The sequence below is a fragment of the Deltaproteobacteria bacterium genome, from assembly GCA_015233135.1.
In the GTDB taxonomy this organism is placed as follows: Bacteria; UBA10199; UBA10199; order JADFYH01; family JADFYH01; genus JADFYH01.
Window position 1 is genome coordinate 1 of record JADFYH010000002.1, and the last position, 57,671, is coordinate 57,671.

Annotated in this window: 44 protein-coding genes and 1 tRNA gene (1 of these 45 running past the window's edge); 23 read left to right on the forward strand and 22 right to left on the reverse strand. The window is 45.8% G+C overall.

Annotated elements, in window-relative coordinates; all coding sequences use genetic code 11:
- Positions 1 to 369: 369 nt before the first annotated feature.
- Positions 370 to 720: a hypothetical protein gene (locus HQM15_00785; protein MBF0491302.1), complete on the reverse strand. Its 351-nt coding sequence runs from the start codon at positions 718 to 720 to the stop codon at positions 370 to 372.
- A gap of 70 nt (positions 721 to 790) precedes the next feature.
- Positions 791 to 2,890: an elongation factor G gene (locus tag HQM15_00790; GenBank protein ID MBF0491303.1), complete on the reverse strand. Its 2,100-nt coding sequence runs from the start codon at positions 2,888 to 2,890 to the stop codon at positions 791 to 793.
- Positions 2,891 to 3,101: 211 nt separating this feature from the next.
- Here HQM15_00790 and HQM15_00795 point away from each other — a divergent pair, with 211 nt between their 5' ends.
- Positions 3,102 to 4,862 carry an acyl-CoA dehydrogenase gene (locus HQM15_00795; GenBank protein ID MBF0491304.1) on the forward strand — a complete coding sequence of 587 codons (1,761 nt, stop codon included), beginning with the start codon at positions 3,102 to 3,104 and terminating at the stop codon, positions 4,860 to 4,862.
- 7 nt (positions 4,863 to 4,869) lie between these two features.
- On the opposite strand, the gene HQM15_00800 is transcribed toward HQM15_00795, so the two are convergent.
- The 4 genes from HQM15_00800 to HQM15_00815 all read right to left on the reverse strand — a co-directional run bounded on the left by HQM15_00800 (position 4,870) and on the right by HQM15_00815 (position 6,532).
- Positions 4,870 to 5,631 carry a DUF547 domain-containing protein gene (locus HQM15_00800; protein ID MBF0491305.1) on the reverse strand — a complete coding sequence of 254 codons (762 nt, stop codon included), beginning with the start codon at positions 5,629 to 5,631 and terminating at the stop codon, positions 4,870 to 4,872.
- Positions 5,632 to 5,694: 63 nt separating this feature from the next.
- Positions 5,695 to 5,973 carry a heavy-metal-associated domain-containing protein gene (locus HQM15_00805; protein ID MBF0491306.1) on the reverse strand — a complete coding sequence of 93 codons (279 nt, stop codon included), beginning with the start codon at positions 5,971 to 5,973 and terminating at the stop codon, positions 5,695 to 5,697.
- Positions 5,974 to 6,110: 137 nt separating this feature from the next.
- A complete protein-coding gene (locus HQM15_00810) occupies positions 6,111 to 6,413 on the reverse strand; it encodes an HU family DNA-binding protein (protein MBF0491307.1) in 303 nt (100 codons plus the stop codon).
- 46 nt (positions 6,414 to 6,459) lie between these two features.
- Positions 6,460 to 6,532, reverse strand: a tRNA-Thr gene (locus HQM15_00815).
- 165 nt (positions 6,533 to 6,697) lie between these two features.
- On the opposite strand from HQM15_00815, the gene mazG reads away from it, so the two are divergent.
- A complete protein-coding gene (mazG, locus tag HQM15_00820; protein MBF0491308.1) occupies positions 6,698 to 7,519 on the forward strand; it encodes a nucleoside triphosphate pyrophosphohydrolase in 822 nt (273 codons plus the stop codon).
- 127 nt (positions 7,520 to 7,646) lie between these two features.
- The gene (locus tag HQM15_00825; GenBank protein MBF0491309.1) at positions 7,647 to 7,988 is read left to right on the forward strand and encodes a hypothetical protein; all 342 of its coding nucleotides are present in this window, start codon (positions 7,647 to 7,649) and stop codon (positions 7,986 to 7,988) included.
- Positions 7,989 to 8,060: 72 nt separating this feature from the next.
- Here HQM15_00825 and HQM15_00830 read toward each other — a convergent pair whose 3' ends face one another.
- The 7 genes from HQM15_00830 to HQM15_00860 all read right to left on the reverse strand — a co-directional run bounded on the left by HQM15_00830 (position 8,061) and on the right by HQM15_00860 (position 15,818).
- On the reverse strand, positions 8,061 to 9,566 hold the full coding sequence (locus HQM15_00830) for a SpoVR family protein (protein MBF0491310.1): 1,506 nt from the start codon (positions 9,564 to 9,566) through the stop codon (positions 8,061 to 8,063).
- Position 9,567: 1 nt separating this feature from the next.
- Entirely contained in the window at positions 9,568 to 10,674 is a 1,107-nt protein-coding gene (locus tag HQM15_00835) for a DUF444 family protein (GenBank protein MBF0491311.1), read from the reverse strand.
- 13 nt (positions 10,675 to 10,687) lie between these two features.
- The gene (locus HQM15_00840) at positions 10,688 to 12,760 is read right to left on the reverse strand and encodes a serine protein kinase (protein MBF0491312.1); all 2,073 of its coding nucleotides are present in this window, start codon (positions 12,758 to 12,760) and stop codon (positions 10,688 to 10,690) included.
- A gap of 97 nt (positions 12,761 to 12,857) precedes the next feature.
- On the reverse strand, positions 12,858 to 13,718 hold the full coding sequence (locus HQM15_00845) for an MCE family protein (protein MBF0491313.1): 861 nt from the start codon (positions 13,716 to 13,718) through the stop codon (positions 12,858 to 12,860).
- Between the two features lie 20 nt (positions 13,719 to 13,738).
- Complete coding sequence (locus tag HQM15_00850) at positions 13,739 to 14,479, reverse strand: ABC transporter ATP-binding protein (protein ID MBF0491314.1); 741 nt, start codon at positions 14,477 to 14,479, stop codon at positions 13,739 to 13,741.
- Positions 14,480 to 14,484: 5 nt separating this feature from the next.
- A complete protein-coding gene (locus HQM15_00855; GenBank protein MBF0491315.1) occupies positions 14,485 to 15,291 on the reverse strand; it encodes an ABC transporter permease in 807 nt (268 codons plus the stop codon).
- Positions 15,288 to 15,818 carry a hypothetical protein gene (locus HQM15_00860; GenBank protein MBF0491316.1) on the reverse strand — a complete coding sequence of 177 codons (531 nt, stop codon included), beginning with the start codon at positions 15,816 to 15,818 and terminating at the stop codon, positions 15,288 to 15,290. The genes HQM15_00855 and HQM15_00860 overlap by 4 nt, the downstream gene beginning before the upstream one ends.
- Before the next feature lie 66 nt (positions 15,819 to 15,884).
- On the opposite strand from HQM15_00860, the gene HQM15_00865 reads away from it, so the two are divergent.
- The 3 genes from HQM15_00865 (at position 15,885) to HQM15_00875 (ending at position 18,368) form a co-directional block, all read left to right on the forward strand.
- Positions 15,885 to 16,694: an RDD family protein gene (locus tag HQM15_00865; protein ID MBF0491317.1), complete on the forward strand. Its 810-nt coding sequence runs from the start codon at positions 15,885 to 15,887 to the stop codon at positions 16,692 to 16,694.
- A gap of 13 nt (positions 16,695 to 16,707) precedes the next feature.
- Positions 16,708 to 17,199 carry an RDD family protein gene (locus HQM15_00870; protein ID MBF0491318.1) on the forward strand — a complete coding sequence of 164 codons (492 nt, stop codon included), beginning with the start codon at positions 16,708 to 16,710 and terminating at the stop codon, positions 17,197 to 17,199.
- 173 nt (positions 17,200 to 17,372) lie between these two features.
- On the forward strand, positions 17,373 to 18,368 hold the full coding sequence (locus HQM15_00875) for a stage II sporulation protein M (protein MBF0491319.1): 996 nt from the start codon (positions 17,373 to 17,375) through the stop codon (positions 18,366 to 18,368).
- Here HQM15_00875 and HQM15_00880 read toward each other — a convergent pair.
- The 4 genes from HQM15_00880 to HQM15_00895 are packed head-to-tail and all read right to left on the reverse strand — an operon-like array spanning position 18,319 to position 22,313.
- Positions 18,319 to 19,671 carry a DUF58 domain-containing protein gene (locus HQM15_00880; GenBank protein ID MBF0491320.1) on the reverse strand — a complete coding sequence of 451 codons (1,353 nt, stop codon included), beginning with the start codon at positions 19,669 to 19,671 and terminating at the stop codon, positions 18,319 to 18,321. The two genes, HQM15_00875 and HQM15_00880, sit on opposite strands and share 50 nt — an antisense overlap.
- Positions 19,668 to 20,606 (reverse strand): MoxR family ATPase, encoded by a 939-nt coding sequence (locus HQM15_00885; GenBank protein ID MBF0491321.1) that lies wholly within the window; start codon positions 20,604 to 20,606, stop codon positions 19,668 to 19,670. The genes HQM15_00880 and HQM15_00885 overlap by 4 nt, the downstream gene beginning before the upstream one ends.
- The gene (locus tag HQM15_00890) at positions 20,603 to 21,715 is read right to left on the reverse strand and encodes a hypothetical protein (GenBank protein MBF0491322.1); all 1,113 of its coding nucleotides are present in this window, start codon (positions 21,713 to 21,715) and stop codon (positions 20,603 to 20,605) included. The genes HQM15_00885 and HQM15_00890 overlap by 4 nt, the downstream gene beginning before the upstream one ends.
- The gene (locus HQM15_00895; GenBank protein ID MBF0491323.1) at positions 21,708 to 22,313 is read right to left on the reverse strand and encodes a hypothetical protein; all 606 of its coding nucleotides are present in this window, start codon (positions 22,311 to 22,313) and stop codon (positions 21,708 to 21,710) included. Before HQM15_00895 ends, HQM15_00890 begins: the two co-directional genes overlap by 8 nt.
- Before the next feature lie 179 nt (positions 22,314 to 22,492).
- On the opposite strand from HQM15_00895, the gene HQM15_00900 reads away from it, so the two are divergent.
- The 16 genes from HQM15_00900 (at position 22,493) to HQM15_00975 (ending at position 37,934) form a co-directional block, all read left to right on the forward strand.
- Complete coding sequence (locus HQM15_00900) at positions 22,493 to 23,167, forward strand: YggS family pyridoxal phosphate-dependent enzyme (GenBank protein MBF0491324.1); 675 nt, start codon at positions 22,493 to 22,495, stop codon at positions 23,165 to 23,167.
- A complete protein-coding gene (locus tag HQM15_00905; protein ID MBF0491325.1) occupies positions 23,164 to 23,445 on the forward strand; it encodes a type II toxin-antitoxin system RelE/ParE family toxin in 282 nt (93 codons plus the stop codon). The genes HQM15_00900 and HQM15_00905 overlap by 4 nt, the downstream gene beginning before the upstream one ends.
- Before the next feature lie 19 nt (positions 23,446 to 23,464).
- Positions 23,465 to 23,782 carry a HigA family addiction module antidote protein gene (locus HQM15_00910; GenBank protein MBF0491326.1) on the forward strand — a complete coding sequence of 106 codons (318 nt, stop codon included), beginning with the start codon at positions 23,465 to 23,467 and terminating at the stop codon, positions 23,780 to 23,782.
- A 32-nt stretch (positions 23,783 to 23,814) separates the two neighbouring features.
- Positions 23,815 to 24,630, forward strand: a complete 816-nt coding sequence (locus tag HQM15_00915) for a pyrroline-5-carboxylate reductase (protein ID MBF0491327.1) — start codon at positions 23,815 to 23,817, stop codon at positions 24,628 to 24,630.
- Positions 24,627 to 24,938: a YggT family protein gene (locus tag HQM15_00920; GenBank protein ID MBF0491328.1), complete on the forward strand. Its 312-nt coding sequence runs from the start codon at positions 24,627 to 24,629 to the stop codon at positions 24,936 to 24,938. Before HQM15_00915 ends, HQM15_00920 begins: the two co-directional genes overlap by 4 nt.
- Positions 24,939 to 25,066: 128 nt before the next feature.
- The gene (locus tag HQM15_00925; GenBank protein MBF0491329.1) at positions 25,067 to 27,670 is read left to right on the forward strand and encodes a serine/threonine protein kinase; all 2,604 of its coding nucleotides are present in this window, start codon (positions 25,067 to 25,069) and stop codon (positions 27,668 to 27,670) included.
- Positions 27,671 to 27,675: 5 nt separating this feature from the next.
- Positions 27,676 to 29,091, forward strand: coding sequence for a sigma 54-interacting transcriptional regulator (locus HQM15_00930; GenBank protein ID MBF0491330.1), 1,416 nt, complete (start codon positions 27,676 to 27,678; stop codon positions 29,089 to 29,091).
- Positions 29,092 to 29,229: 138 nt separating this feature from the next.
- Entirely contained in the window at positions 29,230 to 29,517 is a 288-nt protein-coding gene (locus tag HQM15_00935) for a type II toxin-antitoxin system RelE/ParE family toxin (protein MBF0491331.1), read from the forward strand.
- 8 nt (positions 29,518 to 29,525) lie between these two features.
- Positions 29,526 to 29,819, forward strand: a complete 294-nt coding sequence (locus tag HQM15_00940; protein ID MBF0491332.1) for a putative addiction module antidote protein — start codon at positions 29,526 to 29,528, stop codon at positions 29,817 to 29,819.
- Between the two features lie 422 nt (positions 29,820 to 30,241).
- The gene (locus HQM15_00945; GenBank protein ID MBF0491333.1) at positions 30,242 to 32,701 is read left to right on the forward strand and encodes a heavy metal translocating P-type ATPase; all 2,460 of its coding nucleotides are present in this window, start codon (positions 30,242 to 30,244) and stop codon (positions 32,699 to 32,701) included.
- A complete protein-coding gene (gene ccoS, locus HQM15_00950; GenBank protein ID MBF0491334.1) occupies positions 32,698 to 32,841 on the forward strand; it encodes a cbb3-type cytochrome oxidase assembly protein CcoS in 144 nt (47 codons plus the stop codon). Before HQM15_00945 ends, ccoS begins: the two co-directional genes overlap by 4 nt.
- A gap of 55 nt (positions 32,842 to 32,896) precedes the next feature.
- On the forward strand, positions 32,897 to 35,038 hold the full coding sequence (gene ccoN / locus HQM15_00955) for a cytochrome-c oxidase, cbb3-type subunit I (GenBank protein ID MBF0491335.1): 2,142 nt from the start codon (positions 32,897 to 32,899) through the stop codon (positions 35,036 to 35,038).
- 26 nt (positions 35,039 to 35,064) lie between these two features.
- On the forward strand, positions 35,065 to 35,190 hold the full coding sequence (locus HQM15_00960; GenBank protein MBF0491336.1) for a CcoQ/FixQ family Cbb3-type cytochrome c oxidase assembly chaperone: 126 nt from the start codon (positions 35,065 to 35,067) through the stop codon (positions 35,188 to 35,190).
- Positions 35,191 to 35,204: 14 nt separating this feature from the next.
- Complete coding sequence (locus HQM15_00965) at positions 35,205 to 35,786, forward strand: c-type cytochrome (GenBank protein ID MBF0491337.1); 582 nt, start codon at positions 35,205 to 35,207, stop codon at positions 35,784 to 35,786.
- A gap of 4 nt (positions 35,787 to 35,790) precedes the next feature.
- Positions 35,791 to 37,212 carry a cytochrome c oxidase accessory protein CcoG gene (ccoG, locus tag HQM15_00970; GenBank protein ID MBF0491338.1) on the forward strand — a complete coding sequence of 474 codons (1,422 nt, stop codon included), beginning with the start codon at positions 35,791 to 35,793 and terminating at the stop codon, positions 37,210 to 37,212.
- Positions 37,209 to 37,934, forward strand: a complete 726-nt coding sequence (locus tag HQM15_00975) for a sulfite exporter TauE/SafE family protein (GenBank protein ID MBF0491339.1) — start codon at positions 37,209 to 37,211, stop codon at positions 37,932 to 37,934. The genes ccoG and HQM15_00975 overlap by 4 nt, the downstream gene beginning before the upstream one ends.
- Here the strand turns inward: HQM15_00975 and HQM15_00980 are convergent.
- From HQM15_00980 to HQM15_00990, 3 genes are read right to left on the reverse strand one after another with little or no spacing between them, the layout of a single operon-like run.
- Positions 37,931 to 38,470: a DUF4337 domain-containing protein gene (locus tag HQM15_00980; GenBank protein ID MBF0491340.1), complete on the reverse strand. Its 540-nt coding sequence runs from the start codon at positions 38,468 to 38,470 to the stop codon at positions 37,931 to 37,933. The genes HQM15_00975 and HQM15_00980 overlap by 4 nt on opposite strands.
- A 24-nt stretch (positions 38,471 to 38,494) precedes the next feature.
- Positions 38,495 to 45,604, reverse strand: coding sequence for a 1-acyl-sn-glycerol-3-phosphate acyltransferase (locus tag HQM15_00985; protein ID MBF0491341.1), 7,110 nt, complete (start codon positions 45,602 to 45,604; stop codon positions 38,495 to 38,497).
- 5 nt (positions 45,605 to 45,609) lie between these two features.
- Positions 45,610 to 53,529 carry a phosphatidylserine decarboxylase gene (locus HQM15_00990; GenBank protein ID MBF0491342.1) on the reverse strand — a complete coding sequence of 2,640 codons (7,920 nt, stop codon included), beginning with the start codon at positions 53,527 to 53,529 and terminating at the stop codon, positions 45,610 to 45,612.
- A gap of 142 nt (positions 53,530 to 53,671) precedes the next feature.
- On the opposite strand from HQM15_00990, the gene HQM15_00995 reads away from it, so the two are divergent.
- Positions 53,672 to 55,129, forward strand: coding sequence for a menaquinone biosynthesis decarboxylase (locus HQM15_00995; protein MBF0491343.1), 1,458 nt, complete (start codon positions 53,672 to 53,674; stop codon positions 55,127 to 55,129).
- On the opposite strand, the gene HQM15_01000 is transcribed toward HQM15_00995, so the two are convergent.
- Together HQM15_01000 and HQM15_01005 are read right to left on the reverse strand one after the other, a co-directional pair.
- Positions 55,103 to 57,322 carry a cation-translocating P-type ATPase gene (locus HQM15_01000; GenBank protein MBF0491344.1) on the reverse strand — a complete coding sequence of 740 codons (2,220 nt, stop codon included), beginning with the start codon at positions 57,320 to 57,322 and terminating at the stop codon, positions 55,103 to 55,105. The two genes, HQM15_00995 and HQM15_01000, sit on opposite strands and share 27 nt — an antisense overlap.
- A protein-coding gene (locus HQM15_01005; GenBank protein MBF0491345.1) for a hypothetical protein crosses the window boundary here: on the reverse strand, positions 57,319 to 57,671 show its 3' portion. 199 nt of this gene lie beyond the right edge of the window; 353 of the gene's 552 nt are visible here — the last part of the coding sequence; its start codon lies beyond the right edge, outside the window; the stop codon is at positions 57,319 to 57,321. The genes HQM15_01000 and HQM15_01005 overlap by 4 nt, the downstream gene beginning before the upstream one ends.

Sequence of the window (57,671 nt, forward strand, 5' to 3'; positions counted from 1 at the left end):
GAGAGCAAGAGTTGAACAAGAGCTACGATTTTAAGAAATCAAAATTAGAGAAGAATATGTTTCGAGAGAATACATTCGAGCAAGAAATGAAAGAATCGATACGAGAGTATTTGTGTTAAAAGAAATGGCATCAATGGCAAAGTATTATTAGCAGTGTATTTAAAGGAGTTATTAAAAAAGTACTGGAGTCAAAACAACACCCCAAACAAGAAGTGATTGACTTTAGAAAAGAAGAAGGCAAAGGGAAAAAAATAGAAATCAAGAAACTTCTCGCCTTATCAAAAAAAACTACCCCCAGTAATTAAATGCATCTATGATTAGAAATAAACAAGTAATGAGTTGCCAAGACTTGTTAACAATTTAGAAATTCTAGTTATTGGAAACGACCGCCCTCACTTGGGAGAGAAGGGACAGGTGATCACTGATCTTTAAGCCCTGAAGCTCGGGATAGTTGTAATGGAGTGAATTGAGACCTTTGAGAAGTTCAGCCCCTCTAAAAACTACTAATTCCTCGCCCAGATAGTAGGCAAGAATTTCATTTAAATCTTCAATCAGATGCTGATATTCGTTCTCTTCTTCTTTTTTTCGCAGGCGAATTCGTTTGGGAAGAATCGTTTTACTTGCACTCAATCCAGAGGCATTTAAGGCGATCTTGATATTTTTCAAACGCTTGGCAGATTCCTTGAGCAGGTTTTCAATTAACTTTACTTCGCTAATCATAAGTTGATTTTGCCCTCTCCCTGCCCTCTCCCGTCGAGAGGGTGAGGACTCGAATATTGCATAAAGTGAGTTATTTATTCTCAGCTTCTTTTTTCTCTTTATAAAGCTTCACTAATTCTTCCTGCACACCGCGAGGCACAGGGGCATATTTCAGGAATTCCATCGTAAATTCACCTTTTCCCTGGGTTCCACTGCGCAAATCGGTGGAGTAACCGAACATTTCGGAAAGAGGAACCTCGGCATCGATCTGCACATAACCCACGTCCGTGGAGGTACTTAAAATAACGCCACGACGTTGATTGATCTGTCCCACCACAGAGCCCTGAAACTCTTCAGGGGCCTGTACTTGCAACTTCATGATGGGTTCCAGAATAATCGGTTTGCATTTGTCATAAAATTCACGCACTGCGGTCATGGCACAAACTTTAAAGGCCATATCCGAGGAATCGACCGCGTGATAAGCCCCGTCGTTGATAATCGCTCTAAAGCCCACCACTGGAGCGCCAATCAGCAGACCTTTTTTAATTTGGTCCTGGAAACCCTTGTCACAAGAAGGAATAAATTCTCGAGGGATTCTACCCCCCACGATATCATCCACAAATTCGTAAGTTTGAACCGAATCGGCCGGCAGGGGCTCAAAAATACCACAGATTTTTGCGTATTGTCCCGAACCCCCGGTCTGCTTTTTGTGCTGATACATGAAGTCGGTTTTTTGGGTGATGGTTTCCCGGTAGGCCACCTGAGGCTTACCCGCAATCACTTCGCAGGCATATTCGCGTTTCATGCGCTCAATATAAATTTCAAGATGCAACTCGCCCATTCCGGAAATAATGGTTTGAGCACTTTCTTCATCGCGATGAACACGGAAGGTGGGATCTTCTTTGGAAAAACGATTTAAGGCTTTGGAAAAATTGACCTGTCCACTTTTCTCTTTAGGTGCCACGGCCAGTGAAATAACCGCATTGGGGATATGCATGGAAGTCATGGTGTAGCGCACCTTCCCATCCGTAAAGGTGTCTCCGGACGCACATTCCACGCCAAAGAAGGCCACGATGTCTCCCGCACTCGCCACTTCGATATCGTGCATTTGATCGGCATGCATACGCACCAGACGGGGAACCTTCAGCTTCTTTTCGTTCACGCTGTTGACAATCCACTCCCCTTTACTGATTTTCCCCTGATAGATACGCATGAAGGTCAACTGGCCAAAACGCCCATCCTCCAGCTTGAAGGCCAGAGCCACAAAAGGCTTGTCAGGACTGGATTCCAAGATAACCCGCGCTTCTTCGTTGTTTTGATCCAGGGCCACATTTTCTACTTCAGTAGGATTGGGAAGATAATAACCGACTGCATCCAGCAAAACCTGCACCCCCTTATTCTTAAAGGCGGATCCACACATCACTGGAGTAAATTTCAGGCTGAGTGTGGCTGTGCGCAGGGCACGTCGCATGAGTTCAACCGAAACGTCCTGGTCTTCCAAAAAGAGGCTGGCCACATCATCGTCAAAATCCCCCAAAGCGGCAATTAATTCATGCCTAAATTCCATGGCTTGCGTGAGCATATCGGAAGGAATTTCTTCAATTCGAATTTTTTCCCCATTTTCTCCATCGAAATAAATGGCCTTCATTTCCACCAAATCTACCACACCCTGGAAGCGATCTTCGGCCCCAATGGGAAGGGTAATCATGTGGGCATTGTGTTTAAGTTTATCACGCAATTGATCGCGAACACGGATGGGATCTGCCCCTGCTCTATCCATTTTATTCACAAAGGCAATACGGGGAACATGATAGCGATTCATTTGCCTGTCGACGGTAATGGACTGACTCTGCACACCCGATACGGCACAGAGCACAAGCACTGCGCCATCAAGCACGCGAAGGGCGCGTTCCACTTCGATGGTAAAATCGACGTGTCCCGGAGTATCAATCAGGTTGATAATGGTTTCTTTCCATTCACAATAAGTGGCGGCAGATTGAATAGTGATGCCTTTTTCCCGTTCAAGGTCCATGAAATCCATGGTGGCACCCACGCCGGATTTTCCTTTTACCTCTTCGATGCGATGAATTTTGTTGGTATAAAATAGAATACGTTCAGAAAGGGTAGTTTTACCCGAATCGATGTGGGCAGAAATTCCAATATTTCTCGTTCGTTCCAAAGCAGTCGCCATAAAAGCCTCCAAATAATTGATAAAGAAGAAAAGCAACGCGCTCTATCTTGAATGACTTGAAAAAGTCGAGTTTTTTTTAGTGATTTATTAAGAACAATAAACATTTTTTTTAAAAATAACTCTGAATATGACACCAGCCTCTCAGCAGACTTGACAATCGGCATCTGATCCGCTTGAAAAGGGGCCCTCAATCTATATCAAGGAGCTCGCTATGGAATACAAAGTCGATTTAGAAGACATCCTCTTTACCGCGTTTGATTTTTTAAATACCACCCAGCTCACCGAACTCCCCCGCTTTCAAGGTCAAAGCGAAGACATCTATCGCTCTGTGATTGATGAGGGCTTGAGGTTTGCGAAAAATGAGATCGCTCCCTTAAATGAGAAAGGCGATCGTCAGGGATGTAAAATGATCAATGGCCGTGTGGTGATGCCGGAGGGATTTCAAGAAGTCTTAACCGCCTTTGGTCAAAATGGATTTATGTCGATTGACTTGAACCCTGAATACAATGGCATGGGGCTTCCCACCACCATCAACACCGTGGTTTCTGAATTTGTCATGGGCGCTTGTGCCAGCTTCGCTTTCTTTCACCTGCTCACCCGTGGATCCTGCAACGTCATCCAAAGTTTTGGTTCGGAAGAACAAAAACAAAAATACCTAAGTCGCATGAACACCGGTGAATGGTGTGGCACCATGTGTCTCACCGAACCCCAGGCCGGATCCGCCGTGGGTGACATCTCTACTGTCGCCAAGAAACAGGCCGATGGATCTTTCCTGCTCAAAGGGCAGAAAATTTTCATCACCTGCGGAGACCATTCGCTTTCCTCCAATATCGTGCATCTCGTGCTGGCCCGTGTTGAGGGCGATGCCCCGGGCACCAAAGGGATTTCCCTTTTTATTGTCCCGGCCAAACGTGTGAAGGACGATGGCTCTTTTGAACAAGACAACGATGTGAGCCTGGTCTCAATCGAGCACAAGATGGGCATCAAGGCCTCCCCGACCTGTCTGCTCCAGTTCGGAGAAAATGATCGCTGTCAGGGATTTTTGATCGGGAAACAATCGCAGGGAATGATTTACATGTTTCAGCTGATGAACGAAGCCCGCTTGGCCGTGGGGCAGCAAGGGGTAGCACTTGCAGCTCCTGCTTATGAATATGCCCTGTCTTATGCCAAGGAACGCACTCAAGGCGGCAAGACCCTCATCGTTCAATACCCCGATGTGCGTCGCATGCTGATGACTCAAAAGGCCTATGTCGAAGCTCTGCGCTGTCTTGTGATGGAAGCCTCTATTATGGTGGATCTGGCCTGGCATCACCCGGATGAAAAAGTACGCCACGAATATGAATCCCTTGCCGGCCTGATGACTCCGGTGGCCAAGGCCTTTGGCTCCGACATGGGTTTCCGTTCTACCGAACTCGCCATCCAGACCTATGGCGGTTATGGTTACACGCAAGATTATCCGGTAGAACAATACATGAGAGATTTGAAGATTGCCTCAATTTACGAAGGCACCAACGGCATTCAGGCCATGGATTTGATAGGCCGCAAGTTTTTGAGGGATGGCGGAAAAAATTTACTGAAATATTCTCAACGTACTACACAACAACTGCAAGAAGTGTCGGCCCATGCAGAATTAAAACCCGCCGCAGATAAAATTATCTCTACGATTTCAAAATTCGGCCAAGCCGCGCAACGTATAGCTCAGAAAGCGTCCCAGGACGGAAACTTCCCCGGCTATGTCGCCACACCCTTTTTGAGGGCCTTCAGCGATATCGTCTGTGCCTCGCTGCTCGTGCGTCGTGCCGCCGTTGCCTTAAAACAATTACCCTCTGCCTCCACGGCGGAACGCAAAAAATTCCTTCAGGGAAAAATTGAAGTGGCTAAATTTTATGTGGAGCAACTGCTGCCCGAGGCAGAGCTCAACCTCACCCGCATTCACTCGGAGGATCGCTCCGCTTTGGCGGATGTGCTGTAATTAAGAATTATCGATATACCGTATCATTCAAACGCCAATCATAGCCGCCAAACTCCACCTTCGTGCTCAGATTGACTGGAATACGGGAAGATAAAAAGCCTCTCAGGGACATGGAGTAGCGTTTAAAATCTTCCTCAAACCATAAAAACAGAGGGGAAGTTCCCACCACATTTCTTCGGGCATCATAGCTCACCTTGGAGGGATCGTTAATAAAACGAGCGGTGACTTCTTCGAGCTGTTTTTCCAAATTCTTAGAATTGAAGGCCTCTTGCAAAAAGATAGGCCCGGCTATGGAGGCATTGACACGGGCTAGATTGTGTCGAGGGTCATTGAATCGTTCATGAAATAAATTTTCGATATCGAGCAGAGACATCTTCTTTTCAAAACCTGCAAGAGCATAACGTGCCTCCTCAAAAAAATGAGGAATCTGAGAAGTGTTTTGAACCGGATAAAATTTTAAAACCTCTCGCAAAACCAGGGCATTGTACAAATTAAGCAACGCGGCCATTCGCTCTTGAACTGGTTCTAAGACAAAAATATCTATTTTTGACAAGTCCTCACAATAGCCATTCAAAACAGCGAGGGCCTCTTTGTCTCTTTTGAGAGATCGATAATCGACCAAGCCAATTTTACTGATATATTTTTTGAGAATTTGGCTGAACGCAGAGTGATCAATGGGGTTGGGAAGAACGAGTTTTTCTTGAGCGAGGACAGGAAATGAAAAACAGAGGGAAAAAATAAAAAAAAATTTTAGAAGTTTGGATTTCATCGGGCTAATCCGAAACCTGCGCCAAGAAAAAAATAAAAATGCACAATATCAGTTTCCAGAAATCTACTCACACTTCTCACACTTAAATCCCGTCTTATTGCAAGCCTCCAAGATCTTGTCTGCACTCGTTTTGGTATCGTCGTAATCGCAGCTTCCTTTGGCAGTTTTATTATCTACACTGCATTTGGTGACTCCATCCACTTTTTTGAGCGCCCCTTCTACCCGTGCAGCGCACATGGCACAGCTCATGTCTTTTATATTGAGACAAATATTTTTATTTTCTGCCCGGGCTATTAGAGGAAATAAAAAAAACATCAGCGCTAATAAAATTTTATTTTTCATTGCAGTCTCCTTCCAAGGCTTATCCAAAGCGTTAATCCTGAGAATAACAAGCTTTGAACTTGCTCGAGCCGGTCACATATAAAAAAGAAGGCGCTCCGAAAAAAAACCAGAACGCCTTTTTATTCTTTCCAAAAAAATTACTTTTTCTTTTTGGCAGATTTACCCAGCACTGAATCTTTTGCTGCTTTGGCAATACGAAATTTCAAAACAGTTTTCGCAGGAATTTTAATTGCCTCTCCTGTTTGAGGATTACGACCCATGCGTGCTTTACGATTCACTAAAACCAGTTTTCCCAGTCCAGGAAGTGTGAATCCATTCTTTGCTTCTTTCAGTGCTAAGGCGGCTAAATCTTCAACAAGCTGAACAACATCTTTCTTGAGCAAGCTCGTGTCTGCTGCAAGTTTGTTAATGATTTGGCTTTTGGTCATTGCTTTTCCCATAGAATCCTCCCGAGGATTTAAAGGTGGTTATTATTGTTAAATCTTAAGCCACCAAGCGGAATCGAACCGCTGACCTACTGATTACGAATCAGTTGCTCTACCAACTGAGCTATGGTGGCACCTTTGAATACAGTTGCTAGTTACTAGTTGTCAGTGATCGGGTATCAGTTATTAGTTGCCAGTTATTAAGAGCAGGTAGTCTATTACAAAACTGATAACTGGCAACTGATTACTGACTTCTAGCTCTAAAATTCAAGGCTTAAAAACAAAAACACGAGTTTTTTATGCATAAAAACCAAGAAAACGCCAAAAAACTGCTGGAAGAGATGCTGAATATCCTGAGAGTGCTCCGAGGCGAAGAGGGTTGCCCCTGGGATAAAAAGCAAAATCATGAATCTTTAAAAACCTATCTGTTGGAAGAAAGTTATGAAGTGCTGGAAGCCATCGATGAAAAAAAATCTACATTGCTCAAAGAAGAGCTGGGAGATTTACTTTTACAGATTTTTTTTCACGCACAAATTGCCTCAGAAAAAAATGAATTTGATTTTGCGGATATTCTGCAAGTGCTCATCGAAAAAATGAAACGCCGTCATCCTCACGTCTTTGCAAATGAAAAAATAAAAGATAGCGAAGAAGTCTCCAGACGTTGGGAAGAAATCAAGACCCAAGAAAAAATTGCCAAAAAAAATAATGAAAACTGTGAAAAAGAGAGTTCCATTCTGGCTGACATTCCCAAGGCCTTACCTGCCCTTCAAAAAGCCTATAAAATAGGAAAGAAAGTAGCCACGGTGGGTTTTGATTGGCCTCAAATAGAAGGCGTTATAGAAAAAGTAGAAGAAGAGTTTCAGGAACTGAAAGAAGCCCTCAAAAATGGACAAGGCATGGATATTCAAGAAGAACTGGGAGATGTCTTTTTTACCCTGGCAAACTTTGCACGTCACCTCCAATTGAACCCCGAAGAAGTTCTTCAACAGAGTTGCCAGAAATTTTCAAAACGCTTCCAATTTGTAGAAGAAAAAATGAAGCAATATGATAAAAAATCTATTAATTTAGATAAGTTAACAGAGTTGTGGATAGAGGCAAAGAAATCCACAGAAACTGTTTAAGAACTGTGGATAGACCTGTGGATGATTTATTTGACGCAGTACTGTGGAGAAGATTCATCAGCGCTAGCAAATTGATTAAATTTTGGGCAATATTGACATCGCTGTCATTGCGAGCGATGACATCCTTATGAAAAAAACCCTTACTCCCCTTCTTCTTTCCACCTGTGTTTTACCTGGCTTGGGCCAATTCAAGCTTGGTCAAAGGCTCAAAGGGCTATGCCTGAGTTTCTCTTCCGTTCTTCTCTGCCTGATTCCCCTTTTATTTTTCATGAGAAGCTTTTGGAAACTCTCCCTCATCCCTTTACATCACCACGATCATCTCTTCCCTAAGATGGGAAAAAATTTGTGGCAGAGCTTTATTCAGAATGAAAGACTGATTTTGATTTCTCTATTTCTTTTAGTGGGCGTGTGGGTTTGGAATGTATGGGATGTGTGGAGGGGGATTAAGGAAGTGAGGAGTGAGGCGTAAGGCGTGAGGCGTGAGGGAATAAATTCAGTTTCCCCCCCTTACACCTCACGCCTTACGCCTATCCTTACCCCATTAAACCTGAGCTTCCTTCCGAAAATCCTTGTGCTCTTTTCCATCAAAACCAAAAACATGCTCATGGTCCTCAAATTTGGTTTCCACATAAACAGGCCGAGTCCAGATTTGATGCAGATTTTTAAGGACTTCTTTTAACCAGTCGATTTTTAACTCGAAGCCTTCGTATTGGTGCTTCAAATAAAGTTCTGATCGATTTTTATAATTCCCATTCACCACCGAAAGCATGGGCCGGCCGGAGTTGGTGAGTTGAGCAAGCAACTTGTCTTTCACCTTCTTAAAATCGGTAGAAGTAATTTGGTACGTATTGTTGGCTTTATTATAATCGAAGGCGAACATCTTGTTTTCACGGCAAAAATCTTCGGTTAAAAAAGTATCGATAAAAGTGAGATCGTTATAAAGTTTTCTCACTTCAAAAATTTTTTGTTTTCCGATTCCTGTTTTTTTATCCCAGCGTTTTTTTTCTACCATATTGTCGCATTCTTCATATTCTTTTCCAAATCGGCCTTTGTTCCAGCGATCTTCAATGTCGCGAAAGAGTTCTATCCCCAACTTGTAAGGATTCAGCCGGCCATTCGAGGCGACCGTCCCCGAATGGTGATCGGCATAATCAATGAACTCCGAGGAATTCATGATTCTCCGAGTCATGAGGGTGGAGTGCCAATACGAGGCCCAACCTTCGTTCATGATTTTGGTCTGCATTTGAGGTAAAAAATAATAAGCTTCATCGCGAATCATCGCCAGGATGTCTCGCTTCCAACGCTCCATGGGAGCATGTTCCAGCAAAAACAGGAGGACATCTCGAACAGGACTCTCCGGAAATTCCCTCTCTTGTTCCTGACTCTTTTTAATTTTTTTCTTCTCCGATTCCAAAAACTCTTTTGGATTAATAAATTTATCCATGTAGCCTTTGCTTTTCATTTTTTTGACCAAAGGCTGAGCTTCTTCTCCTTCTTGTAAAACTCTTCCCTCTTGTTCCGCACGACGCTTAATAAAGGGGCCATGGTTATCGATGAGGTTTTCTATCGAAAGACAGACGTCTAAAAATCGTTCTACTTCATCATGCCCTTGCTGATCGATGTAACGCCGAACACGAATTTTATGGTTGGCCATTTCATCCATCATTTTGCGATTGGTGTGAGAAAAATAAACATTGTTTTTGAAAAAATCACAGTGCCCATACACATGGGCCATCACCAGTTTTTGGTCCACCAAGTGATTGCTGTGTAAAAGGTAGGCATAACAGGGATTGTTGTTGATGACCATTTCGTAGATTTTAGACAGACCATAGGCGTAGGATTTGGAAAGTTCCTGGTACTGCATCCCAAAGCTCCAGTGAGGATAGCGGTTTGGAAAACCGCCATAGGCCGCAATCATATTCATTTCTTTCCAATCCACCACTTCAAAAAAAACAGGAAAAAAGTCGAGACCTACCTCACGTGCAATCTTTTCGATCTTGATGTTCCATTCGACGAGTTCTTCGGGGGCTTTGTTGTAGTCGGACATGTTATTTTCCTTTACCCAAAAAATCCTTGATCGAATCCAAAATTTTATCTTTGCCTTCTATGCGCGAAGTAATGAGCTCTTCTTTTTTATCTCCAAATTTGTTTTTTAAATCTTTTAAAAATTGCCCGCTTCCATATTCCGATTCCACTTGTCCGTAACAAAACACATTCACCTTTGGAAAAATTTGTTTCTCGAGCATATTCAAACATTCTTGTGTGTCATTCCCCGACCAGTTGTCTCCATCCGAAAAATGGAAGGGATAGATATTCCATTCACCCGGGTCGTATTCTTCCTCAATCATCTGCAGACAGAGCTTATAGGCGGAACTGATGATGGTGCCACCCGACTCACGAGTGCGATAGAAGGTTTCGCGATCCACTTCACGGGCAACGGCATCATGAATAATAAAGCGGGTTTCCAGGCCTTCGTATTGCGAGCGCAACCAGGTATCAATCCAGAAACTTTCGATGCGTACAATTTCTTTTTGTTCCTGACCCATCGAACCCGAGACGTCCATCATGTAGATAATTACGGCCTTACGCTGAGGTTTTTTTTCTTCTTTGGAAGAACGGTAACGACTGTCTTCGCGGATGGGAACAATCACCGGCTTCACCGGATCATAAAGCCCAGTCAGGATATGCCGTTTCAGCGCTTGTTTGTAGGTACGTTTGAAATGACGAAGCGAGTCGGGGCCATTGTAAGTAATAGAATTGTACTTGTTTTTTGAGGCGACGATATTCGCAGTCCCTTTGGGCTGAATATTAGGCAACTCCAATTCTTCAGCCAAAATCTGCGCCAACTCATCCAGGGTCAGCTCCACCTCCAAAATATGCTGTCCTTCCCCACTGCCCGCTTGGCCTTGACCATCGCCTTCTTGGTCACCTTTACCGATGACGTCACCCTCTTTGCCCTCTCCCTGCCCCACCCCACCCTTTTGATTGGGACCGTAGACAATGTGTGGGATATCGATTTGAGGCAAAGGAATGGAAATAAGATCTTTGCCCTGCTTCCCAATAAGCTCCCCCTGAGAAACAAACTTACGCAGTTCCTTGCGGATTTTCCCTCGAACGATTTGTTTGAAGCGATTGTAGTCTTGTTCGATTTTCATGTTTTAATTGGAACTAACTCCTATCCTTAATATCCCCCCTTGCAAAGATACTGGCCACAAAGTTCAGGACGTCTGTGGCGCAGATATCGCAATAGCCGTGATTTTTGATGAGGCGGCTTTTCACCACGTCGATTTTTTCCTGGGTGTCTTTGTCCATCACACTGGTCACCAGAGAAGTGAGTTTGATAGAATCTTTTTGATCTTCGAACATTTTGAGTTCGAGGGCCTTCTGCAAGCGCTCGTTGGTTTTGTAATCAAATTTCTTACCTTCGACGGCTAAGGCCCCAATGTAGTTCATGATTTCACGACGAAAATCATCTTTGCGCGAATCGGGTATATCAATCTTTTCTTCAATGGAGCGCATCAAACGTTCATCGGGTTCTTCATCCTGCCCCGTGTATTTGTTACGAACCTTTTCTTTTTGAGTGTAGGCCTTAACATTGTCGATGTAATTACCACACAAGCGGGCGATGGCCTCTTCGTCTGCACAAATAGCGCGCTGCACCTCATTTTTTACACGGTCTTCGTATTCGTCCTTCACCACCGAAAGCAGCTCAATGTATTTTTTACGCTGATCGTCATTCTTGAGCAAGGTGTGATGGCGCAGACCGCTTTCCAGTTCGTTCAAAATCATAAAAGGATTCACGCAACCTTCGTTGTCTTTCACCAGGGCATTGGAAATTTTATCCTGAATGTAGCGAGGAGAAATTCCATCCAGCCCTTCGCGGACGGATTCCTTACGCAATTCTTTCACGTTGTCTTCGGTGTAACCCGAGAGGGTTTTACCGTCGTAGAGTTTCAGCTTCTGGATGAGAGTAAGGTTTGCCTTTTTAGGCTCCTCCAGGCGAGTGAGTATTCCCCACATCGCCGCAGTTTCCAGGGTATGAGGGGCAATGTGTTTCCCTTTAATCTTCCGCGCACTGAAGTCCTTTTCGTAGATTTTCATTTCCTCGGAAAGCCGGGTAACATAAGGCACATCCACCTTTACGGTTCTATCCCGCAAGGCCTCCATATACTCGTTGCTTTGCAATTTTCTAAATTCAGGTTCATTGGTGTGACCGATGATCACTTCATCGATATCGGTTTGGGCGAATTTTTTGGGTTTGATGCGATGTTCCTGAGAGGCGCCCAGCAAGTCGTATAAAAACGCAACGTCCAGTTTCAGCACTTCGATAAATTCAATAATGCCACGGTTGGCAATATTGAATTCGCCATCAAAGTTGAAGGCACGAGGGTCCGATTCCGAGCCATATTCGGCTATTTTGCGATAATTGATATCGCCGGTGAGTTCAGTCGAATCCTGATTTTTTTCATCCTTGGGCTGGAAGGTGCCAATGCCCACCCGATCTTTTTCGGAAAGCACCAGACGTTTGACGCGCACATGATTTTCGATGGCCTTCAGCCAATCGCCTTTGTAATGCTGTAATAAGGTCTTGAAGACAAAACGGCAGGAAGGGTCGAGATCGCCTTCCAGATGAATTTTTTCTGCCTCGGGAAGCTTCCAATTAATTTCATCTAAAACCTTGGAGCGATGTTCCTCCGGAATAATTTTGAGAGGTTCTTCGTGCATGGGGCAGGCGATTTCTTCGCTGGCACCAAATAAATGCTGCAATTCATTCACACCGTTTTTGATCCATTTATAAGTAAACAAGGCCCCTTCCGGAGTGCGCGAATATTGCTCCAAGCCTTTTTTGAGTACACGGGCGATGGTAGATTTGGAAGAACCTACAGGCCCATGCAAAAGAAAAATGCGTTTTTCGGTTCCATAGCGGGCGGCCGCACTTTTGAAAAGATCCACCAATTTCATGAGATGCAGATCCAGACCAAAAACTGCATCTTTCCCATTCTCGAAAGGATCTTTAAAAAAATTGTAGCGGATGATTTTTTTCTTGTATTCTTTATATTCCTCGAACCCGTGAGAAATAATCATGTCGTACACGCGCTGGAAGGAGCTGCGCGCAACTTTTGGATTTTGCCTGACCAGATCTAGATATTCAGAAAACGAACCTTCCCAGTTGAGTTCTTGATACCCTTTAACATCTTGAAGGTTTTTTAATACCTCCATCAGTGACCCCGACGTGGTCATAAGACCTCCTTCATTATGGTGATGAAAAGAACGAAAGGAATGTAAACCCGACCCCACTCGTACACAACCCACAGAAAAATTATAACAGGTACTGGTGTCACTTCAAGGTTTGTTTTTCATTTTTTGACATCGTGTGTCGAATCACAGCTTTGATGAGCGCGCTGCGGTTGGCTTTTCCGAGTAAGGTCTTAAGATCATAATAAACGGTGGGATCAGCAATTAAGCCACCTAGAGAACCTTCTCCCTTCTCGATTTTTGCACTCACTTCACTAAAGTTTTGTGTCATGGATTGAATATTTTTGGCAGAGGCTGAAAACTTTTTTGCCAGATTTTCTTTTTCAAAGCCGTGGATGAGTTTTTGAGTAGAAGCGATTGTCCCCGCCAGATCTGAAACAGCCTGAGCCCCTTTAGGATCGTACAACAAGGCATTCACAAGACTTTTTTTGGTCTTCACGTCCTGAATCATTCCGTCCACATTTCCGACAATTTTTTGCACCTGATCCAGCAGACCAAAACTTTTTTCAAACATGTCACTCAATGAAATAGTTTCCTTCACTTCAATATACTCTCCATTTTCGAGCTTTCGTTTTTCTGCAGAACCTACGGTCACCGCGACTGCTTTGTCCCCCAACAGTCCCTGGGTATCAATTTTGGCTGTACTGTCTTCCCTTATTCTTTCCTGATAATCCGAAAGGAGATTTAAAAAAATTATAAAGTGTTTATCACTCACCTGGTCAGAGAATTCAATTTTATCGACCTTCCCTACATTGTAGCCATTTAAAAAAACGGGCGAACCCAATCTTAATCCTGTAATGTCTTTGAATTTCACTTTTAAGGTATAGCTGGATTTAAAGAAATAACTCCCGTCTCCCAAAATAAAAACCATCGTCACCAGTACGGTAAGCGCAAGGAGCACAAAAACGCCCACCGATATTTTTAGAGAAAGTTTTGAATTCATAATCGTTCCTTAATAGCGATTTAATCCTTAAGAGTCCCTGCCATGAAATCTTTCACAACTTGGTGATTCTCTTTTTTCAACTCTTCGAGTGTTCCCACATACTCCACTTTATAATTATATAAAAAAGCGATGCGGTCACTCACATGGGCCACACTCTGCATGTCGTGCGTCACTACAATTGAAGTTGCTTTGTATTTCTCCTTCAAGTGCACAATGAGATCATCGATACGACGGGAGTTGGTGGGATCCAGACCCGTGGTTGGCTCATCATAAAGAATCAGCTCTGGATTGGTGGCAATGGCACGTGCCAAACCGACACGTTTCCGCATGCCTCCCGAAAGATCAGAGGGCAACATTTTTCCAATTCCAGGAAGCCCAACATCTTCCAGTTTTTCATTCACGATTTGGTCAATTTCTTCTTCCGAGTAAGAAGAATGTTCTCGCAGAGGATAAGCCACATTATCTTTTACACTCAGTGAATCAAAGAGGGCTGCACCCTGAAAAAGCATGGCAATTCGTTTTCTCATCTTGATGAGCTGCGCCCCATTCATCGACATCACCTCTTCTCCATCAAATATAATTTTTCCGGTATCGAGAGGAAGAAGTCGAAGAAAAATTTTAAGGAGAACACTTTTACCCGAACCAGAACCTCCAATAATACAAAGGGTCTCCCCTTTTTGGACATCCAAGTTTAAATCCTCAAATATTTTCTTTGGGCCAAAGGATTTACAGATATTTTCAAAATGAATAAAACTTTGCATAAAAATCAAAACAACAAAAACACCTTCGTTAAAATAAAATCTGAAATAAAAATGCAAATGGAGGCATACACCACCGAAGTGGTGGTAGATCTTCCCACACCTTCGGTTCCTCCCTGACTGTTCAAACCTTCGTAGGTCGCAATCAACCCGATAAAGAGACCAAAAAAAATGGTTTTGGTTGTTCCACTGACAAAGTCGGAAAGTTTTAAAGATTGCACAGTCTGATCGTAATAAAAATAGGCCCCCACACCCGTTTCCAGCATCGTGATCACCAGACCTCCGAGAATTCCCACGACATCGGCCAACACACTTAACAAGGGCACACAAAACAGACAGGCAATCACTCGAGGAAGCACCAGTTTTTGGATGGGATTACAACCCATGGCCTCGATCGCCATCACTTGTTCTGTCACACTCATGGAAGCCAGTTCAGCAGTGATTCCGGAACCTACGCGTGCGGCAATCATCAACGCTGTGAGCACTGGGACGAGTTCCCGGCATAAAGCAATACCGATCATGTTTCCAGCATAAAGCTGTAGGCCAAATCTTGAGAGAGCCACGATGAATTGTAAGGCCAAAACCATTCCTGTAAAGATAGCAATGAGATTGGTGAGAGAGGTCGATTTAACCCCAATGACCTCAAATTGGACCAGGGTGTCCTTCCAGGGAAAGCGCTCTTTAATAATGGCTTTTAAAATTTGATAAACGAGTAAGGCAATCCCTCCTACGTAAGTGACAAAGGAAAGAACAGAATCTCCTATAAAGGAAAGAAAGCGGACCAAAGGCTTTTTTTTGTTTGTCTCAGGAGTCATGGAAGACTCCCTTCAAAATGGAACCCACTATAAAAACCTTCAAATTCTTTTTTGACCCCTTCGTAATTTTCGGGAGGAACCACTAGAGCAAAGTCGAAAAGACAATTGTCTTTTTTGATGACTACTGTATCCAATACAAAGTTCACTCCATCCACACTGCCTTGTGCCACGGTATGCAGAGCGGAACGAGAGTCGAGTTTGAGTTCTTTTTGGGAGATTATTTTTTTGTTCTTCAAATCAAAATGAAGATGGGTGGTCAGCGTTTGCAAACTCGCATCGTCAAAAGAGGCATCGCAGAAAGCATCGCTTTCCAGACTTGCCTTTGCCTTGGAATTATAGAGCAAAAGCGATTTGTAGCGCCCCAGTTTTTCCCTCTTCCAATCGTCTGAAAGAAGACCTACCCGATAACTGGATTTCTGCGTCATCACCCAGCCAGGTTTATAGCTCTTCACTTTACCGGTATTGGCTGAGCCTCCAAAACAGGAACTGCAAAAGATAAAGATTGCAACAATCAATTTTTTTTTCATATTTGTTTCAAATTTTATTAAAAGAACTCAAGTTAGGCAAAGCTTTTACCGTTTATTATTTCTGAGATGAATAAGCCACTACAAAAGTTGGAGCTGACCAATCCAAGATTTCATATCTTCGAAGGGCTCAGCATTCAAAGAATAGCGGCCCCCTTACCCAGAAGAATTCTCGCCTATATCATCGACCTCAGTATTGTTACCGCCTGCTTGTATTTGCTGTTGATATTCGGTGGAATATTATTGGTTCCCCTCACGGCCCTTTTGGGCTCTCTTGTAAAAGAGAATATAGGCGCTCAAATTTTTTTCGTCTTATTTGCGCTGCTTATTCTTATCGTCATTTTTGGAATTTACCATGGTTATTTCGTCTATTATGAATTCAAAAAGGGTCAAACTTTAGGGAAACGTGTGTTCGCCTTGCAAGTCATTTCTGAAAAAGTGAAAAAGCTCAGCTTGCGCCAATGTGTTTTAAGGGATGCCCTGCGTTACATCGATTGCCTGCTTATTTTCCCAGGCTTACTGAGCATACTGCTCAGCAAGAATCATCAACGCTTGGGGGATCTGGTTTGTGGAACCCAGGTGATATTTTTACCCAAAAAAGAAAAGGAAGAACAATTTCTCTATATCACTCCTGAACAATATCATCTTTACTCTGAAGCGCTAGAGGCAGCTGCTGTGCCCGGCGAAACTGCACAAAATTATTTAGGCTTTGCGTATCCTTATTTTATTTCCAAAACTCAAAGGGCCAGTGCTGAAAAAATTGAAGAAATTCTCAGTGACTTAAAAAAGGTATTACCGAAAGCAGTAAATTTGAAAGTAGATCAAGAAAGTTTAATGCTTTTTTTTGCCGAACATTGTCATCAGCAATTGAAAAAATAAAGGAGAGAAAAAAATGGAAAACTTAGTACTCCCCAGTCTGCAAGCCAAGTCTAGCAATACCCCTGGTGGATTTTGGATAAGATTTGTTGCCGCGTTTATCGATGGTTTTGCCTTGGGTTTTGTGATGCTACTCATCAATTCACCCTACTATTACCTGTTATTCAAGGCGATTGTTTCCAACCCTGAAAATGCCAATGCTGCAATTGCCAGCTTATACCTCTACAAAATATTCAGCATGGTGATCAATGCTGTACTGGGATACTTCTATATGGCTTGGTTCAACAAAAATAAAGGCGGGACCTTGGGAAAACTGGCTTTGGGATTAAGAGTGGTTGATTTTCAAACCGGACAAAACATTGGTTATGGGAAATCCCTTGTCCGACACTTGGGGATGATTCTCAACTATTTCACGCTTTTCATTGGTTTCATCATGGCAGGCGTCAGACAAGACAAGCGCGGCCTGCACGATTTAATTGCGGGGACGCAGGTGATAAAGATAAGGTAACTGCTCAGGTAGCCCTGGAAATTGCGAGGACTGCCGAGCAATCCTTGAGAAAAAATACAAATGGACCCCGATTTCTCGGGGGTGACGCAGTTTTTGTTTTCGTTACCTCCAATAGTTGTGAGTTCCGCAGCAATTGGAAGGGCTACCTGAGCGGTTACAAAATAAGATAAATTATGCTTCCCCAAACCCGTCTACAAATTCAGCAAGATCAGAATCTTTTTCAGAAGGAATTTCAGCAATATTTGAAAGACAAACAAGCTGCGAGCAATCAGCAATTTGCCAGCACTTTTAATATCCTCAAAAAGTTTGAACGCCTTACTCGCGATTATTATCAATTAGAGGCAGACTGTCCCAGGGCTGATCCTCTTCGAATTCGCAGCAAAGAATTTTTGGCCGATGCCACTCAGGCCCTTTTGCTGGAACAATTGGAAGTGAAAGAAAAAACCAGAAACACTTTTCTGCAACGCTATCGACAAATCTGGAGAGATCATTTCCCGCTTTTTTTATTTACCCTGGCCCTTTTTATTTTCAGCACCCTTTTTGCCTGGCACATGACTATTCGCGATCCGCACTACGCCTTGGCTTTTATGGGCGAAGATTTTTTTGATACCATCAAAAATAAAGACGCCTGGTTTGAAAAAATAGTAGGGATGGAATTTTTAGAGGGCTTTGCGATCGCCCAAAACAATATTCAGGTGACCCTCAATTGCTTTCTGGGAGGGGCTTTTTTTGGTTTGGGGGGATTGTTTTTTCTTGTCTATAACGGCTTTCACCTGGGTTCCGTTTTTGCTTTTTGCCGCATGAATCATTTTGATGACAAGCTGCTGCAGTTTATTACCGGCCATGGTTTTCTGGAACTGAGCATCATTGTAGCGGGGTGTTTTGCCAGCCTGGTTTTTGGACGCGTGTTTTATCAGCGACCTTACAAACTATTTAGAAAAAGACTTTACCAGGCCACAAAAGATGCAGGGATTATCATCCTGGGCATTACTCCCTGGTTAGTGTTAGCTGCCCTCGTAGAGAGTTTTGTCAGTCCGCAAAAATCCATCCCCTTTCCTGTAAAAATGGGCATCAGCCTCTTGATTGGTGGAGTTTTTTGGGCCTGGACTTTGTGGCCGCCTACAAGCGTCCCGAATTTCTCAAATGCCGATAAACCTTCTCCACGCTAGTCAGCCAATAGGTCTCGGGCACGGTAACAACGCCCGCACCCAAGACAGCCATTTTTTCTCTGAAGAGCTGCACCGACTCGTCTAAGGAATACGAATACAACAAGCGGTTATAGGATTGCAGGTCAAAGTTCTGTGGATTGGCCGACAGAATTCGCTGCTTCAAATCGTATTTTTCATCGATGAGGCTCAGGCTTAATGTAAGGTGTTTGGGCAGGATGGGAGCCAGATATTTTAAAATATAATCCTGGTTGGAACTGCGAAACACATCCGTCAAAAGCAGCAGGATGCTTCGTTGTCCCGATATTTTTTGCAGCAGCGGATTTAGCAAGGCAAAATTACTTTCCTGTTCCAGGGCCGAAGGAGAAAAGTTGCCTTCAAAGAGGGGAAGAAAATCCCGGGCAGAGCGGGAAGAATAAACGGCAAATTCCACTTTTTGCGCAAAGGCAATAAAACTCACCCGATCGCGTGCGGCCAGGGAATGTTCGATGAGAGTCAACGCCGCGGAGAGGTAGAAATCCATTTTTCGGGAACTGCCTATATTGCCTAGCATGGAGCGGCCTAGATCCAGGACGACAATCAAATGATGGTCATGCAAACTATCGAAGGTTCGAGTCATCAGCTTGCCCAGCTTCGCCGATTTACGGGCATCGATATGTCGGCGGCTGTCGGGATACTGATATTCTCTTAAGGAATGAAACTGTTCAGCCGCCCTCGATTGCATCCTGCGTCGCGCTCCCGCGTGCAACAAATTTTGAAGAGGTAAAATCTGTTCAAAGGCCTGATCGGAAATCTTCTGGCGCGTGGGAATTACACGAAAGGCCTCGGGCATGATGGGCAATGCAAATTTTCTCACCCAAAATTTTAACTTGGAAAAATGTTTCAGAAGAAGAAATTCTATTTTTTCATATCCCAGTTTTTGAGCCACAAAATCAAAAGAGACTTGAGCCTCGTCTTGCTCAATGCAAAATGCTTTCACAACATCACTAAATTTCAATCGCAACAGTCTTGGGCGAATCGCTTCGATTTTAGAGAAAGAGTCTACAGAGGGAAAATTTCGGAGTTGAATCTTTAACGACAATTCTTCTCCCAATTCAGGCGTTTTTGGAAGACTCAGGAAAAGCTGGGCAGCTTCCCAAACTTTTGTTTTTTGGAAATCCACAACGAGTAAAATAACAAATATGAAGTGCGCCAAAATATAAAGGCTTAAGAGATGGGGAAACAGCAGACAAAATCCCCCCAATACCTGGAGCAAGGCAAAGACGGCAAAGGCGTAGTCAGTGAGGTAGAGACGGGTGTTTTTCATTGAGGAAACGGCACTTCCTTTAAAATTTTATCAATCACTTCCAGCTCAGTCACTTGAGCCACCTGGGCTTCCGGATTGAGCTTGATGCGATGTCGCAGCACAGGCAGTGCCAGCGCCTTCAAATCATCCGGCAACACAAAATCTCGCCCCTTGAACAAAGCGCGTACCCGCACGCTTTTCACCAAAGCCAGGCCGGCTCGGATACTGGCACCCGATTGTAGCAAGGCTTCCTGACGCGTTTTTTGCAAAAAAAGACTCACGTAAGCAAGCAGACTCTCCTCCACTTTCACCGCCTGAATTTCAGACTGAATCTGCGCCGCATCAAAAGTAAAAGGCGAAAGATCAAAAGTAAAACCTTGCTTGCTCAAGGCCTTGGCCATAATTTTTTGTTCTATTTCCTGGGGTGAATGCGCCAAGACCAGCTTGAATAAAAAACGATCGAGCTGAACTTCGGGCAGCAGAAAGGTGCCTTCAAAATCCTGTGGATTTTGGGTGGCCAGCACAAAAAAAGACGAGCTGAGCTTGAATTGTTCTCCATCGATGCTCACCTGTCGTTCTTCCATGGCCTCCAACAGGGCGGATTGAGTGCGGGGCGGGGTACGATTGATTTCATCGGCCAGCAAAAAATCGGTGAATACCGGTCCAGGCACAAATTTAAAATTTTGTTCGGCCGGGTTATAAATATGCGCCCCCAAAATATCGGAGGGCAGCATGTCCGAAGTGAATTGAAGGCGTTTGTAATTTTTGGCCAACAAGGCCGCCAAAACCTTGGCAGTCATGGTTTTACCGGTTCCAGGAGGGCCTTCCAGCAAGACATGCCCACCTGCCAGAAAAGCCATGAGAATCAGATCGAGCAAATCCTGATGGCCATAAATCAGGCCTGAAAATTCCTCTTTTACTTTTTGATAAAGTTCCTGGGTTTTAAACATACTCATCGTTTTCCTTTCTCTGTCAGACAGTTTTGATGAAAGACAAGTAAACGCATCCCCTCTTTCAGAAAGTGAGGGACATTTTTTAGATTGTTATCGGGTTTTAAAAGGCCAAGTATTTCCGCGTGTCGACGGGGAAACTTTTTTTGCAAAAAAACCAAATGCTGATTCAAGGCAGAAGGGTAAGAGGAAGAGGGAGCCAAAGTTGCATAAAGAAGATTTTCATTAAAGCCATGAAAAGTGAGAGGGGCATCAGGCCCAGACTCTGCCTGAGCCTCAAAGACCTCTTCTTCATCCTGCAGGGCATGAGAGAAAAAAAGAAACAAAAAGATACTGAGGAAAAATCCCAAAAAGGGAAATAAAAAGCGCGGCTGTTGCATCAATTTAAAAAAATCATAATCCGAATAAAAATGATGGTATTCATCCAGAATAAGCGGGCTGTAATTTTCTAAGAGGCGGAAGGCCGCCAGCCTGTTTTCATTTTTCACAATCAGTGCATTCGAGAGGAGTGGAAGTCCCGCCATCACCCACACCGCGCCTCCCTCTTCGAAATCCTGTTGGTACACATAGCATTCAAAACCATGGTCTTTGCAAAAGGGGTTTTCCATTTCGAACTGCGAATAAAAGGCGTAAGTTTCTTCAGGCGAAAAAAGGTCACTCTCTTTTTGTGGACTCAGAAGCGACAAAGTCTGATTCCTAAAATCTTCTCTTTTTTTCAGCTGCAGTGATATCCCCATCTCACTCAAAAAAGATTCCATATTCTTGAATTCTTTTTCGTCCTCAAATGAAAGCAACAGCAGTCCTCCGGATTCTACAAATTGCTTATAGATTTCTTTTTGATCTTTTCGAAACTCGCTCTTGGGAGACAACAAGGCCATGCTTTTATAAGATTTCAATTCTTCGAGATTATTAAATAGTCTTCCGGAAAGTTGTACTCGACCAGGAGAGAGAGACTCGGAGAGCTTGTAGAAAAAATTCAGCCCTCGCCCCTGAGAAGAATAAGCCGTCGCCTGATCTTCTTTTTTCTGAAGGGAAACCTGAGTTTCACCCCAAACCCAGAAAAGAAAAAAAGCCAGAATTGCCAGGGTCCAATAAATGTTTTTACGATCACGCACGAGGCATCCTCTCCATCCAATTCACCCATTCTTTAAAGATCGCCTCGGGTTGGGACAGGTCTCCAAACATGAGTTTTGAAATTTTTTGAAGCAAGTCGGACGACTCTGAAAGATTAAAATTACACTTCCACTCCTCAGGCGTCATGCTTCGGGGAAGTTGCCTGGATTTTAAAAAATCTTTCCAATAAAGCCGAGCGGCAAGTGAAAAATCATGAGCTTGTAGGGCAAGCTGATAAGCTTCGGGTGAATTTATTTTGGGAGGAGTAACAGCAGCTTCGGAGCTTCCGTGAGTAGGCACGCTTTTATCTCTTTTGAAACTTCTCAGCAGCAAATACAAGAGATAAGCCGCTAGGAGTGCTACCAATATAAAAAGAAGATATTTCAGAAAGAGGACGAAGTTCTGATAATCCGGCATCCAATTTGACGTCTTTGGATTTTGATGCTGAAACCAGTCTTTCAACTTTTGAAGAAATTCCTGCCACCAGGAAAGATCCGCCTTTTTTTCTTCAATCAGGTCGGGCAAGAGGCTCTGCGGAGGATGACGCAGGAGCAGCTGGTCAAAATTATCTTGATAAGTTTTTAGTATGGGATCATTCATTTTTTGTAACTACTCAGACATCCCTTCCAATTGCTGCGGAACTCGCAATTATTGGACGGGATTAAAATTGAAATTGTGTCTCCCCCGAGAAATCGGGGGTCCATTTTTATTTTTTCTGATGGTTTGCTCGGCAGTCCTCGCAATTTCCAGGGATACCTGAGTAGTTACCATTTTTTTGTATGCGAAATCCTAAAGACAATTATTTTAAAATCCAAGCAGAAATATCCAATCGAGCGAAATTGATTGCAGTCTCCAAAACTCAAAGCACCGAAAGCATCTTGGAACTCTATCAATTGGGACAGCGAGATTTTGGAGAAAATTACGTACAAGAATGGCGAGCAAAAGCAGAGGCCTTAAAAACGGCAGCTCCTGAGATTCGCTGGCACTTCATCGGCCGGCTTCAAAGCAATAAAATTAAATATCTCATTGGAAAAACTTTTCTGATTCATTCTGTCGATCGAAGGAGTCTGCTGGAAGAAATAGAAAAACAATCGGCCAAAAAAAATAGGATCACTTCTGTTTTAATTGAAATGGATTTGGCGGGAGAAGAAAACAAGGGAGGGCTGAAACCGGAAGGTCTAGACGCTTTCCTCGTTCAAGCCAATCACTACTCTCATGTGCAAATTAAAGGACTGATGCTCATCCCCCCCGCTGCAGATGAAGCTGAAGCTTCCAGAAAATATTTCAAACGACTTAAAAGCCTTTCAATTGAAATGAATGAAAAGAAAATTTACAAACATCCGCTCATCGAGCTTTCGATGGGGATGTCGGGAGACTATGAAATTGCGATGGAGGAAGGTGCGACGATGGTGAGGGTGGGGACGAAGTTGTTTGGGGAGAGGAGTAATAAATGATTCAAAATTTTAAATGCCAAGAAACTGAAAAAATCTTTAACAGGATTTTTTCCAAAAAACTTCCTCAATCCATTCAAAGAGCAGCCTACAAAAAGTTAATCATGCTTCATTATGCTAAAACAATTGAAGATCTTAAAGTTCCACCGCATAATAGGCTTGAGAAGTTAAGCGGAAACCGTATAGGACAACATAGCATACGCATTAATAATCAATGGAGAATTTGCTTTAAATGGATTAAAAATGAAGCGGAAGAAGTAGAAATTGTGGATTACCATTAAGCTTTAATGGAGAGAATATATGTTAGCAAAAAAAATTGAACCCATTCATCCAGGTGAAATTTTGGAAGAAGAATTCCTTGATCCTTTAAATATTTCCAGAACCCTTCTGGCAAAAGCTATCTCCGTCTCCAGTAAAACAATCAGTGAACTCTTATCTAAAAAAAGATCCTTAAATGCAGATCTGGCTTTAAGATTCTCCCGTTTTTTTAAAAACTCCCCCCAATTTTGGATGGGACTTCAAATGGAATTTGACTTAGCTTCAGGTGAAAATAAAGTTAATTTAGAAAAAAAATTAAGAAATATTAAAACTTACCTTCACTATACAAAGGCCGCTTAAAGCCTGAGCATCCACGTCAAACAGGAATAACTATGTCAGCTAAACCAACCATCGGCTTCATCGGCTGTGGGAACATGGCTCAGGCCATGATTTCAGGCCTGCTCAAAAAGGGTTTTACATCCAAACAAATTTTTGTGTTTGATGTGGACCTTCCTAAAACTAAAAAATTTGTCCAGACCCACAAGATTAATTTTGTGTCGGATAACCATCAGCTCGCTTTAATAAGCGAGGTCCTGATTTTAGCCATCAAGCCTCAAGAAATGAAAAATGTTTTGCGGGAAATTGCCCCTTTTCTTCGAAAACAATTTCTGATTTCTATCGCGGCCGGTGTAGAGACTGCCTTAATTAGAAAATTTGCGCCCTCCTGTCCTATCTTGCGAAGCATGCCTAATAATCCCGCTCTCATTGGACAGGGCATTACAGGTCTGTATGGGAAAAAACTCAGTGCGGCCCATAAAACTTTGAGTGAGAAAATTTTTGCAGGCTGTGGAGAAATAGTTTGGATAGAAAAAGAAGAGCTGCTGGATGTAGTGACGGGTCTTTCTGGCTCAGGCCCCGCCTATGTTTACGCCTTTACACAAGCTTTGGAAGAAGCAGGAAAACGATTAGGACTCCCTGACAACATTGCTTATCAACTTGCATTAAAAACGCTAATAGGTTCTGCCAACACCCTCTTGCAAACGGGTAAAAATCCTTCGGAACTGATTTCCCTGGTGACTTCCAAAAAAGGAACCACTTTAGAAGGTTTAAAGGTGTTAAAAAAATATAAAATGAGTGAAGTCTTGCTTAAGACTGTCAAAGCCGCCACAAAACGGGCTCAAGAAATACGAAAGGAACTCTCTCAATGAAACTTTTAGGCTATCTCATCCTTTCTCTCGCCAAAATCACCGATCTACTGCTAAACCTATATACCTTTGTATTGGCCGCAGCCGTACTTATCTCCTGGATCAATCCAGATCCCTACAACCCCATTGTTCGCATCCTTAGACAGCTCACGGATCCTGTGTTGGATAAAATTCGCCAATACATGCCCTCTGCTTTGCGAAGATTGCCAATGGATATCTCACCAATAATTGCATTAATTTTTATTATCTTAATTCAAACTATTCTAGTAAATCTTCTCTATGATTTTAGTATTCCGTTTTTGAAGAGGTGAACTGGTGACTCCGCTCCCTAGGAGTAAAGTCCCCACATTTTAGTTGATCAACACCCCTCCCTCCCCTTAGAATATTAAGAACGCAGCATAGAGTTTTAAACTGATAAAAAAAATTGGAAGTAAAAAAGATGAGTGAAGAATTTGAACCCAAACCTTTTGGGAAATACTTTTTAATTGAAAGACTTGCCACAGGCGGGATGGCCGAGATTTATAAGGCCAAAACTTTTGGCGTCGATGGTTTTGAAAAACTCCTCGTCATCAAACGCATCCTGCCGCACTGTTCCAACGACAAAGAATTTATCACCATGCTGATTGACGAAGCAAAACTCTCAGTTTTGCTTTCTCACACCAACATCGTGCAGGTTTTCGATTTAGGAAAAGTTGGAAGCGATTATTTCATTTCGATGGAATTCGTAGATGGTATCAATTTGCGAGAGATGATGAATCGGTCCAAAGAATCGGATCCAAAATTAACAGAAGACATCATCGTTTTCATCATCAGCGAAGTTTGCAAAGGCCTCGATTATGCCCATGCGAAGCGCGATCCGGATGGGAATCCCCTCAACATTGTCCATCGTGACATCTCTCCCCAAAATATTTTGATCAGCTATGAAGGCGAAGTAAAAGTGGTGGATTTTGGTATCGCCAAAGCGGCCATGAATATGTCCAACACCATGGCGGGGGTGCTTAAAGGCAAAATCACCTACATGTCTCCTGAGCAGGCTTTGGGAAAACCCGTCGATCATAAAACCGATATTTTTTCTACCGGCCTCATGCTTTACGAACTGCTCACCGGACAGAAATTTTTCATGGGGGAGACTCAGTTTGAAGTGCTCAAAAAAATCAGGTCTACCCGCATCACCGAAGAAAGCTTTCCAAATTCCATTCCTGCAGGATTAAAAAAGATCATCGCCAAAGCCCTTGCCTACAACACCAAAGATCGCTTCGAAAATGCGGGCGACATGCAACTGGAGCTGACAAAATATCTTTACTCGACCTATCTGGATTTTTCCCCGCGCAAACTTTCGAACATGGTAAAAAAACTTTTTAGTCAGGAAATTGAAAACAAAAAGAATAAACGCAAAAATGACTTATTGCTCGATTCTCAAACCCGCTCCATCTTACTCACCAGTGAATCCCAGCAAAATATTGTACAGCGGGGAGAGCACGAATCGACACGGGTAGATTATCAAGGCAACTCCACTGCGAGCGTGATGGGAACAGGAAGTGTGGATATCACTGGACAACACAGCAGCACACGCATCAATCAAAATGCAAACGCACAAAGTTCTTTCAACAACACAAATACCGGCATTCAAGCCCAGCCCTCTAATCGCATCTGGATTGCCCTTACTGTCTTTATGTTTTTGATTTTGGCGGGTGTGGGGGGATATTTCATTTATAAAAACATGAATGCTCCTGGCCAAGGTCAAAAAATTGGAACTCTGGTTATTAATTCCATCCCTCCAGGGGCTAAGATTCTTTTAAATGACAAAGATACAAATTTGCTCACTCCCGCCACCTTGCAAAATATTGAACTGAATTTTTCCCAAAAAATAACTCTTAAAAAAGAAAAATTTAGAGAATGGTCCCGAACCGTCACCCTTACCTCTAATCAGCCTCTGCAGATTGAAGGCCCCCTAGAAGCAGTTCCCACCGGAACTATTGCGGTAAGCACCAAACCTGATGGCGCCAAACTCTTTTTGGATGGAAAAGAATTTCCGAATCCCTCCCCCACTCAAATTGGGGATTTGGAATTGAACAAAACTTATAGAATTCGAATTGAAAAAGATGGCTTTCGCCCTATTGAAGAACCCATCACGGTCTATGCAATCGAACCGATTAAATATGATAAGACCTTAGAGGCTATTAAATATGGTAGCGTTGAGCTCAAAACTACGCCGCCCGGATTTAAAATTTTTGTAAATAGCAAAGATATCGGATTAACGACTCCAAGCACCGTGGAAAAATTGGAACTTGGGAAAACCTTTGCCATCCGGCTCAGCAAAGAGGGCTACCAAGATTTTTCAAAAAATTTCGATATTAAATCAGAAAAGACAGAGTCTTTTTCTAACAAATTTTTAAGTTTGGAAGAGATAAAAAAGAAAGAAGACGAAGATAGAAAAAAAGCGGAAGAATTAAAAAAGAAACTGGAAGATGAAAAGAGAAAATGTATTGAAAAATATGGAGCCGATTCGCCTAAATGTGGTGCCACTAAACCCGTGGAAAAACCAGTCGAAAAACCTGTGGAGAAACCGATAGAAAAACCGGTAGAGAAACCTGTTGAAAAGCCCATAGAAAAAGCCCCCGGAGATTTTGCTTCCATCCAAGTAGCCTCCAATCCCCCGGGTGCGGATGTCTTGATTGATGGAATTCACAAAGGCAACGCACCGGGCACTTTTAAAGCAAAAGCTGGCACCGTAGTAGATGTCATGATTTGCAAGCAAAGCCACACGGTCACACTCAAGGCAGGAGAAACACGTTCTTTGGGCACTATCAATTGTTCACCTAATGAAACCTCTAAATTGACCATTGGTTCAGACCCCGAAGGAGCCGCAGTTTTTTTGAACAGCGCAGCCACCGGCAAACACACACCACTCAGCATTCCTAACGCCAAAAAAGGTCAGACCTATAAAGTAAGATTAGAATTGGACGGCTATGAGGGGTGGTCGGGAAGCATCACCATCAACGATGACAAAGAATCTATTTTTGCAAAATTGAAGGAGAAGTAATCGTCATGGACGAGCACAAAAATCAAGAAACAGACGGCAGCACCCTTTTACTGCACGGGGACGATAGCCGCGAAGTGATCTCTTTCCGCAAATGCATTATTAAAGTTGCTGAAGGGCCAGACCGCAGCAAGAAAATGGATTTGGGAAGAAAGCCCATTCGCATCGGCAAAAAAGAGGATAACGATTTTATCTTAACAGACAACACCGTCTCGCGTCATCACCTGCAGATAGAACAAAAGTCGGATAGTTTTTTATTGAAGGATCTCGATTCCACCAATGGCACCACCATCAATGGGATGCGCGTCAAGGAGGCCTACCTTTCTCCCGGCGACATGATTGCCTTGGGCAATACCAAAATTGAATTTCAGGCCTTTGACGAAAAAGTGCAAATGGAACCTTCGCCTCGAACCAGTTTGGGTGAGATGGTAGGCAAATCCAAAAAGATGCGACAGATCTTTGGACTCTGCGAAAAAATTGCACCTACCTTAGCCACAGTAATTATCGAAGGAGAAACCGGCACAGGCAAAGAACTCGTCGCTCGGGCCATCCACGATTATTCGCTTCGTAAAGACAAACCCTTTATCGTCTTCGACTGTTCGGCGGTAGCGCCCAACCTGATTGAATCCGAGCTCTTCGGCCACATGAAAGGATCTTTCACCGGCGCCATCAAAGACAGAAAAGGGGCCTTTGAATGTGCCAATGGAGGCACAATTTTTCTGGACGAAATCGGAGAGCTGGCCTTAGACCTCCAACCCAAACTCCTTCGCGCCCTTGAACAACGCGAGGTGCGCCGTGTAGGCTCCAGCGAGCCCATTAAGGTAGATGTGAGACTGATTTCCGCCACCAATCGTTCGCTCAAAGATGAGGTAGAAACCAAGCGCTTCAGACAAGATTTGTATTATCGCCTCTCTGTAGTGAAGGTGAACCTCCCTCCCCTTCGCGAACGCAGCGAAGACATCCCCCTCATCCTCGAGAAGTTCCTGGCCCATGGCCGCTACAACCGCTTACCCGACGGCAGCCTCAAAGTCACACGTGTTGAAGACGACGCCATAAAAAATTTACAACGCTATCAGTGGCCCGGCAATGTGCGCGAGCTCACCAATATTTTGGAGCGCACCATTTCTCTGGTAGACGGCAACAGCATCGACGCTCAACACCTCAGCAACGTTTTTCAGGAAATTGAATTCAATGTCGAACCCACCGAAAGGATGCGTATCGACACCTCTCTTCCGTTTAAAGAAGCGAAGCAAAAAATAGTGGAGAATTTTGAAAAAGATTATTTGGTAGATCTGATCAAACGCAACAGTTTCAATGTCTCCCGTGCCTCCCGCGAAGCACAAATCGACCGGAAACATCTGAAAAATCTGCTCAAGAAATACGACATCACCGCGCAGGATGATGGAGAGGATGAGGAGGAGTAAGATTTCTCGCTTTAATTTATTCGGAATGAACTCCTTAAAAATGCAATGTCAAATTCAAATGGATTGGGAATTTCCGTGAACGGTGTAGACCATTCGAATATTGACAAAGTGTATCCACCTGACTACTATTCCGTTACGATGGGAATTCGCAAAACTGAAACTTTTACTAAGTGGCTAGACGGCTTGCGTGACATTCGTGGACGTGCGCGGGTTCAGGTGCGTATTGAACGCTTGGCGGCAGGTAACGCAGGTGATGTAAAAGCAGTGGGAAAAGGTGTTTCAGAATTGCGCATCGATTATGGGCCTGGTTATCGGGTTTATTTTACTAAACGAGGAAACGAGACAGTGATTTTGCTGGCGGGAGGCGATAAAAAAACACAGGCCGCTGACATCAAAAACGCATTACACCTCGCAAATCATTTGTAGGAAACACCATGAAAAAAACAAATACTACTCGTTACGACGTCGCGGAACACTTGAGAACCTCGGAGGAAATGGCTGCCTACTTAGAAGCATGTCTGGAAGAGGCCAATGGTGACGCAGCATTCATCGCCAAAGCCCTGGGAGATATCGCTCGTGCCAAGGGCATGACAAAGGTTGCGAGTGATGCCGGTCTATCACGTGAAAGCCTTTACAAAGCCCTCTCTGGTGAACGTAGTCCTGGTTTTGATACCATCCTCAAAGTGATAGGGGCTCTGGGGTTAAAGTTACATGCTGCACGTGCATAACCAACAACATTTAGCATCTAAATTTATCCGGACACTACTCCGAATAAATGCAATTTATTCGGAATGAACTCCTTAAAAATGCAATGTCAAATTCAAATGGATTGGGAATTTTGCAGTGAATTTCGAAAGCAAAGGGGCCGCATGAAGTAGCTGAGTGGAAATCGAATAAATTTCACCGAGCAATTTTCGGCGATGCGGGTTTTGAATCGGGAAGATTGAGACTGCAGACTAAAATCACTTCAGCGTTTTTGAGTAACGATTCGGCCAGGCTTTTTTCCGAAGAAAAATGGAAAATGAAACGTTTCATATTTTTCACCTCATTGAAATCAGAACAATACAAAATCCTTTGGCACAAAATTTCTTGCACCCCCCCCCAGATCCTGATCTAGCTGGGGAGGTGGATTGAAATCAGGAAAGCCCCCATGAACACAAGCCTCAAACAAAACTTAACAGAGTCGTTGCAGGCTCAGACGTCACACTCTTGTACCCATTGTGGAAATCCGATTTTTCACAGATCGCTGGAAAAGGCCAGCAAAACGGAAGCTTTTTTTTGTTGTGCGGGCTGTGCAACGGTTTATCAGTTGCTGCAAAAAAAGGGTCTGGGGCATTACTATGAAATTAAAAAGCAAAGCCCCTGGATACGATCGGCTCTTCCGGCAGCCTCCAATCCAGAAAACTTCTCCTATCTGGACAATGCCGAATTCCTCCAGCACTATGCCAATCTTTCCCCTCATGCCAATCTGAAAATGGAATTTTATCTCGAGGGAGTTCATTGCGTTGCCTGTCTGTGGTTGATTGAAAAACTGCCGGAATTTCTACTCGACGTAAAATCGGCCCAGCTCGATTTGGGGAAATCGATCGCAACGATTACCTTGAATCTCAAAGGATCTTTTGCCAACGTAGCTCAAACCCTTTCCAGTTTTGGTTATAAGCCTCACCCGTTAAAACAGGAAGAAGATGGCCTCAAACTTCAAAAGAGGGAAAACCAGTCTTTGCTGATTCGTTTGGGAGTGGCCGGCGGCTGTACCGGCAACATCATGCTGATGGCCGTTTCTCTCTATGGAGGAGCTCAAGGCAACGCAGGACGCTTGTTTCAATGGATGTCTCTTTTGCTTTTTTTGCCGGTAATTTTTTATTGCGCCATCCCCTTTTATCAAAGCTCGTATGCGGCTTTAAAAACCCGCACTCTTTCGATTGATGTTCCCATTGTGATGGCCGTGCTATTGGGCGCCCTCGCCAGCATCGCGAATCTTTTGCGAGGCTCTCCGCTCATTTATTTCGATTCTCTTTCTGCCCTGGTTTTTCTCTTACTCATCAGCCGTTATGTCTTAAAACGAATTCAGCAAAATGTATTTTCGTCTTCACATCTCTTACACTTTCTTTCTGCCTCTCAGGCGAAGCGCTTCAATCGCGACACTCAAGTCTTTGAAGAAATTTCTGCTTCTATTTTAAAAGCGGGAGATTATATTCGCGTTTTGGAAAATGAAGTGATTCCGGCAGACGGAGTGGTCCGAAAGGGAGTCAGTATTCTCAACAACGCCTTACTGACCGGAGAATCCGAACCAGTAAGAGTACAAGAGGGCGAGAGAGTTTATTCGGGGACCGTGAATTTAAGTGAAGCCCTTGAAATTGAAGTCACCGCTGCGGGTTCCATCAGCCGATTAGGTCTGCTTTTAAAAGAGATTGAATCCGGTCATCTGCAAAAAGCCCCGGTGGTGCAATTTGCCGACCGTTTATCCAGAGTGTTTATCTGGGGCGTCTTGGCAGCAGCGGCGGCACTTTTTCTCTACTTCTTTCAAAGCTCCCCCGAGGCAGCATTCAGTCGAGCGCTCACCCTGGTGATTGTCACCTGTCCTTGCACCCTGGCCTTTGCAACGCCTCTAGCACTCAGCATCACCCTGAAACGAGCCGCACGCCAAGGCATTCTGATTAAAGGTTCTGACATCTTAGAAAAACTCACTCAAGCCCGCTCACTGCTTCTGGATAAAACGGGCACTTTAACCGAAGGCGATTTTGAGCTGCTTCAGTGGATGGAAAAGGCAGAACAAGGAGCCTCCATCCCACAGGCAGTTTATTCGTTGGAGCTTCGTTCCAAACATCCTATTGCCCAAGCCTTAGTACGTCACCTGCAGACCAATCAAAAGCTTGAAGTTCTTCCAGTAACAGAATTCAAAGAAATTCTGGGCCAAGGCGTCTCCGGAAAAGTGAATGGAGTTTTTTATGAAATCCACTCCAAACAAAATAACAAAAATTTTTCGGCAGCCAAGCTTGGAAATCACCTTGGTGTATGGCGCAACGGGGAACTTGTCGCCCAGGCGATTCTGGGAGATACGATTCGCTCCGATTCTGCGGCCTGCCTGGAAAAGCTGCGCAGCTTGGGTTTAGAGCCACACATCCTCTCGGGTGACACTGAAGAAACCGTAAAAAAAGTGGGAGAGTTGCTGGATATTCTTCCTGCTCATCAAATGCCTCTGGCCAGTCCCGAAGCAAAAAAAGAATTTCTACAAAATTTTCCCCGTGCAATCATGGTAGGAGATGGGGCCAATGATTCTTTGGCACTTTCTTCCGCTTATGTGGGAATTGCCGTGCACGGCAGTATGGAAGTCAGCCTGAGAGCCGCCGACGTTTATCTTACCCGTCCTGGCTTAAAACCTCTCATTGAATTAGTTCAAATTGCACGAGACACCTTGCAGGTGATTCACCGCAATTTTGCTTTCTCCCTTTTTTATAATTTGCTAGGAGCCACACTCTCTGCTTTGGGTTACATCCATCCCCTGGTGGCAGCAGTGCTGATGCCCGTGAGTTCACTCAGTGTCTTAAGTTCCTCATTGTGGGGAACCAAGAAACTGAGAACCTTTGGAAGATTTGGAGCAACAACATGAATATCATTTACCTCTTGGTCCCTTTGGCGTTGGCGCTTTCGTTCGCCTTTGTCACTCTTTTTGTCTGGTGCACCGCCAATGGACAATATGAAGATCTGGAAACTCCTGCTTATCGAATTTTGCTAGAAGATGAAAAATAATACCCTCTCCCTAACCCTCTCCCCTCAAGGGAGAGGGGAGCATAAAGGAAAAAAAATGTCAGAAACTAGTTCCAATCAAAAATTAGAAAGTTTCAGTTACGACGATCACATCGTAAAATTTTTCATCCTTGCCACCCTGGTTTGGGGTTTTGTGGCCATGCTGGCCGGAATCTTTGCAGCCCTGGAACTCGCTCACTGGAAAATCAGCCTAGGCCTTCAATGGATCAGCTTTGGCAGACTGAGACCTCTGCACACCAATGCGGCCATTTTTGCTTTTGCGGGAAACGGAATCTTCGCGGGGATTTATCACTCCACGCAACGTCTTTTAAAGGCACGAATGTTCTCCGACACCTTGAGCAAAATCCATTTTTGGGGATGGCAACTCATCATTGTCTCTGCCGCAATCACTCTTCCTTTGGGACTCACAGCCGGAAAAGAATATGCGGAGCTGGAATGGCCCATTGATATTGCCATCACGGTAGTCTGGGTCGTCTTTGCAGTGAATTTTTTTGGGACACTTTTCAAACGACGCGAAAGACATCTCTACGTGGCCCTCTGGTTTTACATCGCCACCATCGTCACGGTTGCCGTTTTGCATGTTGTTAATTCGGCCGAGATCCCGGTCAGTTTCTTTAAAAGCTATTCCATCTACGCAGGCGTGCAGGATGCCCTGGTACAATGGTGGTATGGGCACAATGCGGTGGCCTTTGTTCTCACCACACCCTTTTTGGGCCTGATGTATTATTACATCCCCAAGGGCGTCCATCGTCCTGTCTATTCCTATCGACTGTCTATTTTGCATTTTTGGTCCCTGGTTTTTATCTATATCTGGGCAGGCCCCCATCACCTGCTCTATACGGCTTTGCCGGAATGGGCTCAAACTTTGGGAATGGTTTTCTCAATCATGCTTTGGGCCCCCAGCTGGGGAGGGATGATCAATGGCCTACTCACCCTGCGTGGAGCCTGGGATAGAGTACGCACCGATCCGGTTTTAAAATTTCTGGCAGCAGCGGTGACCTTCTACGGAATGGCCACCTTTGAAGGGCCTCTGCTTTCAATCAAATCGGTCAACTCGCTGGCTCATTATACCGATTGGATTATCGGCCACGTCCATGCCGGCACCCTGGGGTGGAACGCTTTTTTAATTTCGGGGATGTTTTATTATCTGGTTCCCAAACTCTGGAAGACAAAACTTTACAGCGTCAAACTGGCCAACTATCATTTCTGGTTTGGGACTCTGGGAATCATCCTCTATCTCTTGTCAATGTGGACGTCTGGTATTACCCAGGGCTTAATGCTGGGTGCGGTGGATGGCACAGGGCACCTGGTTTATCCGGATTTTGTTGAAACGGTCATTCGCATTACACCCCTTTATTGGGTGCGGGCCTTTGGTGGAATGCTGTACCTCTTCGGTTACATCCTCATGCTCTATAATTTTCGCAAAACGATTGCAGCAGCTCCTGCCGATCAAAGCGAAGAAGTTCATACCGCTTATGCGCTCTCAAGCCGAACGGCTCCGGAGGTATTTGAGGAAGAGCCTCACCGCATGTTAGAAGGCCTGCCCTCCATCTTTGCCATACTGACTGTCGCAGCAATTCTGGTGGGAACCCTTATTGAATTGGTTCCCACCTTAATGGCCAATCAAATGGTGGACGCGTCCACTCCTGTAAAACCCTACACCGCTCTGGAACTTGCCGGGCGAGATCTCTACATTCGAGAGGGTTGTTATCTTTGCCACTCCCAAATGATTCGACCCTTGGTACACGAAGAATTGCGCTACGGAAAAGCCTCTGAACCTGCAGAATCCGCTTATGATCATCCCTTTCAATGGGGTTCGAAACGCACAGGACCCGACCTCGCCCGTGTCGGAACAAAATATCCTGACCTGTGGCATTACAGGCACATGAGAGATCCGCGTGCGGTCACGCAAGGTTCTATTATGCCTATCTACCCCTGGCTTTACTCGCAGAAAATTGACGAAGACATCCTGACTAAAAAACTGGAAGTTATGAAATCAATGGGTGTGCCCTATTCGGAAGAAGAAATTAAAAATGCGAAAGAAGATGCGCAAAGTCAGGCCTCGAAGATTGCGCTGGGGCTGGAAAATCAGGGAGGAGAAAAAAATATGCAAGACAAAGAAATTATCGCCCTCATCGCCTACCTTCAACGCTTAGGCAAACCAGGAGGCAATTTATGATCCGCGAAACGCTCTCTCACTTTCCTCTGACCTGGCTTCCTTGTGTGGGAATGCTGATTTTTTTATTCCTCTTCCTCGCGGCCCTCTTTTGGGTCTATCGGAAGGACACAAAAGATTTCTATCAAAAGTTGGCCAAGCTTCCCTTAGAATAGATTTGGAGCCTAAAATGGATGATCCAAAAAAAAATCAAGAAGATAAATTGCTCCTCGATCACGAATACGATGGAATCAAGGAACTGGACAATCCTTTACCCAGGTGGTGGCTCGCCGGTTTTTATCTGGCCATTATTTTTGCGATTTTTTACATGAATTATTATTTTCTAGGAAATGGTCGAACTTTGAAAGAAGAATTTGATCGGGCAAAAGCGGAGAATAATTTAAAAATTCTGGCCAGCCGCCCCAAAGAAGGGCCCATCGATGAAAAAAAACTGGAAGCCTTGCTAGCCGATACAAAACAGGTGGCTCAAGGAAAAGCGGTTTTTGAAAAAAATTGTAGCCCCTGTCATGGCGCTCAAGGACAGGGAATTATTGGCCCAAATTTAACCGATGAGTATTGGATCCATGGAAAAGGAAAATTATCGGATATCCTCAAGGTAGTTTCAGAAGGAGTAAAAGAAAAAGGGATGCCCACTTGGGGGGCAATATTAAAACCCGATGAGCTCAATCAGGTGGTGGTATATGTAAAGTCTTTGAAAGGCTCCAATCCTGCAAATCCCAAGGCCCCGCAGGGAGAAAAAGTGGAGGAGTAAATTTATGGGCTCCCTCAACCCCAAAGACCTTCCTCCAGATCGCCTCAGCACTACCGACGAAAAAGGGAACCGCGTCTATTTGTATCCAGCGGAGGTAAAAGGGGTTTTTCAAAAATGGAGAACTCGTCTCCATGCTTTTTTGATAGTGTTCTTTCTTGCTTTACCCTGGATAAAAATTCAGGGCCACCCGCTGCTCTTGCTGGATATTCCCCATCGCCGCTTTGCCATTTTTGGGCTCACCTTCTGGGCTCACGATGCCCCCATGCTTTTTTTTGTCTTTGCCACCCTTTTTCTAGGCCTTGCCCTTTTAACCTGTCTGTTGGGTCGTGTCTGGTGTGGCTGGGCTTGTCCTCAAACTGTTTTTATTGAGGGGGTTTTCCGTCGAATAGAACGCTGGGTTGAAGGAGATTCTGTCTCGCGCAAACAGAGGGATGAAGGCCCCTTCAGCCTCCAAAAACTTTTCAAAAAAAGTATAAAATGGTTTCTGTTTTTGTTGGCTTCACTACTCCTTGCACACAGTTTTTTGGCCTACTTTGTAGGCAGCGATGAATTACTCCAAATGATGAGAAGCTCCCCCAGTGAAAATTTTACCCCATTTTTGGTGATGGCTATTAGCACGGGAATTGTCCTTTTTGATTTTGGATGGTTCCGCGAACAATTTTGTGTCATCGCCTGTCCTTACGGCCGCTTTCAATCGGTGTTCATGGATTCTCATTCCATCTCGGTGGCTTATGATGAGAAGCGGGGCGAACCCAGACGGGGTCAGTCCGCAGAAAAAGAAGGAGACTGCATCAACTGTTATCGTTGTGTACAGGTTTGCCCCACAGGAATTGACATACGCAGGGGCTTACAGTTGGAATGCGTGGCCTGTACGGCTTGTATCGACGCCTGTGATGAGGTCATGCTGAAAATAGAACGACCCAAAGGTTTAATTCGCTACGACAGTATCAGTCGTTTGAAAAACTCTAAACCCATTCCATGGATACGACCACGCACTCTTGTCTATGTGCTTTTACTATTGGGTTTGCTGAGTGCATTTGCATACACCCTCAGTCGCAGAGAAACTCTCAATGCCATGTTGCTCCGAGCCAAGGAAACTCCCTATCAGCAAATAGAGGAAAATGGGAAAAGCCTGATCATCAATCATTTCCGTATCAACTTTTCAAACGAGAGTTTTCACCCCATAAAAATAAATTTGGACTTGGCAGAGGGCTGGAAGGAAAAAGGAATAGAATTAATCACGGTCTCAAATCCGGTTTTGATTGAAGCGGGAATCAATACCAAAACAGATTTTTTTATCAAATTTCCAAAAACCCTTTTGATGAGCCAAGTGAATTCAATTCAAATTTTACTCCGACCTGAAAAAGAAGATTCGGAATTTAAAATTCAACGGAAGGATGTTACTTTGATGGGACCTTTTCAATGAACTCTACTGAACTGACTTTTAAAACCTTTGTCCCCCTCGCTATTCTGATAAGCAGTCTTGCCGGAAGCATGCATTGCGCAAGCATGTGCGGAGGCTTGGTGACGCTGGTCTCTCGCAACAAAATTTCACTTTGTTTTTATCATCTGGGAAGATTGCTCGGTTATCTGGGGCTGGGCGCTATTTCGGGCCTGTTGGGAGAAAAACTGTTAAATTCAAAATGGAATATTTATATTGCCTTGCTCAGTGCCTGTCTGCTCGCCTTGAGTTTTTTTTATCTGGCCTTTCGATCGTGGAGAGGTGAAAACCATTTTTTTAAAATGCCCGCTTTTCTTGCAAAGTTCTACCAAGCCTCTGCTGCCCGTTTTTTTTCTCCCGAACAGAAAAACAGTTTTTTCATTTATGAGGCAGGAGTCACCGGACTACTTTCGGTTTTCCTCCCCTGTGCCTGGCTGTATTCTTTCGTACTGGGAGCCATTGCCACTCAGAGTTTAATTTATGGCGCCCTCTTTTTATTTATTTTCTGGCTGGGCACCTTACCCGCCATGAGCCTTACTCCCTATCTGCTGCAAACCTTGTTCATTCCCCTGCAAAAAAAATCTCCCAAAATTTCCGCGCTGCTGTTGCTGGGCATCGGATTATTCACTTTGGCTGTAAAACTCCTGCCTCTGATGGGAAGTAATTCCCATCCCCACATGCCGTTTTGTAATTTGCATCATCACTAGAAAACAGATCTGAATAAAAAATAAATCCCCCCTATCCCAAAAACAATACTGAACAGCCAAAATGGCTTTTTCTTGGTAAGGGCCGAGATGGCTCCAATGGCGATGGCAATCTGAAAAAGAGTGACCGACCTTGCCAGCCGATTATGGATTTTGAAAGAAACATCAGACTCTTTTCCTGTTTTTTCAGCTTCATGACGAATCGCTTCTTTTTCATTTTGATATTCTTGAAGCTTTTTTACTTCCTCTTGCGGAGGAGACCTAAGACCGGCCAATAAATCCTGTTTGGTTTGCAAGATGGCAATTCGAGTATCTTTTGCCTGGTAAAAGGCCCATTGGTCCGAAGACTTCATCTGCAGAATCATCGCCTCATTCGCATAATGCCCCGCCATGAGCGAACTAATCGCAGCAAACACGGCCAACAGTGCGGAACTCAGAGCAACTCCCAAGATCCATTTTTCTTTCGACTTGTAGACTTCTTCCGCTTGATGCTGCATTTCTTCGTGCAGATGTTCGGTGGGGATTTCTATTTCTTCCATAGAAGATTTCCTTTCTGAGAAAAACTATTCCCCAAATCCATTCATAGGACTTGGAAGTCTTTTGGAAATAAGTTTTCTCAATCCTCTCCAAGCTGCCTTCGCATAAGGTTCTGCAATATAGGCCGTGGTGAAGGAAGCCACCGCGCTGGAACCCATATCCACCACGGCATGCAAGGTATCCAGAGGAGTATCCGTGAGTAAGTGATAAACCGACAAAGCTCCTCCCGGCAAAGCGTAGGCCGCAGCCCTCCTAAAGGAAAGGGCCTTGCCAAGTTTGCCTCGGGCCATCCAATCATCCAAAGAAAATGCCGTCAGCATACAGCCCCCAAAAAAGAGATAAGGAGAATTTTGCACACTGTTATAAAGGCCTAAAACCGACATCGCCGCTACCGGCGAGGCAACCCCTAAAAATCCTCTGGAAATTTCCTTACCCTCCGCTGAATAAGTGGGGGGATAATGAGGGTTCCCCAAGGCGTCTTCCTTAGGTTTTAAAGAAGGATTATCTGAAATCAGTCTGAACACACTCAAACGCAGGCGTATCCCCAAAGTAAAGGCCCCAGCTACCATCACTCCCAAAATGGGATAACCCAAATTGGCCAAATGTGCGGCGGCCAGGGTGCCTACGATAGCGCCATTCACGACATTGTCTGCAAAATCGTCCGCCCATTCTCCTGTACGCGAGCTTGCACCAATTTTTCGAGCCACAGTGCCATCAATCCCATCCAGCAAAGGCGCTAAACCCAGACCCAATGAAGTTAAGAGGGGACTATGCGCAATACTCGCCGCGCATGCACCCAGGGCTGAAACAATGGCAGAGGCAGTCAAGGCGTTGGGAATCAGGATCTTTCGATTTTTTCTAAAATCCACCCCCCCCTGCCGCAAAATATCCACCAACGGGGCCAAGGCCTGGCCAGAAACATCTACCTTGGAAACATCCACCCCTCTTGCCCGGGCATTATTTACAAAACTCTGCCGCAGTTTGGGCCAGAAGGAATGATCGCAAACTTCTTTTCCGGCTACTGAGACAAAAATTCCCAAACCCAAGGCCTTTAGGCCCAAACTTTCGGTGTTGGTAAAACTGGTCAAAATAGAACCCATGGCCCCTAAGGCCAAAACCGAAAGACCGGAGATGCCTGCTGAAGGGGGCATTCCTCCTCCACCATTACCTTTCTTACTCGCCTTTTTATCTTTACTCGCCGCCGGAGCCGCGATGGGCCGGCCTGTCAGGTCATGGAACTGGCGATCAATCTCCGCTGTAAAGGCATGGCGACGGGCTTCATCCGTCGTTTCACCGTTTGGACCTTGTAAGTCTTCGGGTTGAATAGGGTCACCAAAATGGACATGATATTCTCGGCCAACCGCTGCGCCTTTCGCTAAAGACTTGAAGGTTTCTTTGGAATAAATAATTCCCCCTCCAATTGATCCCATCGGAATGCCTACAGTAGGACGATGTTCATTGGCTGCATCCAATGTTGCCAGAGCTCCGGACTTAGCCCCGTAAATAGGACCTTCCTCCCGCTCACTCTTCTCATTGTAACGAATGGGATTTCGCGTCGCGCCTGGAAAAGCGATCAGAGACTTATTGCTACTGCCTATTTCGTGCCCCGCTGCAACCATTGATTTTAAAGCCTCGGCACGATTCTTTCGATTCACGAAAAAATGCCCCATCTCTCTCATCCCCCTCAGTAACCAACTAAGGGGGGGACGTAAGAACTTTTCATCGGCCAGATAATAGGCAAAAAAGTTGTAGTCGTGGAGTATGCCTAAAACCGCAGAAAATTCCAGACCAGAGTCATGGGTGGGAAGTATGACCGCAGGGCGTGTTGCCTCCACCAATTTTTCTGTGCCATGAAGCACTACCCTGGTATTGATTCTAGCAAGACCTCTATACATCCAGGTGGTATGCACCATATTGTAAAGCCGTTGATGGTGCTCTGGAGCCACCAAACCAATCGTTCTATAAGCCGCACCCGCTGAACCCCTAAAGGTGTCCGTCCAGAAAAAACGCGCCAGGCGTCTCACGCTGAACTCATTGCTGGGCTTCCATCCGCGAGGTTCGATGATCGTCGTATCCCCTTCTCGCCTAAACACGATGTCTCTAAACAAATCCCCCTCAAAACTCTCAGGCAAGATTCCATTCAGGTTGAGCAAGGTTTCCACGGCAATGCGATAGTCGTTGTAACACTGCTCAAAGCGAGGGTCTTCACTGGGATGAAGTTGTCTGGCTTCAGGATTGGCAGGATTTTTTCTTCTCTCGTTCCAGCCTTCAATCAATGCGTAGTAGGCATCCTGTTTTTCCACTAGACCTCGGTTGAAATCGGAACCTTCATCCTGTGTTCTGAAATACCAATCGAGTTGTTCGAGGATGTGATCGCGGCCTTCGATGTTTTGACGACCTGCCAAAACAGCACCGGCCTTTCGCAGAAAACTTTGCTCGGCCAAATTGAGTGCCTCATTGCGAGCCAATTTTTCTCGTACACTCGTGAGCAATCTTTGATTGGATTGAATAATGCGCTGGAAGCGTCTCAGACTTTTTCGAACTTCGGGCCTTAAGGCCGTGTTCTGCCCCAGCTCCTGTTTCAGGCGGGAATCCAATTCGAGCAGCCGCAAACTCAGGCGTTGAGAAGTGCATAAATCGAGATTTTTCTGCCATTGGTCTCTTTGCCTAAGATCTGTTGCCTCCAAAGTTCTTCTCTCAAAATCTTGAATCTTTTCAATGGACGGAAAAACATTCAAAGCCTGCTCCGCAAGTCTTTCTGCTGCAGCTGCTGCAGAGGATAACAAGGTCTCAGATAAATCACGCGGATTGACCAGCTCCATCAAAGAACGAATAGAGGCCTCTTGCAGCGGTAACACCCGCCCGATGTGGGCCAGCAGTTTAATTGCCGCACTGCGAGCAACGCCCTCTTCTTCTGAAATCATTTGCACCAGGGGCATCAGCAAGGCGGCATTTTGTCGGTGTAATAATTTGGGATCGGAAGCAAAAAAGCGGCTGAGGTAAGCGTGTTCAGCGCTATCCAGGTGCAAGGGGCTGCTGGTATTCGCATGCAGCTCATTGATAAACACCTTCATGTCCGGATAATAAACCGGCACGCGCCAGGTATCCATGCCAATCAATTTCAGGATGGGCCCCAGCCCGGGAATCTGCCTCATAAGGGGATGAGAAAGCAACCAGCCTTGAATCAAAACCTTGAAATCTCTCAATCCAATATTCGTGCGATATTGACCTGTAGCCCTGTCTTTCAGTTTACCACGGTATTTTCTACCCGCGTATTGATCGTTCGGTTGAACATAATACGCGCCCCCTACGCGATTCCCTGGCAGACCATGTTTGATGTAAGACCAGAAGCCTCGAGAAAGAAATCGCAGAAATTCCATCTTAGATAAGCGAGGCAACTCAAGATCTCGGGTTCTAATAAATTTTATATCATAAATATTTGAGGCAGAAATTTGAGTAGGAGAAACGAGTTCATACCTGGAGCCATCCACAGTACGAGTCAAGATTCTTAAGGAATATCGTTCTGCAATGCTGCGATAGGCTTCCACCAATAATGCGGCCGTAAGTTTGTGACGCGATTCAAATAATTCTCGGCCTTTAGTCCACTCCCAAAAACGGTAGCCCTCACGACGGTAAGAGGCGTTGAAAAATTCGACGCCCAATTCTCTCCCCGTAAAGCTTTGCCGATTGCCCAAAGAAATGAGTGCATCTTCACACATCGCCACACGAACTCTCTGCAAGTGAGTGAGGAAACGCTCGCGATCGGATGAATGCAGCAGGGCAAAATCGGGGTTATGATCTTTGAGACGAATTTGAGCGTATTCCAGATTGGGTCTGCCCTTTTCATTGCAATGATAAAAAGCCGCTTCACTGACTAAAGAAAATTTGAAGGCCACAGGTCCCAATCCTGGAACCAGAATATCACTGTTAAAGAAGGTAAAACCCTGATGTTCCCCTTCAGGGCTGAAACGCGCGTGCTCCTGCATCTCGGCGATTTTCTCTGGGCTCCAGTTCCACTGCCTTCCCAGGCTGGCAATGGCCTCATTGGTATCTCGAACCACCAGAATATAATCCGGTTTTTTGTCGGCATCCCGCAAATGAATCGCCTCGTTTTTCCCTTTGCTGAATAAGGGGAAAGACCCGTAGCCCGTAATTTGAGTGGCGTTCTCTCCCAAGGTATTTCGCAAATTCTGAACGATGGCCTGAGCAAGCCCTCGAGAATCCGCCACGGGTTCATGAGAGACAAATCCTGAACCCCGAACGCCTGCCCAGCTTTGAAGCGATTCGGGAAGTTCTTCCGCGCTGAGAGTACGACCGATAGGATGAGATGGGGTTACAGCTTTTGTACCTTCTGTCTTCGAAGAAGAGTTCCCCCTGATGAGCGCCAATAGACCCCCCACAAGGGCAGCCGCTCCCAAAGCCAAGGGGACTTCCAGATTGCATCCCTGCAACATCAGCACCGCCCCCAAACCGAAACTCGAAAGAATCCCTGCGATTCCCCTTCCCCTGCCTGCAGCAGGGGGATCTCTCGGAACTATTCCTTTCGGCTGCAATTGCTGCTGCAACTCTAGCGTGGCTGCAAAGGCTTGTTCGGCCAAGGCCAGTTCTTCCGCAGTCACACGACCTGCAGCATGATCCGCGCGCAGGGCCTCCAGGTTCGCACGCTCCGCTGCAACTCGTGTTTCAGTGGGATAACAAGCCAAGGTTCTCAAATGCACTTCCACAGCGTCATTGCTGGAAGGGGCCCTATGATTTACAATGTGCCTTTGGTGTGAGGTCCTCTCCAGGGAAGGCCAGCCTTGAGGATTCAGGCCCATTCGAAGCCAGAGGGTTCGTACCCAATTGGCGGCAGAATGCCCGCCTGTGCTGCTTAAGGCCAAAGAAGGGAATACAGTGCTTTCCGTAATCACTTGAGCGGGATGGTGAAGACCGAAATCATCCGGCTTTGGCATACGCGACCAGGCACCCAGAGGGATTGAGACTTCATGCAAAGGCATGCGACCCGTACGGGCCATTTGTCTTCTGGCAATAATAAAAGACCTTCCCCCCAGCGGTAAACTGATTACAGAAGAGTGGGGAGGATAAGGGAGCAATCCCAAAAAGCCCAGAGGTTCTGCATCAACCGACATGGTCAATTCATCAAAAACATTTGCAGGATAACCTTCTGCTGCCATCTGCACCACTTGCGTCACCGCGCCATCGTACTCATGGGGTCTGCTTCCTACCGGCACCATGTAGGGCTCTAAGACTCGCGCAATAGGCTTTGGCAGAAGATTCATGAGTCCGTCTTTGCCCAAAATGGAACCCACCTTCCCACGCATCATGTGAACGATGTAAATCGCGAGAGAAAGAAAATCCCACCAGCTGCTGTGCTTCATGACATGGATGCTTCCTTCACGAGATAAAATATGCTCCACTTCACAAGGCCCCCGGTAACTCACTCCCGTCGCCTCAAAGATCCTGGGTAATTTTGCCTGAGCCAGTCTGTAAAAAGTTCGATGGTTGGCCGCATTGGCCTCTGCGTTACTCATGCGTGGAATAAGAGGAAGAAAGACCCTTAACAAAGGCCCTAAAGCCCTTGCGGTTTCCCAATAAGCTTTTCCCCTCTCTGCAGGACTTTTGCGCATGCCTTGTAGCTTGCTTAACTTATCTACATAAGGAGCAGAGAGAAGGCTGACCGCACCCAGAGGCGTCCCCTTGGGTAAAGATCTCTTCAGATCCCGACGAATCTCTTCTAAGGCCTTGAGAGAGGCCTCCAACAGACGATTATAATGGACACCATCGGCCTTGCCTTGGCCATAAGCAACTCCCCTGAAACGAACCAAAAGCGCCTCATAACGCGCAATCTTTGCCTCTATTATTTTTTGTTCTGCTTCAGGAATTAAACCGACATAACCCTCAATTTGCAAAAGTTGCAGTTGAAAATCGTCTGCAAAACTTTGTTGTTTGAAGGCATCGTGATCTGCATGAAAGGCATCATTCGCCTCCTGTGCCGCAGCAAAAGCTGCCTTGGTTTTTTCCAACAAGCCTCTTTTATCAGCGGCATAATCCGCCAGGGCAGCTGCTGCCTCCGGCAACTGAGCGGTGTCTGCGAGCCCAGAAAAAGAATCCCAAAAATCAAAACCAAGGCTTGCAATAATACTCTCCAAACGTTTTTCATACTCACCCTGGGCCGCAATATTCGTTTGATTTTTTCGGCGGGCCTTCTCTATCTCTTTGGCATAAACTTCCAAGGCAAGGATGTTTCGATGAAGTTCAGTACGAACCTCGTTTTCGTTTTTTCCTCTTTGACTTCTCACGGCAAAAGAATCGGTATTCTCTTTTAAAGAATTTAGACGCTCCGCCACCTGCTTTGCGGGCATGCCCAGCAAGGCCCTGCGCAAAAGATTCAACTCAATTTTCGCAATTTGCAAACGTCGGGCTAAAAGGGGATTTTCCAAGAAGTTCTTCATGGCCTTTTGAAAAAGAGCCAACTCCGCTTTATAATCTACTCCATTAGGAGGGGTCGAACCATTGGGAGATTCAAGCTTAACAAGACATCTTTCAAAGGCATCCAAGGGGTTTTCTTTTGCCGATTTTTCCTTATCTTTCGCCTTGGGGGCTTGATTTTTTAGAGCCTCTAACTGGGTATAAAAATGTTCCACCGCAGCCCTGAGCTGCTGGGTGGCGGGCTCATCCCTCAAACCGGGTTCCGATAAAAGCAGAAGATAATCCTGCTCACTTAAATCGTGTGGATTTTCAGCCATCGCCTGGCGTTGTTCTTCAGGAAAGAAATCCAGTCGTCGCAAAGCTTCGTCAATGGCTGCGCCATCCCCTAAAGCCTTCAATCCTCTTAAAACAGGGGAGGCCACCGCCCACTCACTAAAATCTCTTCCCAGTTCATTAGAACTTGTGTCCAAAAGATTATTTAACCTCTGCGCCTTGCCGTTCAGCAGCGCATAATCTACTGCAGGCATCTGGGTAAGCACGGCATTCAGTTTTTCGCTTTTCCCTTGTTGTTCTATGCGATGAACCATGTCCATAAAATGGGTCATGGCGGCTTCGCGTATCGCTAGATCTGGGATTCTTGCCAGGACCTCTAAACGCCCCCTCAAAAAGGCCAGACTTTGAGCAGGAATTTTTGCAGCACTCATCATTAAATCTAATTGTCGAACAGTGGTGGGGGCTGGAACTGCAGGACTTTGTGCCGGTTCATACGGGGAATAACCGCAGGGATTTCATCGCCTGCATTCACCCCCCTACCCGCACTTTGGAAAATTCCTGTTAACAATTTCTCTGAAGGATGAGCAGCTTTAAATCTTACACCCATTCTAGAAAGGACACCCTTGCCCCCCCTCTGAACTAAAAACACCGCAACACCCACAAGTGCCAGTGGCAGACCCGCTTCCTGCACCCCATCGGCTCCATGTAAAAAATGAGCCCCCGCTGCGGCCAAACTCGGAAAAGTTTCTGCGGCATAATGGAGTAATCTTTCTGAGGCCAGGCTAGAAGCTACACTCAGGGCAATCAGAAGAGCTTTGCCTTTGCTACCCGTAAGACTACGAACGACGGGCATCCCATCTCCACCCCTCTCCACTAATTCAGTAGGTTCACAGTCCTCAAGCTGTGTGCTATTCCTACTCCGCTCGGCTGCTGCCATCATCGTTACTCTTTCATCGGCTTCAACATACTCGCCATTGTGTGGATTAAATATCGTCCTTTTGCCTCGAAGAGCTTCTGGAGGAGGTTCAGCCATCACATAATTTTTTTTAGGGTCACGTTCAAATTCAAACGAGGGGTCCAAGGGAGGAAGTTCAGGTAAAGCCTCAACTGTTGGAACCGCCAAGGGCAATTGCATTTCAAATGCCTCAGCTCTACGTCTTGCTGATGATAGTGGATTCAAGCTTATTCTATCGCTTGTAGCGACAGCCGGGGCGGGCATATCGGAAATTCTTTGGGGAACGCCAGCTCCTTGCTTACTTGAAAAACTAGGTCCAACATCAAAAGTGATATCTGCGGGTCCTACTTTCACCGAAAATTGGAAATGCCGTTTAAACTCGACACTTCCATCTGGATTTTGCACGCGGACCAGTTCAGCAGGATTAGCTCCTGCCAAAGTTTTGCCAGGTTCTATGACATTAAAATGATAGACTTTACCTTCAAGCCCTTGGACAAAAATAGTGCCCGACTCGCGCCAAATTTCAATTGCTGGCCTATAGCCGGATTTAGATTCGTAGGTGAGTTTTTGTCTTTCAATATCCAAATAAATTTTTCGATGAACCCCCTCACCCAAATGTTCAAAAGGATTTCCCAACGCTTGAGTAGTAGGCAACTCACCCAAGGCGGGGAAATCCACGAAAGCGTGACATTCAATCTCTCCTCGTGCAATGCATCTCGCCATTCTCGCGGCATCCTCGTAGATCTTTGCAAGCGCGACTTGACCCGCTTCAAATTGTCGCATTCTTGCTTGATGAGCACGCAAACGAGGCCCTACAAGGGCTAGCAATCCTAACGCTAAAGCAGCAGGTAAACCATAGGTTAACAACTTCTCACCAAACGATGCAGAATGCAGCGCCACAAACTGCAAAGGATGAGCTTCGCCATCCCCTGCACGCAGCAAGGCAGAAGCCCCCAAAGCCAAAATGGCAGGCAAGGCCTTTAAGACTCCTCCCCGTTCTGAAGTGGCTGCTTGCGCTGCCTTTGCCGCCTCTTCTCTAATTCGATGACGAATCAAATGTTCGGCAAGTCCATCAAGCAGATCGGCATGAGGATAGGGATCTTTTTCACCCTCCACCGCAAATCGATAACCAGCGCCACTTGCATTGAGTTTCGCATAAACTTCTGCGCGCAATTGACTGCAGGCAACCTCGAGTTCTGTTCCTTCTAGTTTTTCTAATTCGTGAAAAGTTTCAGGATTTTCAACTTTAACGGCAAGTTCCCTAAACAACGCAGTTAGGGCCTGTTCAGGTAAAGTTAAAGAGCGACTCAGTAGCCTCAAACAATGGTAGACCGATTGATAATGATTCCACCCCTCGACGATGGGGGGACTTGCTTCGATTTGATTAATCTCCGCCTTTGCAGCTGCAAACAAGCCTGGAAGCTCCTTTGGAGAAGCTTCGCGTAGGATAAAAACGCTAGAAATTCTCTCTGCACTCAAGGGCACAGCGGGGTCATAAGTTTCATCCACTCCCAGCCTCAAAGCCTCACGCGGGGCAAACAATTCAGTGATGCCATTGGGATTTTTTAAATTTCCATCCGGATGGCGTGGCTCGGTACCTCGCACGTATACCTCGTTTCCAGGCACCAAATCATGCGCCAAAGCAAAGTGTTCGGTTTCGAATACCAGGGTATTGTGAGAGCCCCAGCGGTATTCATGAATGAGTTCACCCACATTCACCTTTTGCCCCACTTTAGGAAATACACGAGAGCTAGACACCAGGGCCGCGGAGGTGCAAACCATCGCGACACGGCCATGCCTGGGAGTTTTAATAGTGATCACTACTCGATGATTTTTACTTTGAAATTGAGTGCCTTCTCTGCCATCCAGATTCTCCACCGCATTTTCCAAACGCAAGGCAGGATCCACCGTCTGTAAAACACCGGGGATCAGCTCCACACTTTCGATTTCTCCGGAAACAGGGGTTAACGTTTGATGATAATCTTTAGGAGACAGATAAATTGCCATCGCGGTGAGCGACCTGCCTGCAAATTTGGCGGCCGTACTCTCCCCCAACCCTTCACGCAATTTTAAAAAGGCATCTCCATTTGGTTTTGCTTCTGTCACCGGCGCCTTACCGGCAAGGCGCACACCGGTATCCAACAAGTTTTCACCGCGCGCCACCCAATCTAAAACTCCATCGTGATGAGCCTGACCCAGATGAACCGGCAATCCGCCTTCGGGCAGCTTCAGCGCCCGCGTGAAGAAATCGTTAAAGGTACGAATGCCTTTCCAGTTAAAACGTTCGTCGTGCTCGATCTTAAATTTTTTCACCAAGATTGCACGCAAACTATGCAAAGCCTTCTCACCCCACATTTGAGACAATAAACCAGGAAAAGCATCTCGAACCTCGTCATAAATTCTACTTATTGGCACGGTAGAACAAAGCTGCTCCAAGGCGGCCGTGAGGGCAGGCGCATCCAATTTTTCGTTATAAAAATGATTGGCAGCCAGAAAGAGGCGGGATTTGGGATCTTTGACATCCCCCAAACGAACAAACTCTCTCGGCCAGGCATCCTGGGCATCGTATTGTACCGCTTCATAAAATTGCCCGGTGTGTTCGTCTCCAAGCATATGCTCTTCAGTTGCCCGACTGAGGGAATCTTGCTGCCAGGTGGAATCATCTACTTTTAATCGACTCTCTCCATTTACAGTATGCCTATATCCGTCTACGCTTTGGAGTTCCGGATGAGTAGGCATGTAGTCTTGAGGGCCCTTCACTCCGGGATGGTTCCATTCGCTCAACAAGGCCGTGTTCTCCAAACGACGCTCTGTCCACAGATGCCGATAAACTCCAACCGCCAGACCTGCCCCCAAGGTGAGGAGATGAGGCACTTGAGAAACAAGAGACTCGCCTAACACCAAAGTTTTGGTGGCAATAGAAGACACGCCTAAAAGCAAAGCGGCATAACCAAACTTGCGGTAAGAACCTTTTGTGAAAGGATGAATGAAGCCACTGAGTAAAGAAGGGACTAACCCTATAATTCCTCCCAAACCCGCTGAGGTAGAGAGCATGGTCAATCCCGTATGAATTCCCGCTTCAATTTTATTCCACTTGGATTGGCTCTCTCTTTGTTCAGGCGTCCAATCGGCATTTCCTTTTCTGCGATCCAGGCGACGACGATTCACCAGATGTGCGATCCCCCCCACCAAAGCCAGAGTCACCAAGTGCCCTGGAGTGCTGGCCAGCAAAAAATGCCCCGCGTTTTGTAAAAAGTGGGTCAAGGCAGAAGTGGTCTCCGCTACAACGGGATGCAACTCTTGCGCCTGGGCCTCAGCGGGTTGAATCAAATGGGTAAATCCAAAAACTCCCACCACCGAGGCAACAGAAACCAAGGATTGTTTTAAAAATTGACCGGCTGACGCGCCCCTCTCCCTGACCCTCTCCCTCAAGGGGAGAGGGAAATTAGATTTTCCTTCCCCTTGAGGGGAAGGTGCCTGTAAGGCGGATGAGGTAAGGGCTTCTGAATTGGGATTCACGGCATCAGAATTGGAAATCGGATTGGCATCCAATTGCACACTCCCCTCCTCTGCCCCTGAGGTAGCTTCTCCCCGAGGAGAAGGGAAGACCGTCTCCACAAAATGCACGGCATCCCCATCGAAGGCCACACGCACTTCATCTCTTTGATGCCGCGCAGAAAGATCCCGAGCCTGCGTTGCACTTAATCTTTCTCTCAAGGCCATGCGCAGCAAATCGGCTTTGGAAGGCACTCTGACGCTTTCGCGATGAGCGACACCTAGACGGGCAGGATGAGAAGCTTGCGCGTGTAAAACATCGAGTGCATTTAAAAGTTCCACAAAACCTTCCAAACGACGAATTTGGGTGGCACGTAATACAAAGCTTGCAGACCCACTCACCAAAGATTTTGCAAAACGATTAAAAATCTCCCGTGCTTCCGTGCCAGAAAAATTTTGAAGATAGGCATGCATTTGCGCAAAATATTGCGCAGGAATTCCACCATTCATGCTGCGTGATAAAAATCGGCTCCGTTCTTCTTCACTCAAATGAAAATTATGACTTTGCTCAATCAAATTTTCCAGCGAATGCCCACGGGCCTGATATTCCAGCGCTTCAGCGATAATACGTGTGCGTTCATCCAGAGAAAAAGTAGTCAGAGGAAGATTCCCCATTTCTCGCGAATACACTTCATCAATAAGGGCCACCCGCTCGCGTAAAATTTGACCGACTTCTTCAGGGCTTAAGGCCGCATGAATATCCAGCTGCAAATTCTGACGATAGGCCGGCACATTTCCCTGTTCTATCCCATGCAGCACCGCCAAAATGCGTCCACCGTCCGCAGAAAGAGGGTCTAATCTTAATCGCTCAAAAAGATTTCCATATCGAGGCAGAGTCTCTTTCATGTGGTGAATGGCTTCCCAGCGGTGTTTTAAAGGTCCCAAGACGGGAAGATGCCCAGTGATGCGACCGGCAAGGTCCATCTGCCCCGCTTCAATTGCTTTTCCGGCGAGCCAGGTTCCCCAGGAGGCGGTTTCTTCGTGTTCTCGCAAACCTACGGCTTCTTGCGCTTTGTCGGCGGTTAAAAATCCAAGCAGAGTAGAACCCACAAAGTTGGCACTGCCCAAACCCGCTTCGGCGGAATGCACCAATCCCCGCTGAGCCAGGGCAGAGAAGGCAGAGGAGTCGATCAAACGCACGGCACCTGATCTTAACGGTTTGATAATCCGTGAACCAAACAGCTCTCCATGCCCATGACAGGCCAAAAACATCACCAGGTTCGACAGATATTTTTTTGAAAGATGATAAGCCCCCAAATTCTCATGACGCCAATTTTGAAAGGCGAGTCGATGATGCGCCGGATCGTGCCTGCTTTGACGATAGGCCTGGGCCGCACCGAGGGCGGTTTCCAGACCCACGAACACTGCGGCTTCGCCGGCCTTCATCGCCAGGGTACAAAGCAAACGCCCCCCTAAGCTGGCACCGATTCGGGCAGAGAAAAGCCCACCAAACATGAAAGGCAAAAGGAAAGAGGCATTCGACCAAACACTGGCCTCCCCATGAATGGGCAGCATCTCAGAGGCACTGGAAAGCACCCCATTCATTTGGGCACGGTGGCGCAAAAGGTCTTGAAGACCTGAAACCTGATCGGCTGGGGCCCCATTTTCTTGCAACAAAGAACAAAGCGACAAAGAAACCTGCGCGGCGTTAAAACGAGAATGAGAGAGCTCTAAGGTGAAGGCCTCCAGATTGGCATTCACCTGCACGGCAGAGAGACCAGCGACCGAATTGGCATTGATGAAATTCAAGACGAGTTGTCCTATCGAAGTTGCAGAGGCCCTATCTTCGTTGCCTAGCAGGTGGTTGACGGAGGCTTCGATGTTAAAGGCAGGCGCCTCGGCGGAATGCTCAAAAAATTCTCTGAGGTGAGTAAATCGAGTTTCCGTCGCAGAGCCCAGTAAAGTTTGCATCGCCTGAGCTACCGTCAAACGATGTTCTGCCTCGGCTGAAGTGAGACGACTAATTTCCTGGATGAATAAATCTTTTTCCGCATTCAAGGCTTCCGCTGTATCTGCCCCTTCGGAAGCAAGGATCCCGACTTGATGATTGAGTGCAACATCGAGCACACGCAGCAGAGTGGCCGATCTCAGGCTGGCACGCTGGCTATTGACCTGGGTTTGCAGTTCGTGAGCCAGTTGATTTTCGGGATGCTGCAGCACCATGGCCTCTAGTCGGGACGAAATTTGATCCAGCCGATCTGCCGTGAGCTCATGGGTTTCCATCCGAAGCACAGGAAGCACTTGAGCGAGCTCTGTGAGACCGCGTTGCTCTTCGGCACCAAGCCTTGCCCTGCCACGATTTCCGGCCGCGGCACAAAGTGCTCCGAGACTATCCAAGGCCTGTAAGGCTTCGCTATTCATTCCAACGCGGGTATAAATTTGGGCCAGTTCACGATAAAGCCGGGCATTCGCCAAATTGGGAGTTTTGTTCGCCAGCTGTTCCGAGACCCTTGCACCCAATTCCCGAACGGCGTCTTGAAGTCCAAAAGAAGCGAGGATCTGCAGGGCCTGTGAGGCATTCTGAAAACTTTGAGTGGACCAGCAACGACTGCTGTTCGCATTGGGAGCCAGTTGATGAGCGATCAGGGTTTGTCTGAAGAAAGTGTCGGCTGAGATGCTATCGAGCTGACTGAGACGTTCTTGCCTTTGAGCCTCCGTCCCCGAAGAAAGATAAGCCTCAAAATCGTTCACCGCTTGCTCCGACAAACGGCCGTAGGCCTGGCGCGAAAGCCCGGAAAATTCTCTACGAAAAAGATCTCGACCCACAGACGTTTGGGCATAATTTCGAATGAGAGTTCTTAAAATTTCTTGTCCCTGTGCAGAGAGTGAAGCCCGTGAAAGCGATAAGGTTCGAAGCGCTTCCACACTGGCACTGTGACCAGAATGTTGGATGGTGTGTAAGGCAATGGCCGCAACCCTTTGGCGTTGTTGGGTCAGCCGTTCCGTCACTTGCGCGCGACGTTCGGCCAGTTGAGTAGGGTTAAGGTGATTCCGTGCCCAGTTTCCAATCGACAAAACCGTGTGAGCCGTGGCGGTGGCCATCTCATGGGCTAAATCACTGATACTTTTTTCATGATTTGGAGTTTGAGTTTCGCTGAGGTTGCGAGCCGTCAAAAAATCGATGTCGGCCAAATAATTATTTTCCAGGCTCTCCCGCAGGGTTTCATTGTGAGCAACAAATTGATCGACCTGTAAAAAAGCGAGAGCAGTTTCGGCGGAAACCGAAAAAAGAGAAGCCGCAGAATAAAGCTCCGCGCGCAAATGCAGCAGCTGGCCTATCACCTGCGCTTGCAGTTCTTGGGGCGCAGTCGCCGCATGAGCCAGAAATTGGGTGGCTGCCATCAGCTCCTGAGCCCGTTCGGTCACATCGTGAGAGGGATGCGACAGAACTTGAGTGATCCGCTCAAAACCACTTTGCAAAATGCCTTGGGCATAAGAGGTGCCTTCAAGCGCGGCAGCCAATTGGCGTCTAAGCTGCAGCTGTTGTGGCACAGCCAGGCTTCGACTCTCTTCCGAAAAACCTTGAAGGATTTCCGTAATTTTTGTTTCATCTCCCAATTCAACCAAACTGGGGAGAAGCATCAAAAGGGCTTCCTGCCTATCTCTGCCCTGAAGATTTTGGTGAATGAAATGGAGGCGGTCCCGAGTAAACTCTCTCAAGTTTTCCTGTTCGCCCGAGGAAGCGAATCTTCTGGCCACAATAGCGGCCGGTACTGTTGTTGCCGGCAACAAGGGAACCACACTTAAATTTCGTGGGGGGGAACCAGGCTCTCCTCCAGAAGAAGTCGCATTGACAGAACTTTCCGGGAGTGAAAAAGGAGAAACAGCAGGAAGAATTCGAATAGCCATTTTGGAATCCTCGGTTATTTTTGACTTGTTATTAGTTTTAGGGGGCAGGCCCCTCTACCTCTATTGGGAAGTGGTCGGCAATTATTAAAAAAAGTTGCTAAAAAAATGCATCCTGTCTCATTTTTTTTATAAAGGTTAAAAAATGCCCAACTCCTTGCAAGAATTTGTTAATTTTCTCGAACAAAAAAACGAACTGCTTCGAATTCGGGAAGAAATAGACCCCATTTTGGAAATTAGCGAAATAGCTGACCGCGTCATGAAAAAAGGAGGGCCTGCCCTGCTTTTTGAAAGGGTAAAAGGATCGGAGTTCCCCCTACTCATCAACACCTATGGCTCGAAGCAGCGAATGGCCTGGGCCTTGGGCGTTGGAGACATCGAAGAACTGGCGACAAAGATACGTCAATTAACAAAAACTCAGCCCCCCCAAGGGATATGGGAGAAACTGAAAATCCTTCCAAAAATGATGGACGTCGCGAGAAGTATGATGCCCAAAGAGGTGGGTTCGGCCCCCTGCCAAGAGGTGGAGATGGAGGAAGTAAACCTTTCCAGGCTCCCGATTTTGAAATGTTGGCCCAAAGACGGAGGAAAATTCATTACCTTGCCCATGGTCATCACCAAAGACCCCGAGACAGGCCATCGAAACGTCGGGATGTATCGCCTGCAGGTCTTGGATAAACAGAGCACGGCCATGCACTGGCAGATTCATAAAATGGGTTCAAGACACTACAACAAGTACAAAGAACTTAAAGAGAAAATTCCTGTGGCCGTGGCCATTGGAGGAGACCCCTGCCTCAGCTATGCCGCCACCGCTCCCCTGCCCGATCAAATGGATGAATTCATGTTTGCTGGATTTTTAAAAGGAGAAGGAATCAAGACAGTCCGATGTCTGACGAACGATCTGCAGGTTCCCGCCTCGGCCGATTTTATTTTAGAAGGCTATATCGACCCACTGGAAGAACTGGTCGACGAAGGACCTTTTGGAGATCACACGGGTTACTACACCCCGGTAGAAAAATTCCCGAAATTCCATATCACAAAAATCACGCATCGAAAAAATCCCATCTATTTGACCACCCTTGTAGGCATCCCGCCCATGGAAGATGAATTTTTAGGCAAGGCGACGGAAAGACTCTTTCTCCCTCTGGTCCAGCTTACCTTCCCCGAAGTGGTGGACATGAATCTTCCCACCGAGGCCTGCTTTCACAATCTCTGCATCCTGAGCATCAAAAAGCAGTATCCCGGACATGCCTTTAAGATCATGCATTCCCTCTGGGGTCTGGGCCAGATGATGTTCTGCAAGGCCTTTATTGTGGTGGATCACGACGTGGATGTTCAAGACATCCAAGAAGTGGTTTGGCGGGTCTCCAATAACATCGACGCCAAACGCGACATTACTTTTGTGGATGGACCGGTAGATCATCTCGATCACGCCTCCCCTCAGCAATTCATCGGCAGTAAAATGGGCATTGATGCCACTCGTAAGTGGAAGGAAGAGGGCTACACTCGTGAATGGCCGGAGGATATTGTAATGGACACAGAGATTAAGAAAAAAATAGATCAAATATGGGAAAGGTTAAATCTTCATCTTCCTCAACCTTAAACTATTCAACACCACGCTCAACGAGGAGAAGACCATGGCCAGTGAAGCGCCCATGGGAGTGAGGTGAAAGGGAATCCAGCAGTCTAAAAAACCACTCGCCAAGGGAATCAGCAGCAAATTGTAAATAAAGGCCCAAAATAAATTTTGTCGGATCACCTGAAGAGTTTTTTTGGAAAACAGAATAGCTTCCCAAAGCGCCATCATCGAAGGCCGAATCAAAACCACTTCGGCTGCTTCACGGGCGATTTCGGTGCCCGAAGAAAAGGAAATTCCCAAATCCGAAGCCGCCAAAGCGGGGGCATCGTTCAAGCCATCTCCCACCATCGCCACCCAACCGTAGGATTTTTTCCATTGCTGAATGATATGCAGTTTGTCTTCAGGCTTTTGTCCCGCGTACACCTGAGTTACGCCCAAATCTACAGCGACTTCCTTGGTATTCTCCAGGCGGTCACCACTTAAAATTCCCACCTCATAATTTTTTAGGATTAAACTCTGCAACAATAACCTGGCATCTTTCTTGACTAAATCTTGCAAAATAAAAACAGCCAGACTGCCCTTGCTGGAGGCAAGATACAAACAGATGGAACTCGAATCACTAAAATCTTTTAATTGATCTTTTAATAGCAGCGAAATTTCTAAACCCTGTTCTATCAAAAAGGCCTCGTTGCCCAAGTAAAAGTTTTCTCCTTCCAACGCAGCCATCAGACCTTTTCCAGGGAAAGATCGAAATTGCTCCAAGGGCAACAGATCCATCTTCTTTTGCTGGGCCGCCTGGCCAAAGGCCTCTGCCAAACGGTGCTCGGAGGCCTGTTCAATGCTTGCCGCAATTTGAACCAGCTTGTCCCTGTCCCAAGGACAAGCGGGGGCAAGTATCACTTTTTGCAACAAGGGATGACCTTGAGTGAGGGTGCCCGTTTTATCAAACAGAAACGCATTGATTTTAGACAAACTCTCGAGCGCCTGACCCGACTTGAATAAAATCCCCGCCAGAGCCGCCCTTCCCATCCCCACCACCAAAGCAGTGGGCGTCGCCAGGCCCAGGGCACAGGGACAGGCCACCACCAAAATGGAGACAAAATGCAGCAGGGCCACAGACAAGGGCTTATGAAAAAACCAATACCAAGTACTAAATACAGTTAAGGCTAAAAATAAAACCAGGGGGACAAAAATAGCAGAGACCTTGTCCGCCAGTTTGGCCACAGGGGCTTTTGAGGCGAAGGCCTCTTTTACCCAGGCCATCATTTGAGAGAGGCTGGACTCTGAGGCTACTTTTAAAATTTTGATTCGTAAAAAACCATTTCCATTGCGACAACCCACCCATACCTTATCGCCTTTTGTTTTCTCTAAAGGAAGAGGTTCTCCACTACGCATCGATTCATCCACTTCGCTTAAGCCTTTGATCACTTCCCCATCGGCGGGAATGGTTTCGCCGGGCTTAATCAATACTTCATCTCCTACTCTCAATTCTTCCACTGCCACCCACTGCTCTCTATCGCCCTGCAGGAGTCTCGCTTGAGGAATTTGAAGTTGAGACAATTTTAAAAGCGCGGTCTGTGTTTTTGCCTTGGCCAGAGATTCCAGGTAAGTGCCCAGCAACACAAAGCAAGTGACTCCCGCCGCCGATTCAAAATACAAAGAGAGTGCATGAAGAGGCACAGCAGGATGACGCAGAGATTGAAAAAATACAGTGGAACTGTAGAGATAAGCACTGAAAACTCCCAAGCCAATCAGACTGTCCATATCCGCCTGAAGGCGAAAGAAAAAACGAAAAAGCCCGCCCAGAAAACGTTTGCCTGAAATAAGGAGGATGAGGGTACAAAGGACAAACTGAATCAAAAAACGGATTTTAAAATCGATAAAATCAAGACCATGAAAAATATCCGGCATCGCCAAGAGCATTAAAGGAATGAAAAAAATAAAAGAAAAAACAAGCGAAATTTTTAAATGCCCCCCTTGCGGATTCAGATGCACTGCTGTTTCAATGGGGGTCACACTCGAAGAAAAACCCAGTTTTTGTATTTCATGACTTAGGGTCGAAACTTCCAAAATATTTTCATCAAACTCCACCTGAGCCGTTTTACCCAAGAGATCGACATTGATTTTTTTGAGACCTGGCAAAGCCGAAACGGCTTTTTCGATACGGCCCACGCAGGAGGCACAGTGCATGCCTTCAATGGAAATAGTATTTTTCATTGCACTCTCGCTTCGATGACATCAATAAAACGACGGGCGGATAAAGCTAGAACGCCCCATTGTAAAGGCAACCAGTAGGGAATGCCCAAAAAATCCGCATCGGAATACTGCAACAGATGGAAGCTGCTCCCCATAATTTCAAGGGTGGGAAAAAAGAGCGCTCCCAGCAGAAAAAATAACCAATCCCATTTCGCATGAAAAAATGCGAGACGCACCACGACGTAAATGGAAAGAATAAAAAAGAGCAGATGGGGATAGATGAGCGTTGAAAGCGAACCCCCATAGGCTAAAATCAGAGGCAATATCTCTAAAAATACCCAGCGGTATTTGAAACTGAAAGTGGCTGTCA

What these genes read in the sequence shown, in the direction of transcription:
- HQM15_00785 (MBF0491302.1), bottom strand. Translation starts at nt 720, where the DNA reads ATGATTAGCGAAGTAAAGTTAATTGAAAACCTGCTCAAGGAATCTGCC.
- HQM15_00790 (MBF0491303.1), bottom strand. Translation starts at nt 2,890, where the DNA reads ATGGCGACTGCTTTGGAACGAACGAGAAATATTGGAATTTCTGCCCAC.
- HQM15_00795 (MBF0491304.1), top strand. Translation starts at nt 3,102, where the DNA reads ATGGAATACAAAGTCGATTTAGAAGACATCCTCTTTACCGCGTTTGAT.
- HQM15_00800 (MBF0491305.1), bottom strand. Translation starts at nt 5,631, where the DNA reads ATGAAATCCAAACTTCTAAAATTTTTTTTTATTTTTTCCCTCTGTTTT.
- HQM15_00805 (MBF0491306.1), bottom strand. Translation starts at nt 5,973, where the DNA reads ATGAAAAATAAAATTTTATTAGCGCTGATGTTTTTTTTATTTCCTCTA.
- HQM15_00810 (MBF0491307.1), bottom strand. Translation starts at nt 6,413, where the DNA reads ATGGGAAAAGCAATGACCAAAAGCCAAATCATTAACAAACTTGCAGCA.
- mazG (MBF0491308.1), top strand. Translation starts at nt 6,698, where the DNA reads ATGCATAAAAACCAAGAAAACGCCAAAAAACTGCTGGAAGAGATGCTG.
- HQM15_00825 (MBF0491309.1), top strand. Translation starts at nt 7,647, where the DNA reads ATGAAAAAAACCCTTACTCCCCTTCTTCTTTCCACCTGTGTTTTACCT.
- HQM15_00830 (MBF0491310.1), bottom strand. Translation starts at nt 9,566, where the DNA reads ATGTCCGACTACAACAAAGCCCCCGAAGAACTCGTCGAATGGAACATC.
- HQM15_00835 (MBF0491311.1), bottom strand. Translation starts at nt 10,674, where the DNA reads ATGAAAATCGAACAAGACTACAATCGCTTCAAACAAATCGTTCGAGGG.
- HQM15_00840 (MBF0491312.1), bottom strand. Translation starts at nt 12,760, where the DNA reads ATGACCACGTCGGGGTCACTGATGGAGGTATTAAAAAACCTTCAAGAT.
- HQM15_00845 (MBF0491313.1), bottom strand. Translation starts at nt 13,718, where the DNA reads ATGAATTCAAAACTTTCTCTAAAAATATCGGTGGGCGTTTTTGTGCTC.
- HQM15_00850 (MBF0491314.1), bottom strand. Translation starts at nt 14,479, where the DNA reads ATGCAAAGTTTTATTCATTTTGAAAATATCTGTAAATCCTTTGGCCCA.
- HQM15_00855 (MBF0491315.1), bottom strand. Translation starts at nt 15,291, where the DNA reads ATGACTCCTGAGACAAACAAAAAAAAGCCTTTGGTCCGCTTTCTTTCC.
- HQM15_00860 (MBF0491316.1), bottom strand. Translation starts at nt 15,818, where the DNA reads ATGAAAAAAAAATTGATTGTTGCAATCTTTATCTTTTGCAGTTCCTGT.
- HQM15_00865 (MBF0491317.1), top strand. Translation starts at nt 15,885, where the DNA reads ATGAATAAGCCACTACAAAAGTTGGAGCTGACCAATCCAAGATTTCAT.
- HQM15_00870 (MBF0491318.1), top strand. Translation starts at nt 16,708, where the DNA reads ATGGAAAACTTAGTACTCCCCAGTCTGCAAGCCAAGTCTAGCAATACC.
- HQM15_00875 (MBF0491319.1), top strand. Translation starts at nt 17,373, where the DNA reads ATGCTTCCCCAAACCCGTCTACAAATTCAGCAAGATCAGAATCTTTTT.
- HQM15_00880 (MBF0491320.1), bottom strand. Translation starts at nt 19,671, where the DNA reads ATGAAAAACACCCGTCTCTACCTCACTGACTACGCCTTTGCCGTCTTT.
- HQM15_00885 (MBF0491321.1), bottom strand. Translation starts at nt 20,606, where the DNA reads ATGAGTATGTTTAAAACCCAGGAACTTTATCAAAAAGTAAAAGAGGAA.
- HQM15_00895 (MBF0491323.1), bottom strand. Translation starts at nt 22,313, where the DNA reads ATGAATGATCCCATACTAAAAACTTATCAAGATAATTTTGACCAGCTG.
- HQM15_00900 (MBF0491324.1), top strand. Translation starts at nt 22,493, where the DNA reads ATGCGAAATCCTAAAGACAATTATTTTAAAATCCAAGCAGAAATATCC.
- HQM15_00905 (MBF0491325.1), top strand. Translation starts at nt 23,164, where the DNA reads ATGATTCAAAATTTTAAATGCCAAGAAACTGAAAAAATCTTTAACAGG.
- HQM15_00910 (MBF0491326.1), top strand. Translation starts at nt 23,465, where the DNA reads ATGTTAGCAAAAAAAATTGAACCCATTCATCCAGGTGAAATTTTGGAA.
- HQM15_00915 (MBF0491327.1), top strand. Translation starts at nt 23,815, where the DNA reads ATGTCAGCTAAACCAACCATCGGCTTCATCGGCTGTGGGAACATGGCT.
- HQM15_00920 (MBF0491328.1), top strand. Translation starts at nt 24,627, where the DNA reads ATGAAACTTTTAGGCTATCTCATCCTTTCTCTCGCCAAAATCACCGAT.
- HQM15_00925 (MBF0491329.1), top strand. Translation starts at nt 25,067, where the DNA reads ATGAGTGAAGAATTTGAACCCAAACCTTTTGGGAAATACTTTTTAATT.
- HQM15_00930 (MBF0491330.1), top strand. Translation starts at nt 27,676, where the DNA reads ATGGACGAGCACAAAAATCAAGAAACAGACGGCAGCACCCTTTTACTG.
- HQM15_00935 (MBF0491331.1), top strand. Translation starts at nt 29,230, where the DNA reads ATGGGAATTCGCAAAACTGAAACTTTTACTAAGTGGCTAGACGGCTTG.
- HQM15_00940 (MBF0491332.1), top strand. Translation starts at nt 29,526, where the DNA reads ATGAAAAAAACAAATACTACTCGTTACGACGTCGCGGAACACTTGAGA.
- HQM15_00945 (MBF0491333.1), top strand. Translation starts at nt 30,242, where the DNA reads ATGAACACAAGCCTCAAACAAAACTTAACAGAGTCGTTGCAGGCTCAG.
- ccoS (MBF0491334.1), top strand. Translation starts at nt 32,698, where the DNA reads ATGAATATCATTTACCTCTTGGTCCCTTTGGCGTTGGCGCTTTCGTTC.
- ccoN (MBF0491335.1), top strand. Translation starts at nt 32,897, where the DNA reads ATGTCAGAAACTAGTTCCAATCAAAAATTAGAAAGTTTCAGTTACGAC.
- HQM15_00965 (MBF0491337.1), top strand. Translation starts at nt 35,205, where the DNA reads ATGGATGATCCAAAAAAAAATCAAGAAGATAAATTGCTCCTCGATCAC.
- ccoG (MBF0491338.1), top strand. Translation starts at nt 35,791, where the DNA reads ATGGGCTCCCTCAACCCCAAAGACCTTCCTCCAGATCGCCTCAGCACT.
- HQM15_00975 (MBF0491339.1), top strand. Translation starts at nt 37,209, where the DNA reads ATGAACTCTACTGAACTGACTTTTAAAACCTTTGTCCCCCTCGCTATT.
- HQM15_00980 (MBF0491340.1), bottom strand. Translation starts at nt 38,470, where the DNA reads ATGGAAGAAATAGAAATCCCCACCGAACATCTGCACGAAGAAATGCAG.
- HQM15_00985 (MBF0491341.1), bottom strand. Translation starts at nt 45,604, where the DNA reads ATGATGAGTGCTGCAAAAATTCCTGCTCAAAGTCTGGCCTTTTTGAGG.
- HQM15_00990 (MBF0491342.1), bottom strand. Translation starts at nt 53,529, where the DNA reads ATGGCTATTCGAATTCTTCCTGCTGTTTCTCCTTTTTCACTCCCGGAA.
- HQM15_00995 (MBF0491343.1), top strand. Translation starts at nt 53,672, where the DNA reads ATGCCCAACTCCTTGCAAGAATTTGTTAATTTTCTCGAACAAAAAAAC.
- HQM15_01000 (MBF0491344.1), bottom strand. Translation starts at nt 57,322, where the DNA reads ATGAAAAATACTATTTCCATTGAAGGCATGCACTGTGCCTCCTGCGTG.